This window comes from Streptococcus toyakuensis (genome assembly GCF_024346585.1).
Lineage (GTDB): Bacteria > Bacillota > Bacilli > Lactobacillales > Streptococcaceae > Streptococcus > Streptococcus toyakuensis.
Genome location: NZ_AP024523.1, coordinates 827,754 through 885,424 on the forward strand (window position 1 = coordinate 827,754; position 57,671 = coordinate 885,424).

Annotated in this window: 58 protein-coding genes, 2 tRNA genes, 1 pseudogene and 1 other annotated feature (1 of these 62 only partly in view); of the genes and pseudogenes, 52 read left to right on the top strand and 9 right to left on the bottom strand. The window is 40.6% G+C overall.

The window, feature by feature from the left end; all coding sequences use genetic code 11:
• The first annotated feature begins 340 nt into the window (after positions 1 to 340).
• On the top strand, positions 341 to 1,051 hold the full coding sequence (gene deoD, locus STYK_RS04315) for a purine-nucleoside phosphorylase (protein WP_261022008.1): 711 nt from the start codon (positions 341 to 343) through the stop codon (positions 1,049 to 1,051).
• 91 nt (positions 1,052 to 1,142) lie between these two features.
• On the opposite strand, the gene STYK_RS04320 is transcribed toward deoD, so the two are convergent.
• The 3 genes from STYK_RS04320 to coaA all read right to left on the bottom strand — a co-directional run bounded on the left by STYK_RS04320 (position 1,143) and on the right by coaA (position 2,932).
• Positions 1,143 to 1,655, bottom strand: coding sequence for a DNA topology modulation protein (locus tag STYK_RS04320; RefSeq protein ID WP_261022009.1), 513 nt, complete (start codon positions 1,653 to 1,655; stop codon positions 1,143 to 1,145).
• A gap of 52 nt (positions 1,656 to 1,707) precedes the next feature.
• Positions 1,708 to 1,944, bottom strand: a complete 237-nt coding sequence (gene rpsT / locus STYK_RS04325; protein ID WP_001274000.1) for a 30S ribosomal protein S20 — start codon at positions 1,942 to 1,944, stop codon at positions 1,708 to 1,710.
• Positions 1,945 to 2,011: 67 nt separating this feature from the next.
• Positions 2,012 to 2,932: a type I pantothenate kinase gene (coaA, locus tag STYK_RS04330; protein ID WP_261022012.1), complete on the bottom strand. Its 921-nt coding sequence runs from the start codon at positions 2,930 to 2,932 to the stop codon at positions 2,012 to 2,014.
• Positions 2,933 to 3,132: 200 nt separating this feature from the next.
• Here coaA and STYK_RS04335 point away from each other — a divergent pair, with 200 nt between their 5' ends.
• The 10 genes from STYK_RS04335 (at position 3,133) to STYK_RS04380 (ending at position 12,923) form a co-directional block, all read left to right on the top strand.
• Positions 3,133 to 3,537, top strand: coding sequence for a hypothetical protein (locus STYK_RS04335; RefSeq protein ID WP_261022014.1), 405 nt, complete (start codon positions 3,133 to 3,135; stop codon positions 3,535 to 3,537).
• Positions 3,538 to 3,746: 209 nt separating this feature from the next.
• The gene (locus STYK_RS04340) at positions 3,747 to 4,337 is read left to right on the top strand and encodes a class I SAM-dependent methyltransferase (RefSeq protein WP_315972283.1); all 591 of its coding nucleotides are present in this window, start codon (positions 3,747 to 3,749) and stop codon (positions 4,335 to 4,337) included.
• Positions 4,334 to 5,611: a pyrimidine-nucleoside phosphorylase gene (locus tag STYK_RS04345; protein WP_261805307.1), complete on the top strand. Its 1,278-nt coding sequence runs from the start codon at positions 4,334 to 4,336 to the stop codon at positions 5,609 to 5,611. Before STYK_RS04340 ends, STYK_RS04345 begins: the two co-directional genes overlap by 4 nt.
• 19 nt (positions 5,612 to 5,630) lie before the next feature.
• Entirely contained in the window at positions 5,631 to 6,293 is a 663-nt protein-coding gene (deoC, locus tag STYK_RS04350) for a deoxyribose-phosphate aldolase (protein ID WP_261086850.1), read from the top strand.
• The gene (locus STYK_RS04355; protein ID WP_261805308.1) at positions 6,280 to 6,669 is read left to right on the top strand and encodes a cytidine deaminase; all 390 of its coding nucleotides are present in this window, start codon (positions 6,280 to 6,282) and stop codon (positions 6,667 to 6,669) included. The genes deoC and STYK_RS04355 overlap by 14 nt, the downstream gene beginning before the upstream one ends.
• A gap of 89 nt (positions 6,670 to 6,758) precedes the next feature.
• A complete protein-coding gene (locus tag STYK_RS04360) occupies positions 6,759 to 7,811 on the top strand; it encodes a BMP family lipoprotein (RefSeq protein ID WP_261805309.1) in 1,053 nt (350 codons plus the stop codon).
• A gap of 136 nt (positions 7,812 to 7,947) precedes the next feature.
• Positions 7,948 to 9,483: an ABC transporter ATP-binding protein gene (locus tag STYK_RS04365; protein ID WP_000929832.1), complete on the top strand. Its 1,536-nt coding sequence runs from the start codon at positions 7,948 to 7,950 to the stop codon at positions 9,481 to 9,483.
• The gene (locus STYK_RS04370) at positions 9,476 to 10,534 is read left to right on the top strand and encodes an ABC transporter permease (RefSeq protein ID WP_261805310.1); all 1,059 of its coding nucleotides are present in this window, start codon (positions 9,476 to 9,478) and stop codon (positions 10,532 to 10,534) included. The genes STYK_RS04365 and STYK_RS04370 overlap by 8 nt, the downstream gene beginning before the upstream one ends.
• 2 nt (positions 10,535 to 10,536) lie before the next feature.
• Positions 10,537 to 11,493: an ABC transporter permease gene (locus STYK_RS04375; protein WP_261805311.1), complete on the top strand. Its 957-nt coding sequence runs from the start codon at positions 10,537 to 10,539 to the stop codon at positions 11,491 to 11,493.
• 78 nt (positions 11,494 to 11,571) lie between these two features.
• A protein-coding gene (locus STYK_RS04380) for an IS3 family transposase (RefSeq protein WP_155455683.1) occupies positions 11,572 to 12,923 on the top strand; the annotation gives its coding sequence in 2 pieces (ribosomal slippage) (positions 11,572 to 12,013 and positions 12,013 to 12,923; 1,353 coding nt in all).
• Positions 12,924 to 12,969: 46 nt separating this feature from the next.
• Here the strand turns inward: STYK_RS04380 and plsY are convergent.
• Positions 12,970 to 13,611 (bottom strand): glycerol-3-phosphate 1-O-acyltransferase PlsY, encoded by a 642-nt coding sequence (gene plsY / locus STYK_RS04385; RefSeq protein WP_049519644.1) that lies wholly within the window; start codon positions 13,609 to 13,611, stop codon positions 12,970 to 12,972.
• 135 nt (positions 13,612 to 13,746) lie between these two features.
• On the opposite strand from plsY, the gene parE reads away from it, so the two are divergent.
• The 21 genes from parE (at position 13,747) to sufB (ending at position 35,161) form a co-directional block, all read left to right on the top strand.
• Entirely contained in the window at positions 13,747 to 15,690 is a 1,944-nt protein-coding gene (gene parE / locus STYK_RS04390; RefSeq protein ID WP_125388937.1) for a DNA topoisomerase IV subunit B, read from the top strand.
• Between the two features lie 23 nt (positions 15,691 to 15,713).
• A complete protein-coding gene (locus STYK_RS04395; RefSeq protein ID WP_050207868.1) occupies positions 15,714 to 16,715 on the top strand; it encodes a DNA cytosine methyltransferase in 1,002 nt (333 codons plus the stop codon).
• Positions 16,712 to 17,530: an Eco47II family restriction endonuclease gene (locus STYK_RS04400; protein ID WP_112443538.1), complete on the top strand. Its 819-nt coding sequence runs from the start codon at positions 16,712 to 16,714 to the stop codon at positions 17,528 to 17,530. The genes STYK_RS04395 and STYK_RS04400 overlap by 4 nt, the downstream gene beginning before the upstream one ends.
• A 40-nt stretch (positions 17,531 to 17,570) precedes the next feature.
• Positions 17,571 to 18,167 carry a protein adenylyltransferase Fic gene (gene fic / locus STYK_RS04405; protein ID WP_261805312.1) on the top strand — a complete coding sequence of 199 codons (597 nt, stop codon included), beginning with the start codon at positions 17,571 to 17,573 and terminating at the stop codon, positions 18,165 to 18,167.
• Between the two features lie 64 nt (positions 18,168 to 18,231).
• A complete protein-coding gene (locus STYK_RS04410; protein WP_261805313.1) occupies positions 18,232 to 19,065 on the top strand; it encodes an aminoglycoside 6-adenylyltransferase in 834 nt (277 codons plus the stop codon).
• Positions 19,046 to 19,780: a CPBP family intramembrane glutamic endopeptidase gene (locus tag STYK_RS04415; RefSeq protein ID WP_173233835.1), complete on the top strand. Its 735-nt coding sequence runs from the start codon at positions 19,046 to 19,048 to the stop codon at positions 19,778 to 19,780. The genes STYK_RS04410 and STYK_RS04415 overlap by 20 nt, the downstream gene beginning before the upstream one ends.
• A gap of 52 nt (positions 19,781 to 19,832) precedes the next feature.
• Positions 19,833 to 22,304, top strand: a complete 2,472-nt coding sequence (gene parC, locus STYK_RS04420; protein ID WP_261805314.1) for a DNA topoisomerase IV subunit A — start codon at positions 19,833 to 19,835, stop codon at positions 22,302 to 22,304.
• Positions 22,305 to 22,439: 135 nt separating this feature from the next.
• A complete protein-coding gene (locus tag STYK_RS04425) occupies positions 22,440 to 23,462 on the top strand; it encodes a branched-chain amino acid aminotransferase (RefSeq protein WP_261805315.1) in 1,023 nt (340 codons plus the stop codon).
• A gap of 22 nt (positions 23,463 to 23,484) precedes the next feature.
• Complete coding sequence (locus STYK_RS04430) at positions 23,485 to 25,452, top strand: peptide ABC transporter substrate-binding protein (protein WP_261805316.1); 1,968 nt, start codon at positions 23,485 to 23,487, stop codon at positions 25,450 to 25,452.
• Between the two features lie 98 nt (positions 25,453 to 25,550).
• The gene (locus STYK_RS04435) at positions 25,551 to 25,781 is read left to right on the top strand and encodes a DUF2969 domain-containing protein (protein ID WP_000037113.1); all 231 of its coding nucleotides are present in this window, start codon (positions 25,551 to 25,553) and stop codon (positions 25,779 to 25,781) included.
• A gap of 49 nt (positions 25,782 to 25,830) precedes the next feature.
• Positions 25,831 to 25,911 (top strand) — tRNA-Tyr (locus tag STYK_RS04440).
• Between the two features lie 9 nt (positions 25,912 to 25,920).
• Positions 25,921 to 25,992 (top strand) — tRNA-Gln (locus tag STYK_RS04445).
• A 161-nt stretch (positions 25,993 to 26,153) separates the two neighbouring features.
• Positions 26,154 to 27,356 carry a 30S ribosomal protein S1 gene (rpsA, locus tag STYK_RS04450; RefSeq protein WP_001001632.1) on the top strand — a complete coding sequence of 401 codons (1,203 nt, stop codon included), beginning with the start codon at positions 26,154 to 26,156 and terminating at the stop codon, positions 27,354 to 27,356.
• A gap of 85 nt (positions 27,357 to 27,441) precedes the next feature.
• Positions 27,442 to 27,939, top strand: coding sequence for a GAF domain-containing protein (locus tag STYK_RS04455; RefSeq protein ID WP_084927521.1), 498 nt, complete (start codon positions 27,442 to 27,444; stop codon positions 27,937 to 27,939).
• Entirely contained in the window at positions 27,939 to 29,594 is a 1,656-nt protein-coding gene (dnaX, locus tag STYK_RS04460) for a DNA polymerase III subunit gamma/tau (protein ID WP_261805317.1), read from the top strand. Before STYK_RS04455 ends, dnaX begins: the two co-directional genes overlap by 1 nt.
• A gap of 27 nt (positions 29,595 to 29,621) precedes the next feature.
• Positions 29,622 to 29,816, top strand: coding sequence for a DUF3272 domain-containing protein (locus STYK_RS04465; protein ID WP_001081602.1), 195 nt, complete (start codon positions 29,622 to 29,624; stop codon positions 29,814 to 29,816).
• Positions 29,817 to 29,966: 150 nt separating this feature from the next.
• A complete protein-coding gene (sufC, locus tag STYK_RS04470) occupies positions 29,967 to 30,737 on the top strand; it encodes a Fe-S cluster assembly ATPase SufC (RefSeq protein WP_000114489.1) in 771 nt (256 codons plus the stop codon).
• Between the two features lie 27 nt (positions 30,738 to 30,764).
• Positions 30,765 to 32,027 carry a Fe-S cluster assembly protein SufD gene (gene sufD, locus STYK_RS04475; protein WP_261086864.1) on the top strand — a complete coding sequence of 421 codons (1,263 nt, stop codon included), beginning with the start codon at positions 30,765 to 30,767 and terminating at the stop codon, positions 32,025 to 32,027.
• 10 nt (positions 32,028 to 32,037) lie between these two features.
• Positions 32,038 to 33,264 carry a cysteine desulfurase gene (locus STYK_RS04480; protein ID WP_060628495.1) on the top strand — a complete coding sequence of 409 codons (1,227 nt, stop codon included), beginning with the start codon at positions 32,038 to 32,040 and terminating at the stop codon, positions 33,262 to 33,264.
• Positions 33,251 to 33,691, top strand: coding sequence for a Fe-S cluster assembly sulfur transfer protein SufU (gene sufU, locus STYK_RS04485; protein ID WP_060628494.1), 441 nt, complete (start codon positions 33,251 to 33,253; stop codon positions 33,689 to 33,691). The genes STYK_RS04480 and sufU overlap by 14 nt, the downstream gene beginning before the upstream one ends.
• A gap of 57 nt (positions 33,692 to 33,748) precedes the next feature.
• Positions 33,749 to 35,161 carry a Fe-S cluster assembly protein SufB gene (gene sufB / locus STYK_RS04490; protein WP_000797054.1) on the top strand — a complete coding sequence of 471 codons (1,413 nt, stop codon included), beginning with the start codon at positions 33,749 to 33,751 and terminating at the stop codon, positions 35,159 to 35,161.
• 198 nt (positions 35,162 to 35,359) lie between these two features.
• Here sufB and pbp3 read toward each other — a convergent pair whose 3' ends face one another.
• Positions 35,360 to 36,601 carry a D-alanyl-D-alanine carboxypeptidase PBP3 gene (gene pbp3, locus STYK_RS04495; RefSeq protein ID WP_261805318.1) on the bottom strand — a complete coding sequence of 414 codons (1,242 nt, stop codon included), beginning with the start codon at positions 36,599 to 36,601 and terminating at the stop codon, positions 35,360 to 35,362.
• A gap of 102 nt (positions 36,602 to 36,703) precedes the next feature.
• Between pbp3 and STYK_RS04500 the strand changes: the two genes are divergently transcribed.
• Positions 36,704 to 37,813: an AI-2E family transporter gene (locus tag STYK_RS04500; RefSeq protein WP_084927526.1), complete on the top strand. Its 1,110-nt coding sequence runs from the start codon at positions 36,704 to 36,706 to the stop codon at positions 37,811 to 37,813.
• 206 nt (positions 37,814 to 38,019) lie between these two features.
• Positions 38,020 to 39,216: an elongation factor Tu gene (gene tuf / locus STYK_RS04505; protein WP_001040721.1), complete on the top strand. Its 1,197-nt coding sequence runs from the start codon at positions 38,020 to 38,022 to the stop codon at positions 39,214 to 39,216.
• A 318-nt stretch (positions 39,217 to 39,534) separates the two neighbouring features.
• Here the strand turns inward: tuf and STYK_RS04510 are convergent, their stop codons facing one another.
• From STYK_RS04510 to STYK_RS04520, 3 genes are all read right to left on the bottom strand, one after another.
• Complete coding sequence (locus tag STYK_RS04510) at positions 39,535 to 39,915, bottom strand: hypothetical protein (protein ID WP_223330095.1); 381 nt, start codon at positions 39,913 to 39,915, stop codon at positions 39,535 to 39,537.
• 535 nt (positions 39,916 to 40,450) lie between these two features.
• Entirely contained in the window at positions 40,451 to 41,533 is a 1,083-nt protein-coding gene (locus STYK_RS04515) for a DEAD/DEAH box helicase (RefSeq protein WP_084926440.1), read from the bottom strand.
• Entirely contained in the window at positions 41,530 to 42,507 is a 978-nt protein-coding gene (locus tag STYK_RS04520) for a Gfo/Idh/MocA family protein (protein ID WP_084926439.1), read from the bottom strand. The genes STYK_RS04515 and STYK_RS04520 overlap by 4 nt, the downstream gene beginning before the upstream one ends.
• 141 nt (positions 42,508 to 42,648) lie before the next feature.
• Here STYK_RS04520 and STYK_RS04525 point away from each other — a divergent pair, with 141 nt between their 5' ends.
• The 5 genes from STYK_RS04525 to STYK_RS04545 all read left to right on the top strand — a co-directional run bounded on the left by STYK_RS04525 (position 42,649) and on the right by STYK_RS04545 (position 45,246).
• Positions 42,649 to 43,347, top strand: a complete 699-nt coding sequence (locus STYK_RS04525) for a YoaK family protein (protein ID WP_153210530.1) — start codon at positions 42,649 to 42,651, stop codon at positions 43,345 to 43,347.
• A gap of 64 nt (positions 43,348 to 43,411) precedes the next feature.
• Positions 43,412 to 43,499, top strand: a sequence feature (ribosomal protein L21 leader region).
• 36 nt (positions 43,500 to 43,535) lie between these two features.
• Complete coding sequence (gene rplU / locus STYK_RS04530) at positions 43,536 to 43,850, top strand: 50S ribosomal protein L21 (protein ID WP_000109141.1); 315 nt, start codon at positions 43,536 to 43,538, stop codon at positions 43,848 to 43,850.
• Positions 43,851 to 43,865: 15 nt separating this feature from the next.
• Positions 43,866 to 44,210 (top strand): ribosomal-processing cysteine protease Prp, encoded by a 345-nt coding sequence (locus STYK_RS04535; protein ID WP_000613694.1) that lies wholly within the window; start codon positions 43,866 to 43,868, stop codon positions 44,208 to 44,210.
• 16 nt (positions 44,211 to 44,226) lie between these two features.
• A complete protein-coding gene (gene rpmA, locus STYK_RS04540; protein ID WP_000916509.1) occupies positions 44,227 to 44,520 on the top strand; it encodes a 50S ribosomal protein L27 in 294 nt (97 codons plus the stop codon).
• 315 nt (positions 44,521 to 44,835) lie between these two features.
• Positions 44,836 to 45,246 carry a DUF5301 domain-containing protein gene (locus tag STYK_RS04545; RefSeq protein WP_070842947.1) on the top strand — a complete coding sequence of 137 codons (411 nt, stop codon included), beginning with the start codon at positions 44,836 to 44,838 and terminating at the stop codon, positions 45,244 to 45,246.
• Positions 45,247 to 45,421: 175 nt separating this feature from the next.
• Here the strand turns inward: STYK_RS04545 and STYK_RS04550 are convergent.
• Positions 45,422 to 45,496, bottom strand: a pseudogene (locus tag STYK_RS04550) (AraC family transcriptional regulator); the annotation flags it as partial.
• Here STYK_RS04550 and STYK_RS04555 point away from each other — a divergent pair.
• The 13 genes from STYK_RS04555 to pyrH all read left to right on the top strand — a co-directional run.
• Complete coding sequence (locus STYK_RS04555; protein ID WP_084924553.1) at positions 45,489 to 46,397, top strand: LysR family transcriptional regulator; 909 nt, start codon at positions 45,489 to 45,491, stop codon at positions 46,395 to 46,397. The pseudogene STYK_RS04550 and the gene STYK_RS04555 overlap by 8 nt on opposite strands.
• Positions 46,394 to 46,855 (top strand): signal peptidase II, encoded by a 462-nt coding sequence (lspA, locus tag STYK_RS04560; protein WP_084924552.1) that lies wholly within the window; start codon positions 46,394 to 46,396, stop codon positions 46,853 to 46,855. The genes STYK_RS04555 and lspA overlap by 4 nt, the downstream gene beginning before the upstream one ends.
• Positions 46,845 to 47,732, top strand: a complete 888-nt coding sequence (locus STYK_RS04565) for an RluA family pseudouridine synthase (protein WP_084924550.1) — start codon at positions 46,845 to 46,847, stop codon at positions 47,730 to 47,732. The genes lspA and STYK_RS04565 overlap by 11 nt, the downstream gene beginning before the upstream one ends.
• Positions 47,733 to 47,734: 2 nt before the next feature.
• Entirely contained in the window at positions 47,735 to 49,618 is a 1,884-nt protein-coding gene (gene cbpE / locus STYK_RS04570) for a phosphorylcholine esterase CbpE (protein WP_060628486.1), read from the top strand.
• A gap of 100 nt (positions 49,619 to 49,718) precedes the next feature.
• Positions 49,719 to 50,828: a glutamate 5-kinase gene (gene proB / locus STYK_RS04575; RefSeq protein WP_060628485.1), complete on the top strand. Its 1,110-nt coding sequence runs from the start codon at positions 49,719 to 49,721 to the stop codon at positions 50,826 to 50,828.
• A gap of 9 nt (positions 50,829 to 50,837) precedes the next feature.
• Positions 50,838 to 52,100 (top strand): glutamate-5-semialdehyde dehydrogenase, encoded by a 1,263-nt coding sequence (locus STYK_RS04580; protein WP_261805319.1) that lies wholly within the window; start codon positions 50,838 to 50,840, stop codon positions 52,098 to 52,100.
• A 3-nt stretch (positions 52,101 to 52,103) separates the two neighbouring features.
• Positions 52,104 to 52,901: a pyrroline-5-carboxylate reductase gene (proC, locus tag STYK_RS04585; RefSeq protein ID WP_261805320.1), complete on the top strand. Its 798-nt coding sequence runs from the start codon at positions 52,104 to 52,106 to the stop codon at positions 52,899 to 52,901.
• A 227-nt stretch (positions 52,902 to 53,128) separates the two neighbouring features.
• Entirely contained in the window at positions 53,129 to 53,767 is a 639-nt protein-coding gene (tmk, locus tag STYK_RS04590) for a dTMP kinase (RefSeq protein ID WP_173233913.1), read from the top strand.
• Complete coding sequence (locus tag STYK_RS04595; protein ID WP_261805321.1) at positions 53,764 to 54,654, top strand: DNA polymerase III subunit delta'; 891 nt, start codon at positions 53,764 to 53,766, stop codon at positions 54,652 to 54,654. Before tmk ends, STYK_RS04595 begins: the two co-directional genes overlap by 4 nt.
• A gap of 39 nt (positions 54,655 to 54,693) precedes the next feature.
• Complete coding sequence (gene yabA / locus STYK_RS04600; RefSeq protein WP_000358228.1) at positions 54,694 to 55,011, top strand: DNA replication initiation control protein YabA; 318 nt, start codon at positions 54,694 to 54,696, stop codon at positions 55,009 to 55,011.
• Between the two features lie 2 nt (positions 55,012 to 55,013).
• Positions 55,014 to 55,892, top strand: a complete 879-nt coding sequence (gene rsmI / locus STYK_RS04605; protein WP_261805322.1) for a 16S rRNA (cytidine(1402)-2'-O)-methyltransferase — start codon at positions 55,014 to 55,016, stop codon at positions 55,890 to 55,892.
• Between the two features lie 184 nt (positions 55,893 to 56,076).
• Complete coding sequence (gene trmFO, locus STYK_RS04610; RefSeq protein WP_261805323.1) at positions 56,077 to 57,411, top strand: methylenetetrahydrofolate--tRNA-(uracil(54)-C(5))-methyltransferase (FADH(2)-oxidizing) TrmFO; 1,335 nt, start codon at positions 56,077 to 56,079, stop codon at positions 57,409 to 57,411.
• Between the two features lie 83 nt (positions 57,412 to 57,494).
• On the top strand, positions 57,495 to 57,671 hold the 5' portion of the coding sequence (gene pyrH / locus STYK_RS04615) for a UMP kinase (RefSeq protein WP_000002996.1). Its footprint extends 561 nt past the window's final position; the window shows 177 of its 738 coding nt (coding positions 1–177); it begins with the start codon at positions 57,495 to 57,497; its stop codon lies off the right edge, out of view.

Here is a 57,671-nt window from a genome sequence, read left to right on the forward strand (position 1 = left end):
AAGGGGAGTTCGGGATTGAATTGAAGCCGCTCTAATCTTCTCAATATCATCAAAATTAAGAAAGAAAGGAATTGAACCCACCCTAAAAGCAGTGGGGGAAAGATAGTTGGTCTAGCGAGCATCGCTCACTGCGCCCAACTCCTATTTTCCCTTCGCTTTTTGACGGGTTTGGTATCTTTCTGATTATAAATTTTAGAATAAAGAAAGGATGGGTTAACTGTATTCATTGAACTGAATACGGGCGGAGAACTGTGTAAAAAAGATAAACTGTCTAGCATCTGAGATGCTTCGTCAGTTTCCTATTTTTACTTTGTTCTCTGTCGCCCTTTATATCTTAACTATGTCTATCCATATTGCTGCTCAGCAGGGTGAAATTGCTGATAAAATTCTTCTTCCTGGGGATCCTCTTCGTGCTAAATTTATTGCGGAGAATTTCCTTGAAGATGCTGTTTGTTTTAACGAAGTGCGTAACATGTTTGGTTACACTGGTACTTACAAGGGCCACCGTGTATCTGTCATGGGAACTGGGATGGGGATGCCATCGATTTCGATTTATGCGCGTGAGTTAATTGTTGACTACGGTGTGAAGAAATTGATCCGTGTGGGAACAGCAGGTTCATTGAATGAAGATGTTCACGTTCGTGAATTAGTTTTGGCGCAGGCAGCGGCAACCAACTCTAACATCATCCGCAATGACTGGCCACAGTACGATTTCCCACAAATCGCTAGCTTTGATTTGCTGGACAAGGCCTACCATATCGCCAAAGAACTCGGTATGACAACCCACGTTGGGAACGTTTTATCATCTGATGTTTTTTACTCAAACTACTTTGAAAAGAACATCGAACTTGGTAAATGGGGAGTCAAGGCTGTGGAAATGGAAGCAGCAGCCCTTTACTATCTGGCAGCCCAACACCATGTTGACACGCTTGCTATCATGACTATTTCTGATAGTTTGGTCAATCCAGATGAAGACACGACTGCAGAAGAACGTCAAAATACCTTCACCGATATGATGAAGGTTGGTTTGGAAACCTTGATTGCAGAATAAAAGGGAACACAAAAGGAAGATTTTCTGAATGAAAATCTTCCTTTTTTAGTCATTCACTACATACTGTCCTTAATGAATGTTACTCTATTGTCTATTTTTTAAGAGATTGCAAGAAATAATCAATCTCTGCTTGAGAATGGAGAATATGCATCTTTTCAGGGTAGGTATCACTTAATTTTTGGTATCTTTCCTTAGCATTATTAGTCCGTCCATCCCAGAGAATCCATCTGATAAATTCCCAATTAAATTGTTCTTGACAACCAGCTGCCATACTTTCTCTGACCTTGCCTCGGTATTTGAAATAACGCTTAAAAGCTCGAAAGAGACAGGTCAATGGCGAAAAATTAAGAAAGATGATTTGGTCAGCTTCCTGCATTCTTTCTTCGTAATAGCACCAAGAATAATTCCCATCAGTGATCCAAGCTTCATGCTTGGTGAGAAAGCTTTTCATCTCGGTCAACATCCATTCGCGGTCACTGTCTTGCCAACCAGGTTGAAATTGGAGTGTATCCATGTGAAGTTTTGGGATGGAGTAGTAGAGAGATAACTTTTCAGCTAGCGTTGACTTACCAGCACCAGAATATCCGATAATTGCGATTTTCATTTTCTACCCTTTCCTATTTGGAGACAAAAAAACAGCCTCTATGGACTGTTTCTTATTTAGCAAGTTTAGCTGAAAGACGAGCTTTATCGCGGCTTGCTTTGTTTTTGTGAATCAAACCTTTAGTTTCTGCTTTATCGATAGCTGAGCTAGCAGCACGGAAAAGTTCTTCAGATGGGTTTGCTTCGAAAGCTTTGATAGCAGTACGCATAGCTGATTTTTGAGCTGAGTTCTTTTCGTTTTGTTTAACGTTCAATTCAGCGCGTTTGATAGCTGATTTAATGTTTGCCAATGTTCTTACCTCCATATTTACTAACTATACCATTATATCTGAAAACTGACGTTTTGACAAGGGAAAATTATTTTTTTAAGTAAATTTCATCGATTTCATGGTTCTTTGTTTTATGTAGAATCACTTCCGCACGATTTCTGGTTGGTTCAATATAATTTTGTAGATTTGTGAGATTGATACTAGTCCAGACCTGATGGGCAAAGGATTCCACTTCTCCAATTGGCATTTGAGTAAAACGATAATAGTAGCTATCAGGGTCGTTTTGGGCTAGGCTCAGCATCTTCAAGAAACGGTCCAGATACCAACTCTCGATGTCATCGACTGCAGCATCAACATAGATGGAAAAGTCAAAGAAGTCAGTAATGTAGAGACGCTCGTTTTGTGGATTTTGAAAGACATTTATTCCCTCAACAATGACAAAATCAGCAGCTTTGACGCTTTGCTTTTCCTCGGGTACGATGTCGTAGACTTCATGAGAATAGACAGGAATATCCACATCTTGTCCATTTTTGATGCGATTCAGGAAGTTGAGAAGAGCTTCCATATCATAGCTTTCAGGAAATCCCTTGCGATTTAAAATTCCTTGTTCAATCAAGGTTTGGTTGGGATAGAGAAAGCCGTCAGTTGTTACCAACTCAACTGTAGCATCTGTAAGTGTACGGGACAGTAGGATTTGAAGTAGGCGACTGGTTGTGGATTTTCCAACGGCAACACTCCCAGAAACCCCAATGATAAAAGGCTGAGATTTGCTTTCACGTTGAAGGAAAATCCCTTTTGAAAAGGCCAAATCATCCTTGGTACGCTTGTAAATCTGGATGAGATGGGCTAGAGGAAGATAGACATCGGTAACATCCTGCAAGCTAATCTGGTCATTAAAACTCTTGATGGATTCTAATTCCTCTTCTGTCAAAGGAGGTGTTGTTTTTCGATGTAAAGATTGCCAAGTCTGGCGGCTGATTTTTTCAAAATGTAAAAATTCGTTGGTCATTTGTTTTCCCCTAGATATTTTGTTTATCATACCATAAAAAGCTAAAAAAATAAAGCGGTTTCTTGATGATAGTAAGCCAATATCGTATAATAGAGGTAGATAGAGGCTGAACAATTTATTGATGAAGTAGGAGATAGTTTCTACCGATTTATAAGCTTATAAAGGGGGCTTTTTAGTTCACAACTGATAGGAGGTGTACTATGAAAATCTTAAAACGTTACATATTGGAACTCTGTTTTATTTTAAGTTTTGCACTACCTTTTATAAAAGGGGCGAATGCGGATAATGGTAGACGCTTTGTGGAAACCTATTACGGTTTTACTTTTTTGATGGAACATGCTATTGTAACAGCTATTTTTATCTGTTCGCTCTTGATTGCTTGGCTACTCAAAAAACGGTGGACGAAACGGCTTGCTGCTGGAAGTTATGTCTTTTTAGTCCTATGGATTGCTACAGAGGGTTATTTATTCCGCATGTCACTAGAAGATTTAATCCGACTTTGGACAAGTTTGGAAATCCTGACAAAAACGTATCAGTTGGGCTTTTATCTAAACATCTTATTGGGAATCCTGTTGATGATTAAGCATCTGAAGGTTAAGCAATAGTAATAAAAATGCGCCTGATTATAGATGATAAACTTTTTGTTTTATCCTGACTATGATATTTATGGTTCTAAATGGTTTATCATTTATCTATAAGTGTTGAAAGAGATTGAAGAAAATGTTTTACTTACTAGCTTTCTTCAGTCTTTTTCGTTTTATCATCAATTTGTAAACGATTTACAATTTAAGGCAAATTATGGTAAAATAGTTTCATGAGTAAAATGTATTATGCAGAAAATCCTGATGCTGCTCACGACATTCATGAGTTGAGAGTGGACTTGTTGGGAGAAAAAATGACCTTTTTGACGGATGCGGGTGTTTTTAGCAAGAAAATGATTGACTTTGGAAGTCAACTCTTGCTCAAGTGTCTTGAGGTCAACCAAGGAGAAACTGTCCTGGATGTAGGCTGTGGTTACGGACCTTTGGGCTTGTCTTTAGCTAAAGCTTATGGCGTTCAGTCTACCATGGTCGACATCAATAATCGTGCCTTGGATTTGGCGCGACAAAATGCTAAACGAAATAAAGTAGAAGCGACGATTTTCCAGTCCAACATCTATGAACAAGTTGAAGGGGAATTTGACCATGTCATTTCCAATCCTCCTATCCGTGCGGGCAAGCAAGTGGTTCATGAAATCATTGAGAAAAGTAAAGATTTCTTGGAAACTGGTGGAGATTTAACAATCGTTATCCAGAAGAAACAAGGGGCCCCAAGCGCCAAGTCAAAGATGGAGGAAGTGTTTGGCAATTGTGAAATCGTCAAAAAAGATAAGGGATACTATATCCTTAGAAGTGTGAAAGAATGAGAGCAGTTGATTTAATCCAAAAGAAACGAGAGGGTCAAGAGCTGACTTCGAGTGAAATTGAATGGCTGGTAGAAGGCTATGTGTCAGGAACTGTTCCTGATTATCAGATGTCTGCCTTTGCTATGGCTGTCTATTTCAAAGGAATGACGACTCGAGAAATATCTGATTTGACCATGAGAATGGTTCAGACAGGCCAAGAGTTTGATTTATCCGCTATTGATGGGGTTAAGGTTGACAAGCATTCTACTGGGGGTGTTGGTGACAAGGTGACTTTGATTTTAGCTCCTCTTGTTGCTAGCTTCGGTGTGCCTGTGGCAAAAATGAGTGGTCGTGGTCTCGGCCATACTGGTGGGACAATTGATAAATTGGAGTCCATTAAGGGCTATCAAGTAGAGCGTAGTCAAGAAGATTTTATTCGTCAGGTTCAGGATATTGGTGTATCTGTCATTGGGCAATCAGACCAGCTTGTCAAAGCAGATAAGCTTCTCTACGCCCTCCGTGATGTGACCGCAACTGTCGACACGATTCCTTTGATTGCGAGTTCGGTGATGAGCAAGAAAATCGCGGCAGGAGCGGATGCTATTTTGCTAGACGTAACTGTCGGTGAGGGTGCCTTCATGAAGACGGTTGATGAGGCGCGTGAACTGGCTCAAACTATGGTGAATCTTGGTAAGGCAGTTGGTAGAAAAACGGTAGCAGTCATTACGGATATGAGTCAGCCCTTGGGACGAGCGATTGGAAATCGTCTAGAAATCCTTGAGGCATTGGAGATTTTACAAGGTCAAGGCCGTCAGGATATTACCCATTTTATATGCGAACTGGCTCAAATTATGCTTGGCCTTGCAAATGTTAACAAGACAATTGAAGAAGTTCACCAACATCTTGAAAATGGTCAAGCACTGGCTAAGTTTGAGGAGATGGTCCAAGCCCAAGGTGGAGACTTGGAAGACCTCTATCGTCCTGTAAATGTAGCCCATGTGGTGGACATCCCTGCTCAGGAAACGGGTGTCATTTCAGCTCTTCCAGCTATGGAATTTGGACTTTATGCTATGAGACTGGGGGCAGGTCGTGCAGTCAAGTTTGATGCCTTGGACTATGAAACAGGAATTGTTTTTGAAAAGAAAGTCGGAGATTCCGTTCAAAAGGGAGAAATTGTTGCAAAAGTATACACAAATGGAAAAATTTCTCCTCAGCTAGTTACAGATTTTCAAAAATATGTTAAAATAAATGATAGCGTGCAAAGTTTACGAGAAATTATAGAAATAATCTCATAAACCGCAGGAGAATCCGAATATGAAATTAAATAAATATATCGATCATACGCTTTTAAAACAAGATGCGACAGAAAAACAAATTGATTGTTTGTTGTCTGAGGCTAGAGAGTATGATTTTGCCAGTGTTTGCGTTAATCCGGCCTGGGTTGAACATGCTAAAAAAGGGCTTGAAGGCACAGATGTCAAGGTCTGCACAGTAGTAGGTTTCCCTTTGGGAGCAACAACTTCAGCTGTGAAAGCATTTGAAACAAAAGAAGTTATCCAAAATGGTGCAGATGAGATTGATATGGTGATCAATGTTGGAGCTCTCAAAACAGGTAATCTTGATTTGGTTGAGTCGGATATTCGCGCCGTCGTGGAAGAAAGTGGAGACAAGTTAGTGAAAGTCATTATTGAAGCTTGCCTTCTGACAGACCAAGAAAAAGTTGAGGCTTGCCAATTGGCCCAAAAAGCGGGAGCTGACTTCGTAAAAACTTCAACTGGCTTTTCAACTGGTGGTGCTACGGTAGCAGATGTTACATTAATGCGTGAAACAGTTGGACCTGATATGGGTGTCAAGGCTGCTGGTGGAGCTCGTTCTTATGCAGATGCTCTTTCCTTTGTGGAAGCAGGGGCGACCCGTATCGGAACGTCAGCTGGGGTAGCCATTTTAAAAGGAGAACTGGCAGATGGCGACTACTGAGTTGATTGAACTAGCAATTGAAAGCAGCAAACATGCCTATGTGCACTATTCTCACTTTCCAGTTGGAGCTGTTCTAGTGGCGAAAGATGGTAGTATTTATACTGGTGTCAATATCGAGAATGCTAGTTATTCTTTGACCAACTGTGGAGAACGTACAGCGATTTTTAAAGCAGTGTCCGAAGGACAAAGAGAGTTTTCAGAATTGATTGTCTATGGTCAGACTGAAAAACCAATTTCACCATGTGGTGCTTGTCGCCAAGTGATGGCTGAATTTTTTGAACAAGATCTAAAAGTGACTTTAGTCGCAAAAGATAAATCGACGGTCGAGATGACGGTCGGGGAATTACTTCCATACTCTTTTACGGACTTAAACTAGTCTGAGTCGCTCTCTGAGTGGCACGGTCCTTGTGACCAACCAATCCATACTTGCAACATCGTTGCACATCTTATTTAGGAGGTTCAGTAATGAACAAGAAACAATGGCTAGGCCTTGGTCTAGTTGCAGTGGCAGCAGTTGGACTTGCTGCATGTGGTAACCGCTCTTCTCGTAATGCAGCTTCATCTTCTGATGTGAAGACAAAAGCAGCAATCGTCACTGATACTGGTGGTGTTGATGACAAATCATTCAACCAATCAGCTTGGGAAGGTTTGCAAGACTGGGGTAAAGAACACAATCTTTCAAAAGATAAAGGTTTCACTTACTTCCAATCAACAAGTGAAGCTGACTATGCTAACAACTTGCAACAAGCTGCTGGAAGCTACAACCTAATCTTCGGTGTTGGTTTTGCCCTTCATAATGCGGTTGAAGAAGCAGCAAAAGACCACTCTGACATCAACTATGTCTTGATTGATGATGTAATTAAAGATCAAAAGAATGTTGCTAGCGTAACATTTGCTGATAACGAAGCTGCTTACCTTGCGGGTGTTGCAGCGGCTAAAACAACTAAAACAAAACAAGTTGGTTTTGTAGGTGGTATTGAGTCTGAAGTTATCTCACGTTTCGCTGCTGGATTTAAGGCTGGTGTTGCCTCAGTAGATCCATCTATCAAAGTACAAGTTGACTATGCTGGTTCATTTGGTGATGCTGCTAAAGGTAAAACAATTGCAGCAGCACAATACGCAGCTGGTGCAGACGTTGTTTATCAAGCAGCAGGTGGAACAGGTGCTGGTGTCTTTGCAGAAGCAAAATCACTCAATGAAAGCCGTTCTGAAAGTGAAAAAGTTTGGGTTATCGGTGTTGACCGTGACCAAGTAGCAGAAGGTAAGTACACTTCTAAAGATGGTAAAGAATCTAACTTCGTTCTTGTATCTACATTGAAACAAGTTGGTACAACTGTAAAAGATATTGCCCACAAAACAGAAAAAGGTGAATTCCCTGGTGGACAAGTGATTGTTTACTCATTGAAAGATAAAGGGGTTGAGCTAGCAGTAACAAACCTTTCAGAAGAAGGTAAAAAAGCTGTTGAAGATGCAAAAGCTAAGATCCTTGACGGAAGCGTAAAAGTTCCTGAAAAATAATGGATAAAAGTCATTTCTTAGGAAGCGGCCATTGGTCGCTTCTTTAAGAATTGAGGCAATTTTTGTCTCAATAGAGCTTGTTAATGTGATTAGCAGGTTTTATTGAAATAAAATAAACCTCTGAAAGGAAGAGCATATGGCACACGAAAATGTCATTGAGATGCGGGATATTACCAAGGTGTTTGGTGAATTTGTAGCAAACGACAAAATCAACTTGCAACTGCGAAAAGGTGAAATTCATGCACTTTTAGGAGAAAATGGAGCGGGTAAATCCACTCTGATGAATATGCTAGCAGGACTTCTTGAACCAACGAGTGGTGAAATTGTGGTGAATGGTCAGGTTGTAAAACTAGACTCACCATCTAAAGCCGCTGGTCTTGGAATTGGGATGGTTCACCAACATTTCATGTTGGTTGAGGCTTTTACGGTAGCTGAGAATATCATTCTAGGGAGTGAAATCACTAAAAATGGTGTTCTAGATATAGCTGGTGCTACTAAAGAAATCAAGGCTCTTTCTGAACGTTATGGTTTGGCAGTGGATCCAGCTGCTAAGGTGGCGGATATTTCCGTTGGTGCCCAACAACGTGTAGAGATCTTGAAAACACTCTATCGTGGTGCTGATATCCTTATCTTTGACGAACCTACAGCCGTATTGACTCCTTCAGAGATTGATGAGTTGATGGCAATCATGAAAAACCTTGTCAAAGAAGGGAAGTCCATCATTTTGATTACCCATAAACTGGATGAGATTCGTGCAGTATCGAATCGAGTGACAGTTATCCGTCGTGGAAAATCAATCCAGACAGTTGAGATTGCAGGGGCAACCAATGCAGACTTGGCAGAGATGATGGTTGGACGCTCAGTCTCCTTTAAAACGGAAAAACAGGCACCACAACCCAAAGAAGTGGTCTTGTCTATCAAAGACTTGGTTGTCAATGAAAACCGCGGTGTACCAGCAGTAAAAAATCTCTCCTTGGATGTTCGTGCTGGTGAAATTGTCGGTATTGCAGGTATTGATGGCAATGGTCAATCTGAACTCATTCAAGCCATTACAGGTCTTCGTAAGATTGAGTCAGGTAGCGTTGAATTAAAAGGCAAATCAATCGTGGGGATGCATCCTCGACAAATTACAGAACTCAGTGTGGGGCATGTTCCTGAAGACCGCCACCGGGATGGCTTGATTTTGGAGATGATGATTTCAGAAAATATTGCTCTTCAAACCTACTACAAAGAACCACTCAGCAAGAATGGTATCTTGAACTATGCCAATATCACTTCACATGCTAAGAAATTGATGGAAGAATTTGACGTCCGTGCGGCAAGCGAATTTGTTCCAGCGGCAGCTCTTTCAGGAGGAAATCAACAAAAAGCGATTATCGCTCGTGAGATTGATCGTGATCCTGATCTCCTTATCGTCAGCCAGCCAACTCGTGGTTTGGATGTCGGTGCCATTGAATATATCCACAAACGTTTGATTGAAGAACGTGATAACGGAAAGGCAGTCCTTGTTGTCAGCTTTGAATTGGATGAGATTTTAAATGTCTCAGACCGAATTGCTGTTATTCACGATGGTAAGATTCAAGGTATTGTATCGCCAGAAACAACTAACAAACAAGAACTTGGTGTCTTGATGGCTGGTGGAAACTTGGGAAAGGAGAAGAGTGATGTCTAAAAAATTACAACAAATTTCGGTTCCCTTGATTTCTGTATTCCTAGGAATCCTGCTTGGAGCTATTGTCATGTGGATCTTCGGATATGATGCTATCTGGGGTTATGAGGAGTTGTTCTATACAGCTTTCGGTAGCCTCCGTGGAATTGGAGAAATTTTCCGTGCCATGGGTCCTCTTGTCTTGATAGGTCTAGGTTTCGCAGTTGCCAGTCGAGCAGGTTTCTTCAACGTCGGACTTCCTGGTCAGGCTTTGGCAAGCTGGATTCTCAGTGGTTGGTTTGCTTTGTCAAATCCAGATATGCCTCGTCTCGTGTTGATTCCATTGACAGTGATTATTGCTTTGATCGCAGGTGGAATTGTTGGTGCGATTCCAGGTATCCTCAGGGCCTATCTCGGTACGTCAGAGGTTATCGTGACCATCATGATGAACTACATTGTATTGTATGTGGGAAATGCCTTTATTCATGCCTTTCCTAAAGATATTATGCAAAGTACAGATTCAACGATTCGTGTTAGTGCCAATGCTACATACCAGACACCATGGTTATCAGAGTTGACTGGAAATTCCCGTATGAATATCGGAATCTTCTTTGCAATCATTGCTGTTGGCGTGATTTGGTTCTTGCTCAAGAAAACGACTCTCGGTTTTGAAATTCGTGCAGTTGGTCTTAATCCCCATGCCTCAGAGTACGCTGGTATTTCAGCAAAACGTACAATCATTCTATCAATGATTATCTCTGGTGCTCTGGCTGGTCTTGGTGGAGCTGTCGAAGGTCTTGGAACCTTCCAAAACGTTTACGTTCAGGGCTCATCATTAGCTATCGGATTTAACGGGATGGCAGTTAGTTTGCTTGCTGGAAATTCCCCAATTGGAATTCTCTTTGCAGCCTTCTTATTTGGAGTTTTGCAAGTAGGGGCACCGGGTATGAATGCAGCGCAAGTTCCGTCTGAGCTTGTCAGCATTGTAACAGCGTCTATTATCTTCTTTGTCAGCGTTCACTATATTATCGAACGCTTTGTCAAACCTAAAAAACAAGTTAAAGGAGGTAAGTAAGGATGTCTATTACAACATTACTCACCCTCTTGGTCTCTTCTATGCTGATTTACTCAGCACCACTTATTTTTACGAGTATCGGAGGAGTCTTCTCTGAACGTGGTGGTGTCGTTAACGTCGGTCTTGAAGGAATTATGGTTATAGGAGCCTTTTCTGGAGTTGTCTTTAATCTTGAGTTTGCAGAACAACTTGGAGCAGCTACTCCTTGGATTTCCTTGTTAGTTGCTGGTATCGTGGGAGCTATTTTCTCCCTCATCCATGCAGTCGCTACAGTTCATTTCCGTGCGGACCATGTTGTCAGTGGTACAGTATTGAACTTGATGGCTCCTGCCCTAGCGGTTTTCTTGGTTAAAGTTCTTTACAACAAAGGACAAACGGATAACTTAAGCCAGACTTTTGGACGTTTTGATTTCCCAGTTTTGGCTGATATCCCAGTGATTGGAGATATCTTCTTCAAGTCAACCAGTCTACTAGGTTATATCGCGATTGCCTTCTCTTTCCTTGCTTGGTTTATTCTCTTTAAGACACGTTTTGGTCTTCGTCTTCGCTCTGTTGGTGAACACCCTCAAGCAGCGGATACCTTGGGGATCAATGTCTACAAGATGCGATATCTTGGGGTTGTTATTTCAGGTTTCCTTGGTGGAATTGGGGGAGCGATTTATGCTCAATCAATCTCAGTTAACTTCTCAGTGACAACTATTGTCGGTCCTGGATTTATCGCTCTTGCGGCAATGATCTTTGGTAAATGGAACCCAATTGGTGCTATGCTTTCTAGTCTTTTCTTTGGACTTTCACAAAGTTTGGCAGTTATCGGTTCTCAATTACCTTTCCTACAAGGAGTGCCAGCGGTTTACCTTCAAATCGCCCCTTATGTCTTGACCATTCTTGTCTTGGCAGCCTTCTTTGGAAAAGCAGTTGCGCCTAAGGCAGACGGTATCAACTACATCAAGTCAAAATAAGCATACAAAAAAACGTCAGTTTTGAACTGCACCCCAAAAGTTAGACAGAAAAAATCTAACTTTTGGGGTGTTTTTATTATGAAATTAACTTATGATGATAAAGTTCAGATCTATGAACTTAGAAAACAAGGCTATAGCTTGGAGAAGCTTTCAAATAAATTTGGGATAAACAATTCTAATATTAGGTACATGATTAAATTGATTGATCGTTACGGAATAGAGTTCGTCAAAAAAGGGAAAAATCGTTACTATTCTCCTGATTTAAAACAAGAAATGATTCATAAAGTCTTACATGAAGGCTGGACTAAAGATAGAGTTTCTCTTGAATACGGCCTCCCAAGTCGTACGATACTTCTTAATTGGCTAGCACAATACAGGAAAAACGGGTATACTATTGTTGAGAAAACAAGAGGGAGAGTACCTAAAATGGGACGTAAACGGAAGAAAACTTGGAAGGAAATGACAGAACTAGAGCGACTCCAAGAGGAGAATGAACGCTTACGTACCGAGGTTGCTTACTTAAAAAAGTTAAAAGAGCTGGAAGACAGGGACGAAGCCATACAGCAAGAAAGGCAGAGACAATTAGAGAAATGGCTTCAGGAGGATTTCGACTAGATTTACTTCTTGAAGCGGCTCGTTTACCTCGCTCAACTTACTACTATCAGTTGAAGAAACTAGATGGACTTGACAAAGATAAAGAGCTTAAAACCGAAATTCATGCCATTTATAATGACCATAAAGGAAATTATGGCTATCGGAGAGTTACTCTTGAACTAAGAAATCGTGGTTTTGTAGTGAATCATAAGAAAGTTCAACGTCTGATGAAGCTCCTTGGTTTAATAGCTCGAATTCGTCGGAGACGAAAGTATTCTTCCTACCAAGGAGAGATTGGCAAGAAAGCAGAGAATCTCATTCAACGCCAGTTTGAAGCATCGAGACCAATGGAAAAGTGCTACACAGATGTGACAGAATTTGCCATTCCAAATAGCACGCAGAAATTGTATTTATCGCCTGTTTTAGATGGCTTTAACAGCGAAATTATTGCTTTTAATCTTTCTTGTTCTCCTAATTTAGAACAAGTAAAAACGATGTTGGAACAGGCCTTCACAGAGAAACACTACGAGAATACTGTTCTTCATAGTGACCAAGGATGGCAATACCAACACGATTCGTATCATCGGTTCCTAGAGGGTAAGGGAATTAAAGCATCTATGTCGCGTAAGGGCAATAGCCCAGATAATGGTATGATGGAGTCCTTCTTTGGCATTTTAAAATCCGAAATGTTTTATGGTTATGAGAAGTCGTTTCAGTCGCTTAAGCAATTGGAACAAGCCATTGTAGACTATATTGATTACTACAACAATAAACGAATTAAGGTAAAACTAAAAGGACTTAGCCCTGTACAATACAGAACTAAATCCTTTGGATAAATTAATTATCTAACTTTTTGGGGTCAGTACATTTCAAACTGGCGTTTTATTTTTTTGGATTTTGATGGGTTAGGTTCAATCCCCAAGGGACAAGATTTTCTGTTTTATTTTTGATACGTGTGATATTATCCTTGTGACGAATGATAATCAAGCTAGCAAGTGCTAGGATAATCAAAATGAAGAGAGGGTCATAGCTGTTTAGGATAAAACCAAATAGTGGAAATAGGAGAACTCCGATAACGGCTGCGATAGAAGCAGTAACGCTAGACAGTGAAATCATACTACCTAGATAGAGGCTTCCAAAGAATACGATTGCTAGATAGAGACAGAAAACAGGCGCAAATCCGAAAATCACTCCAGCACTGGTTGCGACAGCCTTACCACCTTTAAATCCTGCAAAGATAGGAAAGGTATGTCCAATTACGGCCAAAAGACCAAAGACGAGAGGTGATACACCTTGAAGGTGGAAAAGGATTGGAAGGAGAGTGGCCAAGGTTCCTTTAAAGAAGTCAATCACAAAGGTTGCCATACCCGCTTTCTTACCTAAAATTCGGAAAGTATTGGTTGTTCCGGTGTTTCCAGAACCATGTTCACGCAGATTTGTTTGAAAGAAGATTTGTCCAATCCAAAGACCAGACGGAATCGAACCTAGCAGATAAGCTAAAATTAATAATACAAATGTCATCATAGAACTATTATATCATGAAATGGTATAGAAAGTCAGAGAATATCCTGTGAAATTGTGACGGCTGAAAGGGAAAAACTTTGCAAAATCCCTAGAAAACCTGTAAAATAGAAAAGATGAACAAATAGGAGGTTCCTTGTGTCAAAAAAGGAAATCAATATTAATAACTACAATGATGACGCCATTCAGGTGCTAGAAGGGTTGGATGCGGTCCGTAAACGTCCGGGGATGTATATTGGATCGACTGACGGTGCTGGTCTCCATCACCTAGTCTGGGAAATTGTGGATAATGCAGTCGATGAAGCCTTGTCTGGATTTGGTGACCGTATTGATGTGACCATCAATAAAGACGGAAGTCTAACGGTTCAAGACCATGGTCGAGGGATGCCGACTGGGATGCATGCCATGGGAATTCCAACTGTTGAGGTTATCTTTACCATTCTCCACGCTGGAGGAAAATTCGGTCAAGGTGGCTATAAGACATCTGGAGGTCTCCACGGGGTGGGTTCTTCCGTTGTTAATGCCCTATCAAGTTGGCTGGAAGTTGAAATCACCCGTGACGGAACGGTTTATAAACAACGTTTTGAAAATGGTGGAAAACCCGTCACAACCTTGAAGAAAATTGGTACAGCACCCAAGTCTAAGACAGGTACTAAAGTCACTTTCATGCCTGACGCGACGATTTTCTCTACGACTGACTTCAAGTACAATACCATTTCAGAACGACTCAATGAGTCAGCCTTTCTCTTAAAAAATGTCACCTTGTCTCTGACAGACAAGCGAACAGATGAAGCAATCGAATTCCATTATGAGAACGGGGTTCAGGACTTTGTTTCTTACCTCAATGAAGACAAGGAAACCTTGACGCCAGTCCTTTACTTTGAAGGGGAAGACAATGGTTTCCAAGTGGAAGTAGCTCTCCAGTACAATGATGGATTTTCAGATAACATTCTATCCTTTGTCAATAACGTTCGCACCAAAGATGGTGGTACGCACGAGACAGGACTCAAGTCTGCCATTACCAAGGTTATGAACGACTACGCGCGTAAGACAGGCCTCCTCAAGGAAAAAGATAAAAACCTTGAAGGGTCAGACTATCGTGAGGGGCTAGCGGCTGTCCTCTCTATTCTAGTTCCTGAAGAACATTTGCAGTTTGAGGGTCAGACCAAGGACAAACTAGGAAGTCCACTAGCTCGCCCGGTTGTGGATGGAATTGTGGCAGATAAGTTGACCTTCTTCCTTATGGAAAATGGTGAATTGGCTTCTAACCTTATCCGCAAGGCTATCAAGGCGCGTGATGCTCGCGAAGCGGCACGAAAAGCACGTGATGAGAGCCGAAATGGTAAGAAAAACAAGAAAGACAAGGGCTTGTTGTCGGGTAAATTAACACCAGCCCAGTCTAAGAATCCAGCTAAGAACGAGCTCTATCTAGTCGAGGGGGATTCTGCCGGTGGTTCTGCCAAACAAGGCCGTGACCGCAAGTTCCAGGCAATCTTGCCCCTTCGTGGTAAGGTTATCAATACAGCCAAGGCCAAGATGGCGGATATTCTCAAAAATGAGGAAATCAACACCATGATTTATACTATTGGTGCTGGTGTAGGAGCAGATTTCTCCCTTGAAGATGCCAATTATGACAAGATCATTATCATGACCGATGCGGATACTGACGGTGCCCACATTCAAACACTTCTCTTAACCTTCTTTTACCGCTATATGCGTCCTCTTGTCGAGGCAGGTCATGTCTATATCGCCCTTCCGCCTCTTTACAAGATGTCAAAAGGTAAAGGCAAGAAGGAAGAAGTAGCTTACGCATGGACGGACGGGGAACTAGAAGAACTCCGCAAGCAGTTCGGTAAAGGAGCAACACTCCAACGCTACAAGGGGCTTGGAGAGATGAATGCCGACCAGCTCTGGGAAACAACCATGAACCCAGAAACTCGTACCCTCATCCGTGTCACAATCGAAGACCTAGCCCGCGCCGAACGCCGCGTCAATGTCCTCATGGGCGATAAGGTCGAACCACGACGTAAGTGGATTGAGGATAATGTCAAGTTTACGTTGGAAGAAGCGACAGTGTTTTAAGTTAGTTTAAAGAGGAAATAAGAGTGAGAGTTATTGAATTATTTGCAGGTGCAGGTGGTTTGGCACTTGGAATAGAAAAAGCTGGATTCGAAGCCATTGGTTTGATTGAGTTTGATAAAGCAGCAGCGGCAACATTGAAACACAACAGACCTAGTTGGAATGTCATTCATGATGATATTGCAAATATTTCATCTCTTGATTTGGAGGAATATTTTAATATAAAAAAGGGAGAACTAGAACTGTTGAGCGGAGGTGCTCCCTGCCAAGCTTTTTCTTATGCTGGGAAACGTTTAGGTTTAGAGGATGCTCGAGGTACATTATTCTACCACTATGCAATATTTCTAAATAAACTTCAACCGAAAATGTTTGTTTTTGAAAATGTACGTGGCCTAGTTTCTCATGATCATGGAAAAACATTTCGAACTATTATGGATATTTTTTCGGATGAAGGTTACACGGTTAAATGGAAGGTTTTAAATGCCTGGGATTATGGAGTGGCTCAGAAACGTGAACGTATGATTATGGTTGGGGTTAGAAATGACTTAGCTGATATTATTTCGTTTGATTATCCAGAACCACATGAATATAAGCCAGTATTGAGAGATATATTATTAGATAGTCCGCCTAGTGTTGGTGCACAATATTCTGATTACAAGAGAAAAATTTTTGAATTAGTTCCCCCAGGTGGCTATTGGCGTGATATTCCAGAAGATATTGCAAAAGAGTATATGAAGTCAACTTGGGATATGACTGGGGGCAGGACAGGTATTTTGAGAAGAATGAGTTTAGATGAGCCATCTTTAACAGTTTTAACATCTCCTACCCAAAAACAAACAGAACGTTGCCATCCATTGGAGGCTCGTCCTTTTACAGTTCGTGAAAATGCTCGCATTCAAAGTTTTCCAGATGATTGGATATTCCAAGGGAGCATAGGAAATCAATATAAGCAAGTGGGGAATGCTGTTCCAGTTAACTTGGCTTATGAAGTGGGTATAAAAATAAAAGAAAGTTTGGAGCAACTATGACTTGGGATTTAGATTTTATTAGTGAAGAAGATTTTTTAAAACATGTTCAAGATACTATTTCGAAGTATGGTGAAAAATTGAAATCTTTTGATTTGAAACGATTTAATAAGAATATTGTAGATCCTGTAAAACTAATTTTTGATAAGTCGGTTTATCGTAGTTCTTGGGATGAAATTATTAGTAATGAAATTTTTCGCCAAAGAGATAAGTCAAATAATAATGATATTGGCTATTTCCATCAAACTATTTTCAGATATATGAGGAATTGTCGTGTCCCAGATAATGGAAAAGAAGGTGGCTGGGATGTTATATACGAGAATCCAGGAGGAATTTCTTTACCTGATGGTTCGCGTGTAAGTAGAATTTATGTTGAAATGAAAAATAAGCACAATACTATGAATTCTGCATCATCAGGGAAGACTTTTATCAAGATGCAAAATCAGTTATTGAAGGATGACGATTGTGCCTGTTTCTTGGTCGAAGCGATTTCAAAGCAATCTCAAAATATTAAATGGGAACCTAAAGTTGACGGGGAAAAAGTTGGTCACAAATTTATTCGTAGAGTTAGCCTGGATCAATTTTATTTCATGGTAACGGGTGAAAAAGATGCTTTTTATAAGATGTGTATGAATTTACCGTCAGTAGCTGAGAAGGCAGTAGAAAAAATGGGAACAGAGATCGTGCCAAATGATACTGTTTTTGAAGAAATCATTATGAAAGCAGAAGGAAATATTGAAGATGATAGTGAATTGGCAGTTGCAAGAGTGATCTATCTTCTAGGATTTTCAACTTATTTAGGTTTTGATAGAACATGATTTCATAACAAAATGGCGTTAATAAGGGGAAAATAAGGTATTGGATAATAAACTAGGCACTACAAACTCAGCTCAGCTGGCAGATGCAGAAGAAAAACTGACAAAAAAACAAGCCGCCCTGCTTTTCCAGACAGGAGACTTGTTCAAGATGGAAGTTGGGACATTTGCAGGGCTGTCAGCTATTCACCACTATCTATTTTCCGGTATATATGATTTCGCTGGAAAAATACGTGATGTTAATATTGCAAAGGATAATTTTCAATTTGCGCCTCGTATTTTTTTAGAGCAATCCTTACAGTATATTGACAAACTTCCTCATGACAATTTTGATCAAGTGGTTGATAAGTATGCGGATATGAATATTGCCCATCCTTTCCGTGAGGGGAATGGACGCACAATGCGGATTTGGCTAGATTGTATGCTTCGTGAGAAACTGGGCAAAGTGGTAGACTGGAATGCTATAGATAAGAATGAGTACCTCAATGCCATGAAGCGTAGTGCAGTATCAACTGGAGAACTCAAGTATTTGATCCTCAATAATTTGACGGATGACCTCAGTCAGACCAGTTTCTTTAAGGGAGTGGATGCTTCATACTACTACGAAGGATATAGCCTTTACCAGACAGGGGAGTTATAGTATAAAAACTATCCAGTAAGAAGAAGCAGACACTTAATAATCTATAAAACGAGAAGGTACTGACATGAGAGCTGAAACAGAAATGCTAGATCTGATTTTACAGATTGCCAAAACTTTACAAGTCAAAGCTGTCGCTATGTCTGGTTCAAGGACAAACCCAAAGGCCCTAAAAGATGAACTTCAAGACTATGACGTGGTCTATGTCGTGGACGATTTAGATAATCTGACGAGTGACCTTTCTTGGCTAGACCAGTTTGGCAAACGCATTATTGATCAAGAGGTTGCTCTTGACCATCGTCGTCTATTTCTCATGCTCTTTGAAGATGGTAACCGCATTGATTTAACTCTCTGCCCCAAAGAGAACATCAAGGAGTGGGTAGATAGCGAGTCGAAATTCATAGTTTTAGAAGATGAGAAGAGCTTGTTTGAGTCCTATTCTCCCAGTCCAAAGCGTTTCTGGACAAGCCCAGCTACTGAAATGGATTTTAAAAATTCCTGCAATGAATTTTGGTGGGTGTCGGCCTACGTGGTCAAAGGAATCTGTCGCAAGCAAGTTTTCTATGTCACTGACCATCTTTACGGGATTTGCCAACAAGAACTCCTGAAGATCTTGGCTTGGCAGGTTGCAAGTGATAGGGGAACAGTCGATATTGGCAAGAACTACAAGTATCTTTTCAAGTATTTACCTACAGAGAAAGAGAAGGAAATCTCTGCTCTCCTTGATTTTTCAAGTGTAGAGAAACTTACTCAGTCATTGTTTGCTACGATGCAACTTTTTCACCAAGAAGCTCAATCCCTTGCTCAAAAGATGGGATTTGATTACGATAAGGAAGTAGCTGAGAAGATGATGAGATATGCTGAGGAGAGACTCGAAAAAAATGAAACATTTACAAAATAATAAGATAACAAAATTTTTACTGATTAGTTTTCTCATTTCTTGGGGATTTGGTTGGGGATTGCTCGCTTTTCTGACGCAAATGAGCCTCTTAAGTCTAACAAGTCCACTAGGAGTTTTTCTCCATTTACTAGGAGGTTTCGGTCCTACCATTGCAGCCATTTCTTGTTTGCCTCAAAAATCCATTAAAAGCATAGTCTCTTTTATCTTAGGGGACTCAAAGAAATATATTTTGTTATTTCTTTTACTAATTTTCGTGCAAACAGGTGTCATTGCTTTCTCATCTACGGAGCTTAATCCGGCTTTTCCACTAGGAAATTTGTTTGTTGTTTTTTTGAGTGCAGTCTGTGTTTATGGTGGCGAAGAAGAATTGGGATGGCGAGGCATCTTGCAACCAACTTTGGAAACTAGATTCTCCTTTTGGATTTCCGGTTTGATAACAGGTTGTATTTGGGCAATATGGCATATACCTTTATGGTTTGTGATTGGAAGTTCCCAAAGTGGTATGCCTTTTATATTATTCAGTCTATTTGCAATTTATCTCAGTATTCTTCTAGCAGCTGTTTTCAAAAAGACTAAGTCGGTCCTTTTTTGCGCCATTTTTCACGGCCTAATTAATACCCTACTTAGCTTATTTGTTATTAAAATTAATCTTTTATTCATTCTAGGATTAGTAGGATTGCTCTTCTTTTCTTACTACCTACAAAGAAACAGTTAAATTTATAAAATATAGATTTACTTTACAATAAAACACTAAAAAGAGAATTATTATGTCTAACATTCAAAACATGTCCCTGGAGGACATTATGGGAGAGCGTTTTGGGCGCTACTCCAAGTACATTATTCAAGACCGGGCTTTGCCAGATATTCGTGATGGATTGAAGCCGGTTCAGCGCCGTATTCTTTATTCGATGAATAAGGATGGCAATACCTTTGACAAGAGCTACCGTAAGTCGGCTAAGTCTGTCGGGAATATCATGGGGAATTTCCACCCACACGGTGACATTTCTATCTATGATGCCATGGTCCGTATGTCTCAGGACTGGAAGAACCGTGAGATTCTAGTCGAAATGCACGGTAATAACGGTTCTATGGACGGAGATCCGCCTGCGGCTATGCGTTATACTGAGGCGCGTTTGTCTGAGATTGCGGGTTATCTTCTTCAGGATATCGAGAAAAAGACCGTTCCTTTTGCTTGGAACTTTGACGATACCGAGAAAGAGCCGACAGTCTTGCCAGCAGCCTTTCCAAACCTTTTGGTTAATGGTTCGACTGGTATTTCGGCTGGTTATGCCACAGATATTCCACCTCATAATTTGGCTGAGGTCATTGATGCGGCGGTTTACATGATTGATCATCCAACTGCCAAGGTGGACAAACTCATGGAATTCTTACCTGGACCAGACTTCCCGACTGGAGGGATTATCCAGGGTCGTGATGAAATCAAGAAGGCCTATGAAACTGGGAAAGGGCGCGTGGTTGTTCGTTCCAAGACTGAGATTGAAAAGCTAAAAGGTGGTAAGGAACAAATCGTTGTCACTGAGATTCCTTATGAAATCAACAAGGCCAATCTAGTCAAGAAGATTGATGATGTTCGTGTCAATAATAAGGTAGCAGGTATTGCTGAGGTTCGCGATGAGTCTGACCGTGACGGTCTTCGTATCGCTATTGAACTTAAGAAAGACGCTAATACAGAGCTCGTTCTCAACTATCTCTTTAAATATACTGACCTGCAAATCAACTACAACTTTAACATGGTGGCGATTGACAATTTCACACCTCGTCAGGTCGGTATTGTCCCAATCTTGTCTAGCTATATTGCCCACCGTCGTGAAGTGATTTTGGCGCGTTCTCGATTTGATAAGGAAAAGGCTGAGAAACGTCTCCATATCGTTGAAGGTTTGATTCGTGTGATTTCGATTTTGGACGAAGTCATTGCCCTTATCCGTGCTTCTGAGAATAAAGCTGATGCCAAGGAAAACCTCAAGGTCAGCTATGATTTTACAGAAGAGCAGGCGGAGGCCATTGTTACCTTGCAACTTTACCGTTTGACCAATACAGACGTTGTTGTCTTGCAAGAAGAAGAAGCAGAACTTCGTGAAAAGATTGCCATGCTTGCTGCTATCATTGGAGATGAGCGGACCATGTACAATCTTATGAAGAAAGAACTTCGTGAGGTCAAGAAGAAATTTGCGCCTCCGCGTTTGAGTAGCTTAGAAGACACTGCGAAAGTAATCGAGATTGATACAGCTAGTCTGATCGCCGAGGAAGATACCTACGTCAGCGTGACCAAGGCAGGTTACATCAAGCGTACCAGTCCACGTTCTTTTGCAGCTTCAACGCTAGAAGAAATTGGCAAACGTGATGATGACCGTTTGATCTTTGTTCAATCTGCCAAGACAACCCAGCATCTTTTGATGTTCACAAGTCTTGGAAATGTCATTTATCGACCAATCCATGAATTGGCAGACATTCGCTGGAAGGACATCGGAGAGCATCTGAGCCAAACCATTACAAACTTCGAAACTAACGAAGAAATCCTTTATGTGGAAGTCGTGGATCAGTTTGATGATGCGACAACTTATTTTGCAGCTACTCGTCTCGGTCAAATCAAGCGTGTAGAACGCAAAGAATTCACCCCATGGCGAACCTACAAGTCTAAGTCTGTCAAGTATGCTAAGCTCAAAGACGAGACAGACCAGATTGTAGCAGTGACTCCGATTAAACTAGATGATGTTCTCTTGATTAGTCAAAACGGTTATGCTCTGCGTTTCAATATCGAGGAGGTTCCTGTTGTTGGTGCTAAGGCTGCAGGTGTCAAGGCTATGAACCTGAAAGAAGATGATGTCCTCCAATCGGCCTTTATCTGTAATACCTCGTCCTTCTACCTCTTGACTCAGCGTGGAAGTTTGAAACGTGTTTCTGTTGAGGAAATTCCAGCAACCAGCCGTGCCAAACGTGGTTTACAAGTTTTGCGTGAGTTGAAAAACAAACCGCATCGTGTCTTCTTAGCAGGAGCAGTTGCAGAGCAAGGCTTCGTTGGTGACCTCTTTAGTACAGAAGTGGACGGGAACGATCAAACTCTGATTGTTCAATCTAACAAAGGAACAATCTATGAAAGTCGACTACAAGACTTGAATCTGTCAGAACGCACAAGTAATGGTAGCTTCATCTCTGACACGATTTCGGATGAAGAAGTTTTTGACGCTTATCTTAAAGAAGTATTTACTGAAGCTAAATAAGTGAAATGAAGAATCAGTTTTAAGAGCTGGTTCTTTTTTATTGAAGAAATTTTCTGAAAATTACAAAATATACTTGCTATTTTATAAAAATAGTGTAGAATAAAAGAAATAGGTTTTTAGAATAAGGAGTGGAATATGACAGTAACGATTGATTGGGAAAATCTCGGTTTTTCCTATATGAAATTACCTTATCGCTATATTGCTCATTTTAAAAATGGACAATGGAATCAAGGAGAGCTTACAGAGGATGCAACTTTGCATATTTCAGAGTCTTCTCCAAGTCTTCACTATGGACAACAAGCATTTGAAGGTTTGAAAGCTTATCGTACTAAGGATGGTAGTGTTCAACTTTTCCGCCCTGATGAAAATGCCAAACGCCTGCAACGTACTTGTGATCGTCTCTTGATGCCACAAGTTTCGACAGACATGTTTGTAGAAGCTTGTAAGGCAGTTGTTCGTGCGAATGAAGAATATGTACCTCCATACGGAACAGGTGGAACCTTATACCTTCGCCCTCTTTTGATTGGTGTCGGAGATATTATTGGGGTAAAACCGGCAGAAGAGTACATTTTCACCATCTTTGCTATGCCAGTTGGAAATTACTTTAAGGGTGGATTGGTTCCAACCAACTTCTTGATTCAGGATGAATACGACCGTGCGGCTCCAAATGGTACAGGTGCGGCTAAGGTTGGTGGAAACTATGCTGCAAGTCTCTTGCCAGGGAAATTGGCCAAGTCACGTCATTTCTCAGATGTTATCTATCTAGACCCATCAACTCATACAAAGATTGAAGAAGTCGGATCAGCTAACTTCTTTGGAATTACAGCTGATAATGAATTTGTAACACCATTGAGTCCTTCTATCTTGCCATCTATTACCAAGTATTCTTTGCTTTATTTGGCAGAACATCGCTTGGGCTTAACTCCTATTGAGGGGGATGTCCCGATTGATAACCTTGACCGTTTTGTAGAGGCAGGTGCCTGTGGTACAGCAGCAGTGATTTCTCCAATTGGTGGAATTCAGCACGGTGATGATTTCCATGTTTTCTATAGTGAAACAGAAGTAGGTCCTGTGACTCGCAAACTCTATGATGAATTGACAGGTATTCAGTTTGGTGATATCGAAGCGCCAGAAGGTTGGATTGTAAAAGTAGATTAAAATAAACTAAAGGAGATTTTTTATGAAATCGAAAAAGTGGCTTTTAACAGCAGGAGTGGTCCTGAGCACAACAGCTCTATTAGCGGCTTGTGGAAAGGCTGATAAAGAAGCAGATGCACCGACAACATTTTCATATGTCTATGCAGTAGATCCTGCGTCTTTGGATTATAGTATAGCGACTCGTACATCTACAACAGATGTCATCGGGAACGTGGTTGATGGATTGATGGAAAATGACCAATACGGAAATGTTATTCCTTCCTTGGCTGAAGATTGGTCTGTCTCAAAAGATGGTTTGACTTATACTTATAAACTTCGTAAAGGAGTTAAATGGTACACTTCAGAAGGTGAAGAATACGCAGAAGTAACAGCCCATGACTTTGTAACAGGATTGAAACACGTAGCTGACGGTAAGTCAGACGGTGTCTCTCTCATCCAAAATTCAATTAAGGGCTTGGATGCCTACATGACTGGTGAGACCAATGATTTCTCTACAGTTGGTGTCAAGGCCTTGGACGATTACACAGTTGAATATACCCTAAACAAACCAGAAAGCTTCTGGAACTCTAAAGTCACCACAGCGACGATGTTGCCTGTAAATGAAGAGTTTTTGAAGGCATCAGGTAAAGATTATGGAGCAGTTACTCCAGCAGGGATTCTCTACAATGGTCCTTATATCCTGAAGACCTTGACGTCTAAATCGTTGATCGAATACGAGAAAAACCCAAACTACTGGGATAAAGAAAAGGTAAAAATCGAGAAGATCAAATTGACTTACTACGATGGTTCTGATCAGGAATCGTTGATTCGTAGTTTCTCTTCTGGTGCCTATACGACAGCCCGTCTCTTCCCAAGTAGCTCAAACTTTGCTTCTACTTTGGAACAATACGGAGATAAAATAACTTATAGCCCACAGGACTCAAGTAGTTATTACTTCACCTTTAACGTAAATCGTCAGTCATACAATAAAACTGCGAAAACAAGTGAAGAGCAAAAGACTTCTACTAAAGAAGCTATGCTGAATAAGGACTTCCGTCAGGCTATCAACTTTGCCTTCAACCGTCATTCATATGCTGCTCAGCTAAATGGTGAAGACGGTGCGGACAAGATTATTCGTAACAGTCTCGTTCCTGACAACTTTGTACAAGCAGGCGGTAAGAATTTTGGTCAAATCGCTCAAGCAGAGTTGGTGAACTATGGTGACCAATGGAAAGGTGTTGAGCTAGTTGACGGTAAGGATTCTATCTACAACCCTGACAAGGCTAAAGCAACCTTCGAAAAAGCTAAGAAAGACTTGGAATCTAAAGGGGTAACTTTCCCAATTCACTTGGATGTCCCAGTTGAACAAACAGATACTATCGCCGTTCAACAAAGTAACTCTTTCAAACAGTCAATCGAATCAACTCTTGGTGCTGAAAATGTTGTCATCGACGTTCTTCAAATGACAGATAATGAAAAGGAAACAATCACTTCACAAGCGCGTGTTCCTTCTCAAAAAGACTATGATTTGAACAGTACAGGATGGGCTCCAAGTTATCAAGACCCAGCCTCTTACTTGAATATCATGGATCCTAAATCAGGGTCTGCCATGAAACACCTTGGTATTACGAAAGGAAAAGATAAGGATGTTGTAGCGAAACTTGGTTTGGACCAATATAAGAAATTATTGGATGATGCCGATTCAGAAACTACAAATCTTGAAGAACGCTATGAAAAATATGCCAAAGCTCAAGCTTGGTTGACAGATAGTTCGTTATTGATGCCAACAGCCTCATCTGGTGGTTCTCCAGTTGTAAGTAATGTCGTGCCATTCTCAAAACCATACTCACAAGTTGGTATTAAGGGTGACCCGTATATCTTTAAAGGAATGAAATTGCAAAAAGATATCGTTACAACCAAAGAATATGAAGAAGCACTGAAAAAATGGCAAAAAGAAAAATTGGAATCAAATGGTAAGTACCAAAAAGAACTAGAAAAACACATTAAATAAAGCAGAAAACTCTATATCAGACTTGGAATGATATAGAGTTTTTTCTTGCTAGTTTTGGGATTTTCTTGTAAAATAGAAAAAGTGAAGAGAGGTATGAAATGAGTAAGAAAGATAAAAAAATTGAAATTCAAGTAGCAGATGCCAAGGTTAATGTAGGAAAAGACAGTTTTGAAGGTTATACATTGACTATCGGTAAAAAAGTTATCGGAGAAATTGCCGAATTAGATGGACAATTTGCCATTATAAAGAATGGGAATGTCGATAGTTTTTATAAAAAATTGGAAAAAGCTGTGGAAATTTTGATTGAAAATTATAATTTAGCAAAATAAGTCTTGTTTTTTTGAAATTTTCATGATATAATGGTCCATGTTGATTGTAGGAGAGATAGCGAAGAGGCTAAACGCGGCGGACTGTAAATCCGCTCCTTCGGGTTCGGGGGTTCGAATCCCTCTCTCTCCATTTCATCAATGGGGTATAGCCAAGCGGTAAGGCAAGGGACTTTGACTCCCTCATGCGTTGGTTCGAATCCAGCTACCCCAGTTCTTAGGTAATGATCAAGATAAAAATCAAAATATCTTAGGGTATTTTATTTTTATAATTGAAAGACGTGAACGATATGAACATGTCCTTGCGGGTGCTTAGGAAAAAAATTATAAGTATGTCAAGTTTAAGAAGAACTTGATTGTTGGAGGATTTTTTAGATGAACGAATTTGAAGATTTGCTAAATAGCGTTAGCCAAGTTGAGACTGGTGATGTTGTTAGTGCTGAAGTATTGACAGTTGATGCGACTCAAGCTAACGTTGCAATCTCTGGAACTGGTGTTGAAGGTGTCTTGACTCTTCGCGAATTGACAAACGATCGCGATGCAGATATCAATGACTTTGTTAAAGTAGGAGAAGTATTGGATGTTCTTGTACTTCGTCAAGTAGTTGGTAAAGATACTGATACAGTTACATACCTTGTATCTAAAAAACGCCTTGAAGCTCGCAAAGCATGGGACAAACTTGTTGGTCGCGAAGAAGAAGTTGTTACTGTTAAAGGAACTCGTGCCGTTAAAGGTGGACTTTCAGTAGAATTTGAAGGTGTTCGTGGATTTATCCCAGCTTCAATGTTGGATACTCGTTTTGTACGTAACACTGAGCGTTTTGTAGGTCAAGAATTTGATGCTAAAATCAAAGAAGTTGACGCTAAAGAAAACCGCTTCATCCTTTCACGTCGTGAAGTTGTTGAAGCAGCTACTGCAGCAGCTCGCGCTGAAGTATTCGGTAAATTGGCTGTTGGTGATGTTGTAACTGGTAAAGTTGCTCGTATCACAAGCTTTGGTGCTTTCATCGATCTTGGTGGTGTTGACGGATTGGTTCACTTGACTGAATTATCACACGAACGTAACGTATCACCAAAATCAGTTGTAACTGTTGGTGAAGAAATTGAAGTGAAAATCCTTGATCTTAACGAAGAAGAAGGACGTGTATCACTTTCACTTAAAGCAACAACACCTGGACCATGGGATGGCGTTGAGCAAAAATTGGCTAAAGGTGATGTAGTTGAAGGAACAGTTAAACGTTTGACTGACTTCGGTGCATTTGTTGAAGTATTGCCAGGTATCGATGGACTTGTTCACGTATCACAAATTTCACACAAACGTATTGAAAATCCTAAAGAAGCTCTTAAAGTTGGTCAAGAAGTTCAAGTTAAAGTTCTTGAAGTTAACGCAGATGCAGAGCGTGTATCACTTTCTATCAAAGCTCTTGAAGAGCGTCCAGCTCAAGAAGAAGGACAAAAAGAAGAAAAACGTGCTCCACGTCCACGTCGTCCAAAACGTCAAGAAAAACGTGATTTCGAACTTCCAGAAACACAAACAGGATTCTCAATGGCTGACTTGTTCGGTGATATCGAACTTTAATCAAATTGAAAATTCACAAAATCCTTTGTTTACTTAACAAGGGATTTTTCTTTTGTCTGTAAGTCTTTTTTGATATAATAGTTCTATGTTAGAATCAGAAAAACAATCACGTTATCAAATGTTAAATGAGGAGCTCTCTTTTTTATTGGATGGTGAAACCAATGTTTTGGCTAATCTTTCCAACGCCAGTGCTCTTCTAAAATCACGCTTTCCTAATACCGTATTTGCAGGCTTTTATCTGTTCGATGGAAAGGAATTGGTTTTAGGTCCTTTCCAAGGAGGTGTTTCCTGCATCCGTATTGCACTGGGAAAAGGTGTTTGTGGGGAGGCAGCTCATTTTCAGGAAACTGTTCTGGTTGGTGATGTAACAACTTATCCCAACTATATTTCTTGTGATAGTCGAGCTAAAAGTGAAATTGTTGTTCCGATGGTTAAGAATGGTCAATTACTTGGAGTTCTGGATCTTGATTCTTCAGAGATTGATGATTATGATGCTATGGATCGAGATTATTTGGAACAATTTGTCGCTATTTTGCTTGAAAAGACAGAATGGGACTTTACAATGTTTGGGGAGAAAGCCTAATGTATCAAGCACTTTATCGAAAATATAGAAGTCAAAACTTCTCCCAGTTGGTTGGACAGGAAGTTGTGGCTAAGACTCTTAAACAAGCAGTGGAGCAAGAGAAAATAAGTCATGCTTATCTTTTTTCTGGTCCACGGGGAACGGGAAAAACCAGTGTAGCCAAGATTTTTGCCAAAGCTATGAACTGTCCAAATCAAGTGGGTGGTGAACCGTGTAATAACTGCTATATTTGTCAAGCAGTGACGGACGGTAGTTTAGAAGATGTCATTGAAATGGATGCTGCTTCTAATAACGGGGTGGATGAAATCCGTGAAATTCGTGATAAATCTACCTATGCGCCTAGCCTTGCTCGTTATAAGGTTTACATCATAGATGAGGTTCACATGCTGTCTACAGGAGCTTTTAATGCCCTCCTAAAGACGCTGGAAGAGCCAACACAGAATGTGGTCTTTATTTTGGCAACTACTGAATTGCACAAGATTCCTGCCACTATTCTATCCCGTGTGCAACGTTTTGAATTTAAATCAATTAAGACACAGGATATTAAGGAACATATCCGCTATATCTTAGAAAAAGAAAATATCAGTTCTGAACCAGAGGCTGTGGAAATCATTGCCAGACGGGCTGAAGGTGGAATGCGAGATGCCTTGTCTATTTTGGATCAAGCCCTGAGTTTGACACAGGGAAATGAGCTGACGACTGCTATCTCTGAAGAAATTACTGGCACCATTAGTCTATCAGCCTTGGATGATTATGTGTCTGCCTTGTCTCAACAGGATGTTCCAAAGTCCCTAGCGTGCTTAAATCTTCTCTTTGACAATGGTAAGAGCATGACTCGTTTTGTGACCGACCTTTTGCACTATTTAAGAGACTTGTTAATTGTCCAAACAGGGGGAAAAAATACTCATCATAGTCCAGTCTTTGTAGAAAATTTGGCACTTCCTCAAGAAAATCTGTTTGAAATGATTCGCTTGGCGACAGTCAGTTTAGCAGATATTAAGTCTAGTTTGCAGCCTAAGATTTATGCTGAGATGATGACCATCCGTTTGGCAGAGATTAAGCCTGAACCAGCTCTTTCAGGAGCGGTTGAACATGAAATTGCTACTCAGAGACAAGAAGTGATACGTCTCAAACAAGAACTCGCCAATGTGGGAACTGTAGCCAAGCCAACTAGTCCAGCACCTAGTCGCCCAGCGGCAGGCAAAACAGTCTATCGTGTTGATCGCAATAAGGTTCAATCGATCCTACAAGAGGCTGTCGAAAATCCTGATTTAGCACGTCAAAATCTGATTCGCTTGCAGAATGCCTGGGGAGAGGTGATTGAAAGTCTTGGAGGTCCTGATAAGGCTCTGCTAGTTGGTTCTCAACCGGTTGCAGCCAATGAACACCATGCTATTCTTGCTTTTGAGTCTAACTTCAATGCTGGTCAAACCATGAAACGGGACAATCTCAACACTATGTTTGGTAACATCCTCAGTCAGGCAGCAGGTTTTTCACCCGAAATTTTAGCCATTTCCATGGAGGAATGGAAAGAAGTCCGCGCAGCCTTTTCAGCCAAAGCCAAATCTTCTCAAACTGAAAAAGAAGCAGAAGAAAGTCTGATTCCAGAAGGATTTGAATTTTTGGCTGATAAAATGAAGGTAGAGGAAGACTAAAGAAAGATTTCATGATACAATAAGTTTATGAATAGACAACAATTTATTATCATTGCGCTGTTTACAGCTGCTGAGACCTATTTTTTCAATGAAGCCTGGATGACTGGTCGCTATATTATGGCAGCCTTTTGGGCCATTTTGCTCTTTAGAAATTTCCGAGTTAGTTACTTGATGGGCAAGATTGTAGATGTCATTGACCAGCATTTAAAAGGAAAAGACTAGTCCTCAGCTTCTAGACAAAATCAAAGCCTTTTAGGCTTTTTTTTGTTATACTATAAAAGTATATTTATTGACCTTTTACCGTATTTTCTAGGGAAATCAAGTATGTTTCCAGTAAGCACTGTAAAGGCCTTGAAAAAGAAAGGAACTATCATGTCAGTATTAGAGATCAAAGATCTTCACGTTGAGATTGAAGGAAAAGAAATTTTAAAAGGGGTTAACCTGACCCTGAAAACAGGAGAAATCGCCGCTATCATGGGACCAAATGGTACTGGTAAATCGACTCTTTCTGCCGCTATCATGGGAAATCCAAACTATGAAGTTACCAAAGGTGAAGTCTTGTTTGATGGCGTAAACATCCTTGAGTTGGAAGTGGACGAGCGTGCGCGTATGGGACTTTTCCTTGCTATGCAATACCCATCAGAAATTCCTGGAATTACCAATGCTGAGTTTCTTCGTGCAGCTATGAATGCTGGTAAAGAAGACGATGAGAAGATTTCAGTTCGTGAGTTTATCACTAAACTCGACGAGAAGATGGAATTGCTCAACATGAAAGAAGAAATGGCTGAGCGTTACCTCAACGAAGGTTTCTCTGGTGGTGAGAAAAAACGTAATGAGATTCTTCAACTTTTGATGTTGGAGCCAACATTTGCCCTTTTGGATGAGATTGACTCTGGTCTTGATATTGACGCTCTTAAAGTTGTTTCTAAGGGTGTTAATGCCATGCGTGGTGAAGGCTTTGGTGCTATGATTATCACTCACTACCAACGTCTTTTGAACTACATCACACCAGACGTGGTACACGTGATGATGGAAGGGCGTGTTGTCCTTTCAGGTGGTCCAGAATTGGCTGCACGTTTGGAACGTGAAGGATACGCAAAACTAGCTGAAGAACTTGGCTACGACTACAAGGAAGAATTGTAATTCCCTCGTATCTTTTAGGAGAAGTAAATGACTAAAGAAAATATTAAACTTTTTTCAGAAATGCACGCTGAACCAAGCTGGTTGGCTGACCTCCGTCAAAAAGCTTTTGATAAGATTGAGACTTTGGAATTACCAGTTATTGAGCGTGTCAAATTCCACCGTTGGAATCTGGGTGATGGAACGATTACAGAAAGTGAGCCATCAGCAAATGTTCCAGATTTCACTGCACTAGATAATCACTTGAAGTTGGTGCAAGTAGGAACTCAAACTGTTTTTGAGCAAATTCCAGTTGAGTTGGCTGAACAGGGTGTCGTCTTTACAGACTTCCACTCAGCTTTAGAAGAAATTCCAGAGCTGATCGAAGAATTCTTCATGTCATCTGTTAAGTATGACGATGACAAGTTGGCAGCCTACCATACAGCTTATTTCAACAGTGGTGCTGTTCTCTACATTCCTGATAATGTTGAGATTAAAGAACCAATCGAAGGAATTTTCTATCAAGACAGCGATAGTGATGTGCCGTTTAACAAGCATATTATGATTATCGCTGGTAAAAATTCTAAGATTAGTTATCTGGAGCGTTTAGAGTCACGCGGTGAGGGAAGTGTCAAAGCAACTGCTAATATCACAGTAGAAGTGATTGCACGTTCTGGTGCGCAAGTGAAGTTTGCTGCTATCGACCGTTTAGGAGAAAACGTCACTGCCTACATTAGCCGTCGTGGTAAATTAGGCAACGATGCAAGCATTGACTGGGCTATTGGTGTCATGAACGAAGGGAATGTCGTTGCGGACTTTGATAGCGACTTGATTGGAAATGGTAGCCATGCTGACCTTAAAGTGGTAGCTCTTTCAAGTGGCCGTCAGGTACAAGGGATTGATACCCGAGTAACTAACTATGGTTGCAACTCAATCGGAAATATCCTTCAACATGGGGTTATTCTTGAAAAAGCAACCTTGACTTTCAATGGTATTGGCCACATTATCAAGGGTGCTAAGGGAGCAGATGCGCAACAAGAGAGCCGTGTTCTTATGCTTTCAGACCAAGCGCGTTCAGATGCCAATCCAATTCTTTTGATTGATGAAAATGACGTTACTGCAGGTCATGCAGCTTCTATCGGTCAGGTAGATCCAGAAGACATGTACTACCTCATGAGCCGTGGTCTGGATAAGGCAACTGCAGAACGCTTGGTTGTTCGTGGTTTCCTTGGATCTGTTATTGTTGAGATACCAGTCAAAGAAGTTCGTGATGAAATGATTGCAACTATCGAAGAAAAATTGTCAAAACGCTAAGGGGTAGCCTATGTTAGATGTAGAAGTGATTCGCAAGGATTTTCCAATTTTAGACCAGATTGTTAATGATGAACCATTAGTCTATTTGGACAATGCTGCGACGACACAAAAACCACTGGCAGTTCTGGAGACGATTAACCGCTACTATGAGAACGACAATGCCAATGTTCATCGTGGGGTCCATACCTTGGCTGAGCGAGCAACAGCTTCTTATGAGGCGGCTCGTGAAACCATTCGTAAGTTTATCAATGCAAGGTCTACAAAGGAAGTTCTCTTTACTAGAGGAACGACAACCAGTCTGAACTGGGTAGCGCGCTTTGCAGAGGAAGCCTTGACTGAGGGAGACCAGGTTTTGATTTCTGTCATGGAACACCATTCCAACATCATTCCTTGGCAGGAAGCCTGCCGTAAAACTGGGGCAGAACTTGTTTATGTCTATCTCAATAATGGAGCTCTGGATATGGATGATTTTCGAACTAAATTGACTGATAAAGTCAAGTTTGTCTCCCTTGCTCACGCCTCAAATGTTCTTGGTGTAGTCAATCCGATCAAAGAAATCACCCAATTAGCCCATCAAGTTGGAGCCATCATGGTGGTGGATGGTGCTCAATCTACGCCTCATATGAAGATTGATGTCCGGGACTTGGATGTGGACTTCTTTGCCTTTTCAGGTCACAAGATGGCTGGTCCAACTGGTATTGGTGTTCTTTATGGTAAAGAAAAGTATCTGGAACAAATGTCACCAGTAGAATTTGGTGGTGAGATGATTGATTTTGTCTATGAGCAATCTGCTAGTTGGAAGGAATTGCCTTGGAAATTTGAGGCTGGAACACCAAATATGGCAGGTGCTATCGGACTGGCAGCAGCAGTGGATTATCTTGAAAAGATTGGTATGGATGCGATTGAAGCCCATGAACAGGAACTGATTGCATACGTCTATCCAAAACTGCAGGCGATTGAAGGATTGACTATTTACGGTTCGCAGGACTTGGCTCATCGTTCAGGTGTTATTGCCTTTAACCTAGGTGACCTTCATCCTCACGACCTTGCGACTGCTCTGGATTATGAAGGAGTGGCAGTTCGTGCGGGTCACCATTGTGCGCAACCTTTGCTCCAGTATTTGGATGTCCCAGCAACAGCTCGCGCAAGTTTTTATATTTACAATACCAAGGCAGATTGCGACAAGCTAGTCGATGCCTTACAAAAGACAAAGGAGTTTTTCAATGGCACTTTCTAAACTAGATAGCCTTTATATGGCAGTGGTAGCAGACCATTCGAAAAATCCACATCACCAAGGGAAGTTGGAAGATGCTGAGCAAATCAGTCTCAACAATCCGACCTGTGGAGATGTCATCAACCTCTCAGTCAAGTTTGATGCAGAGGGCCGTTTGGAAGATATTGCTTTTCTAAACTCAGGTTGTACCATCTCGACTGCCTCTGCAAGCATGATGACAGATGCAGTTTTAGGAAAAACCAAACAAGAAATTTTAGAGCTTGCGACTATTTTTTCTGAAATGGTTCAAGGCCAAAAAGATGACAGACAAGATAGTCTTGGAGACGCAGCCTTCTTATCAGGTGTTGCCAAATTTCCTCAACGTATCAAGTGTGCAACCCTAGCTTGGAACGCCCTGAAGAAAACAATTGAAAATCAAGAAAATCAGTAAGACAAGTTTCTTTTGTCTTATGAATCAGTAGAAATGAAGAATGAAAGAAAGGATATTATGGCTGAAGAAAGAGTAGAACCAAAACCAATTGACCTTGGTGAATATAAATTTGGTTTCCATGATGATGTAGAGCCTGTCCTATCGACAGGAAAAGGATTGAATGAAGATGTCATTCGTGAACTATCAGCTGCTAAGGGAGAACCTGAGTGGATGCTAGAATTCCGTTTGAAGTCTTATGAAACCTTCAAGAAAATGCCCATGCAAACTTGGGGAGCAGACTTGTCAGAGATTGATTTTGATGACTTGATCTACTACCAAAAACCATCTGACAAACCAGCTCGTTCATGGGATGAAGTTCCTGAAAAAATCAAAGAAACCTTTGAACGTATCGGTATTCCAGAAGCTGAACGTGCTTATCTAGCAGGTGCCTCTGCCCAGTATGAGTCAGAAGTGGTTTACCATAACATGAAGGAAGAGTTCCAGAAATTGGGGATTATCTTTACAGATACGGATTCTGCCCTCAAGGAATACCCAGACTTGTTTAAGCAATACTTTGCCAAGTTGGTACCACCGACTGATAACAAGTTGGCAGCTCTTAACTCGGCAGTGTGGTCAGGTGGAACCTTTATCTACGTACCAAAAGGGGTCAAGGTAGATATTCCTCTTCAAACTTACTTCCGTATCAACAACGAAAATACTGGTCAGTTTGAACGTACCTTGATTATCGTTGATGAAGGAGCAAGTGTCCATTATGTAGAAGGATGTACAGCGCCAACTTATTCAAGTAACAGCTTGCATGCTGCCATTGTAGAAATCTTTGCCTTGGATGGAGCTTATATGCGTTATACGACTATCCAAAACTGGTCTGATAACGTCTATAACTTGGTAACGAAACGTGCTAAAGCTCAAAAGGATGCCACTGTTGAGTGGATTGATGGAAACTTGGGTGCAAAAACAACCATGAAATACCCATCTGTTTACCTTGATGGAGAAGGGGCGCGTGGTACCATGCTCTCTATCGCTTTTGCCAATGCAGGGCAACACCAAGATACGGGTGCTAAGATGATCCACAATGCTCCACATACCAGCTCGTCTATTGTGTCTAAATCCATCGCTAAAGGCGGAGGAAAGGTTGACTACCGTGGACAGGTAACCTTTAACAAAAACTCTAAGAAGTCTGTTTCTCACATCGAGTGTGATACCATTATCATGGATGACTTATCAGCATCAGATACTATTCCGTTTAATGAAATTCACAACTCACAAGTCGCTTTGGAACACGAAGCTAAGGTATCTAAGATTTCAGAAGAGCAACTCTATTACCTCATGAGCCGTGGATTGTCAGAATCTGAAGCAACTGAGATGATTGTTATGGGATTTGTAGAACCATTTACAAAAGAGCTTCCAATGGAATATGCTGTTGAGCTGAACCGCTTGATCAGCTATGAAATGGAAGGATCAGTTGGGTAAAATTTGTTTTTATACTCTTCGAAAATCTCTTCAAACCACGTCAGCTTTATCTACAACCTCAAAGCGGTGCTTTGAGCAACCTGCGGCTAGCTTCCTAGTTTGTTCTTTGATTTTTATTGAGTATTAAATTTACTCAAAATCAAGGATTTTGAAGATGAACTTGTAATAAAAAAATCGCGGTTTAAAATCGCGATTTTTTTATAATTTTTCGTTGATGAAGCGGATAAACTGATTCCACCAAACTTTTAAGAAGAAGGCTTTTTCAACTTTCTTTTCTGCTACCATTTCAAAACTAGGACGCTCTGTGGTAATGTAACCTTGACCAATCAAGTCTGAGTCTTCATAAGTCAAATGTCCAACCACTGTTCCGGCTTCAAGTGGTGCTGGAATTGCCTTAGAATCAGGTGTGAATTGAATAGATTGGGAAGCTTGACTCCCAACACGTTCAATTAGAGTGATATCATCTTTGGCAACAGCAGTGACAGTATCTTCTTTTCCATCTTGTACAGGGGCTTTGCTATCTTGATAAGCATCACCTTTCTGAACGATTTTACGAAGTGTGAATGTAGAAGAGATATAATCCATTAGTGAAGATGTAGCTGTGAAGCGAGCGTAAGGATTATTGTCTTGATGATCTGCATTCAAAACAACTGTGATAACCCTCATCCCTTTTTCGACAGTAGTACCAACAAAAGATTCTCCAGCTTTGTCTGTTATTCCTGTCTTAAGGCCATCAAAACCACCGCGATAAGCAGGCATGCCTTCTAACATGTAGTTGGTAGAAGTGATTGTCATCCCAGCAAAAGTAGATGAAGGTTTTTTAGTGATTTCTAAGACTTGTGGGTATTTTTTGATGAGGTTGCGAGCAACGATAGCGACATCATAAGCACTGAGCTTATTTTCATCATCTTTTTTAGAGCCCGGGTAAATGTTATCCCCTAGAGTCTCATTGTTAAGACCTGTTGTATTAACAACAGTGGCATCCTGAATTCCCCATTCCAAGAGTTTTGCCCGCATCATATCGACGAAATCTTTTTCTGAGCCAGCAATTTTCTCAGCTAGGGCGATAGCTGCACTGTTGGCACTAGATACCAGTGTTGCTTCAAGTAGCTGTTCAACGGTATAATTACGAGCCTCCATAGGAACGTTACTCGCTTCAGAATTTGTCGTTAATTTGTATGGATAATCAGAGATATCTACCGGAGTGGATAGTGTAATACTGCCGTTTTCCAAGGCTTCATAGACAAGATAGACCGTAATCAATTTTGTGATTGAAGCGATTTCAACTGGTTGGGTTGCATCTTTCTCATAGAGAATTTTACCAGTATTCGCCTCAACGGCAATTGCATGTTTAGCAGCAATATTAAAATCTTGAGCAGCAACAGTAGATGCTGAGCCAATAACGGAAAGGCTTAGGAGAGTTAAAATTATTTTTTTCATAGTAAGTTTATTCTATCATAAAGAAAAAAATATTCCCAGTTTCATGATATAAGAAAGAAGCTTTTTTGAAAGTGTGGTAAAATAGATGAATGGAGGTACTTCATGTTTCGTAAGAATAAATTATTTTTTTGGACCAGTGAGATTTTACTATTAACCATCATCTTCTATTTATGGAGACAGATGGGAGCGATTATTACACCTTTTGTAAGCGTTGCAAACACTATCATGATTCCCTTTCTTTTAGGTGGTTTTTTATATTATTTGACAAATCCTATTGTAAATTTTTTACAAAAGTATTTCAAAATTAATCGTATCATTGGTATTCTACTAACCTTGTGTGCTTTTGTCTGGGGGCTAGTTATTGGGGTAGTCTATCTCTTACCGATTTTGATTAATCAGTTGACCAGTTTGATAGCAACAAGTCAGACAATTTATAGCCGTTTGCAAGATTTGATTGTGGATTTATCTACTTATCCAGCCTTTCAAAATTTAGATATTCAAGCGACTATTCAACAGTTAAATCTATCCTATGTAGATATTTTACAAAATATCCTAAATAGCGTTACCAATAGTGTCGGAAGTGTTCTATCAGCTCTCTTTAGTACCGTTTTGATTATTATTATGACCCCTGTGTTTTTGGTTTATTTTTTGTTAGATGGTAACAAATTTTTGCCGATGCTTGAGCGCACTGTTTTAAAGAGAGATAAGTTGCATATTGCAGGTCTTTTAAAGAATTTGAATACTACAATTGCTCGATATATTAGTGGAGTTGCTATTGATGCGATTATTATTGGTTGTTTGGCCTTTATCGGATATAGCGTAATCGGTTTGAAATACGCTTTGGTCTTCGCTATCTTTTCAGGATTAGCCAATCTCATTCCTTATGTAGGCCCAAGTATTGGTCTAGTTCCGATGATTATCGCCAATGTCTTTACTGATCCCCATAGAATGCTGATTGCAGTTATTTATATGCTGATTATTCAACAAGTGGATGGAAATATTCTCTACCCTCGTATCGTAGGTGGTGTGATGAAAGTCCATCCAATTACGATTTTAGTATTACTTTTGTTATCAAGTAATATCTATGGTGTCATTGGTATGATTGTCGCAGTACCAACCTATTCTATCTTAAAAGAAATTTCTAAGTTTTTATCACGTTTGTATGAAAATCATAAAATAATGAAAGAAAGAGAAAGACAATTAGCTAAGTAAAAGTCAGGAAATTCCTGCTTTTTCTTTTTCATTAAAGAAGTGATAGGAGTAGAAATGCTGTTTAGATTAGCAGATTAAGAATAATTCACAAAAACTTTGTAAAACACTTGCAATTTAGCTGAAATTTGATAAAATAGTAAGGAAAGTTAGACTGTATTGCCTACTGTCTATCTATAAAATATATTTTATTGGAGGCTTTTACTCAAATGGCAAAAGAAAAATACGATCGTAGTAAACCACACGTTAACATTGGTACTATCGGACACGTTGACCACGGTAAAACTACTTTGACAGCAGCTATCACAACTGTTTTGGCACGTCGCTTGCCTTCAGCTGTTAACCAACCTAAAGACTATGCGTCTATCGATGCTGCTCCAGAAGAACGCGAACGTGGTATCACAATCAACACTGCGCACGTTGAGTACGAAACTGAAAAACGTCACTACGCTCACATCGACGCTCCAGGACACGCGGACTACGTTAAAAACATGATCACTGGTGCCGCTCAAATGGACGGAGCTATCCTTGTAGTAGCTTCAACTGACGGACCAATGCCACAAACTCGTGAGCACATCCTTCTTTCACGTCAGGTTGGTGTTAAACACCTTATCGTCTTCATGAACAAAGTTGACTTGGTTGACGACGAAGAATTGCTTGAATTGGTTGAAATGGAAATCCGTGACCTATTGTCAGAATACGACTTCCCAGGTGATGATCTTCCAGTTATCCAAGGTTCAGCTCTTAAAGCCCTTGAAGGTGACACTAAATACGAAGACATCGTTATGGAATTGATGAACACAGTTGATGAGTACATCCCAGAACCAGAACGTGACACTGACAAACCATTGCTTCTTCCAGTCGAAGACGTATTCTCAATCACTGGACGTGGTACAGTTGCTTCAGGACGTATCGACCGTGGTATCGTTAAAGTCAACGACGAAATCGAAATCGTTGGTATCAAAGAAGAAACTCAAAAAGCAGTTGTTACTGGTGTTGAAATGTTCCGTAAACAACTTGACGAAGGTCTTGCCGGAGATAACGTAGGTGTACTTCTTCGTGGTGTTCAACGTGACGAAATCGAACGTGGACAAGTTATCGCTAAACCAGGTTCAATCAACCCACACACTAAATTCAAAGGTGAAGTTTACATCCTTACTAAAGAAGAAGGTGGACGTCACACTCCATTCTTCAACAACTACCGTCCACAATTCTACTTCCGTACTACTGACGTTACAGGTTCAATCGAACTTCCAGCAGGTACTGAAATGGTAATGCCTGGTGATAACGTGACAATCGACGTTGAGTTGATCCACCCAATCGCCGTAGAACAAGGTACTACATTCTCTATCCGTGAGGGTGGACGTACTGTTGGTTCAGGTATGGTTACAGAAATCGAAGCTTAATTCGATTTAGTTCCCAGAAGAACAATTATTTAAGTCAGACACTAAAAGAATCTTGCTTTGCAAGGTTCTTTTTTTAAAAAAATAAAAAGATAGACCTGATAAAGTCCAGATCCATCTAATAAGTTATTTTCAAGTGACTAGTTCGCTCCAAACACTAACATTCGATATAGTAGAGGTTTCACCAGCTGGAACCCATTTGTTAGTTCCTAAGTATCTAACTTCTAGTTTACGAACATTTACTATGTAAGATGCTTTTAGCCTGATGTAACCATAAGTGTAGGGTGGTACGTTATGGGATACTGAGTGATTTAAACTAAGTCAAAATCCAGACTCAGGAGCAGAAAAGCTAACAGCTGCACTTAAAGTTAGGGTAGCTCCAGCTTTTCCACCATAAGCAGTTGAACTTAGAGATCCTGATGTAGCGCTGCTCTTATAAGAGTGAGAGGAGCTAGTTCTATAGTCTGCAACACCAGTTGCATTAGAACGAGTCTGATACGTAGATTTAGACTCTAAATAGGCGTCTCTAAGTTCAGTCGTATAAAATGACAATAACTCTCCTGTGTTGATATCTTTTACAACACGATTAGATACAATTTCATAATTTGTGCAAGGATAGACATCAGCAAAAACCGTAGATGTTGTGACTAAGAAAAATAGATTTGATAGAACAGAGAAAAACAATAATTTCAATTTAATCATAAAAAAATGACTATTCTTCATGATCAAAAGATTATTTTTTCAATCCTTTGAAAGTCATAATGCAACCCGAAAGGATACTGAGAGTTCCTATAGGTCTCCAATATAGCTGCCAAAAGAATAAATTTATTCTTCCTTTCAGTGTCTCATCGGGTCCAGCATAATAGGGGTTGATGTGAAATAATAAAAAACCAAAACATAAAACTATGATTCCGGTTAAGAATAAAATGTCCTTATTTACTTTCCTCATAAAATCTCCTTTTATTTAATTTTAAGCGTTTTCTATTATTAGTATACGTCAAAAAAATAAAAAAACAAGTCTATTTATTTATTAATTTATATGGTATAATAAAATAGTTGGAGAGTTTTTTTACTACGAATCTTATGTAGTTTTACAAAAAAGAGGCTAGATAAAAACTCAATTTTAGGAGAAAATGAAGTAAAATTTCCCACAATAAAACGCATAATATCAAGGTTCAATACCTGATATTATGCGTTTTTGATTTTAAAGACTTTTTGCCCAGCCTCAATGAGGGCTTTATTTTACATAGAGTTCTTGATTTTTTAGGACAATTTCTCGTACACTTGCAAACTTCTTAAGTTTTTTGATTTCTTCTGGATGAGTGACGAGAGTGATAACGTAACCTTCCTTGCCCATACGACCAGTACGGCCAGCACGGTGAGTGTAGGTTTCGCTATCTCTAGGAACATCAAAGTTTACGACACATTCGAGGCTATCGATATCAATTCCACGAGCCAGAAGGTCTGTTGCGAGAAGTAGGGTTAGTTGCTTGTCTTTAAACTTTTCTAAGATGACTTTTCTGAACTTGACATTGACATCACTAGCGAGGGAAACAGCCAAGATATCCCGATACTGTAGTTTTTCTTCTGCACTTCCAAGGTCTGATAGGCTGTTAAAGAAGACAAGACCTCGGAAATCCTCTACATGAGCCAGTTTTCGTAGCATATCCACTCGGTGACGTTGATCTACCTGCATGTAGAAGTGCTGGATGTTGTCCAATTTTTGGTCAGAGAGATCAATGGTACGTGTGTTAGGCGCAATCTTCTTTTGGTCAAACTTGGTTGTCGCACTCATATAGACAAGTTGGTGGTCACGAGGTGCGTAGTGAGTAATTTTCTCGACAAAGTGTATCTGAGAATCATCTAGCAATTGGTCGAATTCATCCAGGATGATGGTTTCCACATTCATCATCTTGATTTTTTTCAATTTAATCAACTCAAAGATACGGCCAGGTGTTCCAATCAGAATTTCTGGTCCTTTTTTAAGACGTTCAATTTGGCGCTTCTGACTCGAACCTGATAAGAAGAGTTGGGCAGTTAAGCCGATAGCTTCAGCCCATGTTTTACACACTTCAAAAATCTGTCCAGCAAGCTCAGTATTTGGTGCTAGAATCAAGAGTTGTTGGGCTTTTTTCTTTTGTAGTCTGAGAAGACTTGGTAGAAGGTAAGCTAGGGTCTTACCAGTTCCTGTAGGGCTCACTCCTAGGAGGTTTTCTCCAGCAAGAAGGGGCTCAAATAGTTGGGTTTGAATGGGAGTGAATTCTTGGAAATCGAGTTGGTCACTCAGTTCTTGCCATTCAGTCGGTAGTTTGGTTTTCATTTTTCTGCCTCAAATCTAATGCCAGCAGTCTGGCGCATAGTATATAGTAGCTCATGAACTGAACTTGCATCTTCCAGCCAAATTTGGTAGAGATTCAGATCTGGTTGCTGGATCATGTGTGCAAATGCAGCGACTTCCTCAGTCATCGTATGAGGAGTCTGTTGGATAGGGAGTTGGACTTGATTGCCTTGATGGTCGGTAAAAATAGCTGAGCTGACATGTTCGATGGTGTTGAGGGTCAAGGTACCATCTGTCGTATAAATCTCGCAAGGGAGATTGGAAGTGATGTTTTTTCCAGCCTTGATGTGAACTTGAAAGTCTGGGTAGAAGAGGATTCCGTCACCATTTAGGTCAATGCTATTGTCAAGCTGTTGCCCCTGATAGGTTGCGTCCTGAGCCTTTCCAAAGAGACGAACGGCAGCGTAGAGAGGATAAATCCCCAAATCCATAAGCGCTCCACCAGCAAAACGATCTGAAAAGACATTTGGTATCTGTCCAGCCAACAAGTTAGGCATTTTGGAAGAATACTTGGCATAGTTGAAATCTGCCCCTAAAATTTGCTTGTCTGCTAAAAAGTTTTTGATAGTTATAAAAGCTTTTTCATGGTAATTGCGAGCTGCTTCGAATATAAAACAGTGATTTTTCTCAGCTGTATGTCTCAAATCTAGCCATTCTTGTGGCTGAGTGACAGCTGGTTTTTCAAGAATGACGTGTTTACCTGCAGACAAGGCAGCTTTTGCCTGAGCAAAATGTAAGGAATTTGGACTGGCAATATAGACCACATCAAAGGAGCTCTTGAAGAAGTCTTCTAACTGATCAAAGAGTTGGATATTCTGATAGCAAGAAGCAAAGGTAGTCGCAGTTTTTAGTTTTCTAGAATAGACTGCGACCAGCTTGTATTCTCCACTGGAATGGGCTGCTTCTATGAAGTGGTGGCTGATAGCCCCTGTTCCGATGACACCTAATTTAAGCATAGTTACTCCTTTTCCAATTTCAAATCCTTCTTTCATTATAACATAGATAGACAGGACTATCCAACAGAGGGGAAAAAATTTCAAATAAGCTACTAGGTCTTTTCCAAAGAAAGTGGTACAATAATGAGATGAGTAAATGAAATGGGAGGGAAAATGAGGTTATTACCTATAAGAAAAATATCACGTCAGTCTAAGAGGCTAGCGCTTTTTTTGACTTTTTGTGCAGGTTATGTAGATGCCTATACGTTTATTTTGCGAGGGAATACTCTTGTAGCTGGACAAACTGGGAATGTCGTCTTTCTTTCAGTAGAATTAATTCAAAATAATGTTTCAGATGTTAGGGACAAGGTTCTCACCTTGTTAGCTTTTATGATGGGGGTCTTTCTATTAACAATTTATAAGGAAAAATTGAGAATTGTGAAAAAGCCAATTTTGTCATTGCTTCCTTTAGCAATCTTATCAATCATTATTGGTTTTGTGCCGCAGACTGTAGATAATATCTATCTAGTACCTCCCTTGGCCTTCTGTATGGGATTGGTGACAACTGCTTTTGGAGAAGTGTCGGGTATTGCCTATAATAACGCTTTTATGACAGGGAATATCAAGCGGACCATGCTGGCTTTTGGAGATTATTTCCGAACCAAGCACACACCTTTTTTGCGTGAAGGATTCATATTTGTTAGCCTGCTTAGTAGTTTTGTCCTTGGCGTTGTCTTTTCAGCCTATTTGACGATTTTCTATCATGAAAAGACCATCCTTGGTGTTCCTATTATGATGAGTATTTTTTACCTCAGCATGCTTTTTGCATCTTGGCAGAAAAAAGTAAAAGAAAAAGCTTGATTTTAGGTGTTATTACTTGTAAGAAAATAGGAGATATGCTATACTTGAAGAGTTGACTATGCACGATCCTGTGCAACCGCACGAACATCGTTGTTTGATTATTCAAGTTTAAGTGGTTCGTCCCACGATGCTAGGCGAGTCTTCACAAAAAATTCGGGGAAACCCATAAAAATCATAGGAGGTGCATAATGAGCACATACGCAATTATCAAAACTGGCGGAAAACAAGTTAAAGTTGAAGTTGGTCAAGCAGTTTACGTTGAAAAATTGAACGTTGAAGCTGGTCAAGAAGTTACTTTTAACGAAGTTGTTCTTGTTGGTGGTGAAAACACTGTTGTCGGAACTCCACTTGTTGCTGGAGCTACTGTAGTTGGAACTGTTGAAAAACAAGGAAAACAAAAGAAAGTTGTTACTTACAAGTACAAACCTAAAAAAGGTAGCCACCGTAAACAAGGTCACCGTCAACCATATACAAAAGTTGTCATCAACGCAATCAACGCTTAATTTTAAGGAGAACACATGATACAGGCAGTCTTTGAGAGAGCCGAAGATGGCGAGCTGAGGAGTGCGGAAATTACTGGACACGCCGAGAGTGGCGAATACGGCTTTGATGTCGTGTGTGCATCGGTTTCTACGCTTGCCATTAACTTTATCAATTCTATTGAGAAATTTGCAGGCTATGAACCAATCCTAGAATTAAACGAAGATGAAGGTGGCTATCTGATGGTTGAAATACCAAAAGATCTTCCTTCACACCAGAGAGAAATGACCCAGTTATTCTTTGAATCATTTTTCTTAGGTATGGCAAACTTATCGGAGAACTCTTCTGAGTTCGTCCAAACCAGAGTTATCACAGAAAACTAACACGGAGGAAAACATTATGTTAAAAATGACTCTTAACAACTTGCAACTTTTCGCCCACAAAAAAGGTGGAGGTTCTACATCAAACGGACGTGATTCACAAGCGAAACGTCTTGGAGCTAAAGCAGCTGACGGACAAACTGTAACAGGTGGATCAATCCTTTACCGTCAACGTGGTACACACATCTACCCAGGTGTAAACGTTGGACGTGGTGGAGACGATACTTTGTTCGCTAAAGTTGAAGGCGTAGTACGCTTTGAACGTAAAGGACGCGATAAAAAACAAGTTTCTGTTTACCCAATCGCAAAATAAAAAGGTCCAGTGAACCTTTTTATCCCGAGCCTTGAAATATAAAGGCGAGGAAGCTAGAAGTAGCATTAAATAAGGCTTTCCGAGTTTTCGGAGAGCCTGCTTTTTTTGTTTTGGTACCCATATTTTAAAATCCTATATAAGAAGCGAACTTGTCGGCTACTTTGTCTTTTAGATACAATTATAAAATAGTGGAATGTGAGCCTTTTACAGTAATGAATGTTATAAGGGAATAAGATATTGTAAAAATTGCTAAGATTTGATATAATAATTTTATCTTAGTAAGCTAGCAGAAATATGGAAAGGATGTAAACCTGTATGAAAAAAATTATCACTATAATAGTCTGTTCAATCTCTTTTCTTGTTTTATCTGCTTGTGTCAGTAAGAAAAAACTTGTTCTTCCTGAACCTGAAACGATCTCTGTAATTTCCCTGCAGAAAAAAATCTCTGAAGATATTAAAACTATAACCAAGAGAGAAGAAATCTCAAAATTGATTGACGAGATACAGAAGCAGTCCACCTCCACAACTTTAGAAAGTTTAAATGATCAACCGACAAATGTTAAAGATTACATCATTATCAAATTCTCTCATCAGAATGAAGAAAATGATAGTGTAGCCTATCTATATACTATGAAAGAAAAACAATATATTGAACAACCCTATGTTGGGATTTGGGAGGTAAGTCCAGATATAGCGAATAGGGTTGAAGAAGCTTATTCTAGTTGATTTATAGAATAAAAGAAATTTTTAGAGAGTTTTCTTGTATCATGTTTTAAACGGTAAATCAACAAGATTTGCTGTTTTTATTTGTTTGAAATAAAATGAGGACTGAAAAAAGATATCATTCTAATTCTTGTATTGGGGTATTAGAGTATTCGCTTAGACTTGAAAATTTCCAGACTCTTTTCCTTTTTGGAAAACTTCTAAAATATGGTATAATGAAAAGATAAAGAAGTTGGGGGTAGAAGATGAACATTCAACAATTACGCTATGTTGTGGCCATTGCCAATAGTGGTACTTTCCGTGAAGCTGCTGAAAAGATGTATGTTAGTCAGCCGAGTCTGTCTATTTCTGTTCGTGATTTGGAGAAAGAGTTGGGCTTTAAGATTTTCCGTCGGACCAGCTCAGGGACTTTCTTGACCCGTCGTGGTATGGAATTCTATGAAAAAGCGCAAGAATTGGTTAAAGGATTTGATATTTTTCAAAATCAGTATGCCAATCCTGAAGAAGAAAAAGATGAATTTTCCATTGCTAGTCAGCACTATGACTTCTTGCCACCAACCATTACGGCCTTTTCAGAGCGCTATCCTGACTATAAAAACTTCCGTATTTTTGAATCAACTACTGTTCAAATCTTAGATGAAGTAGCGCAAGGGCATAGTGAGATTGGGATTATCTACCTTAACAATCAAAATAAAAAGGGGATTATGCAACGGGTTGAAAAGCTAGGCCTAGAGGTCATTGAATTAATTCCCTTCCATACCCATATTTATCTTCGTGAAGGGCATCCTTTGGCTCAGAAAGAGGAATTGGTCATGGAGGATTTAGCAGATCTACCAACGGTTCGTTTCACTCAAGAGAAAGATGAGTACCTTTATTATTCAGAGAACTTTGTCGATACCAGTGCGAGTTCACAGATGTTTAATGTGACAGACCGTGCTACCTTGAATGGTATTTTAGAGCGGACGGACGCCTATGCAACAGGTTCTGGTTTTTTAGATAGTGACAGTGTTAATGGCATCACAGTTATTCGTCTCAAGGATAACCTAGATAATCGCATGGTCTATGTTAAACGTGAAGAAGTAGAGCTGAGTCAAGCTGGGGCTCTCTTTGTAGAAGTCATGCAAGAATATTTTGATCAAAAGAGGAAATCATGAAAAAAAGAGGAATAGTGGCAGTCATTGTACTGCTTTTGATTGCGCTGGATCAGTTGGTCAAATCCTATATCGTCCAGCAGATTCCACTGGGTGAAGTGCGCTCTTGGATTCCCAATTTCGTTAGCTTGACCTACCTGCAAAATCGAGGGGCAGCCTTTTCTATCTTACAAGACCAGCAGTGGTTATTTGCTATCATTACACTGGTCGTTATGGTAGGTGCCATTTGGTATCTACATAAACACATGGAGGACTCATTCTGGATGGTCTTGGGTTTGACCTTGATAATCGCAGGTGGTCTTGGAAACTTTATTGACAGAGTCAGTCAGGGCTTTGTTGTGGATATGTTCCACCTTGACTTTATTAATTTTGCAATTTTCAATGTTGCAGATAGCTATTTGACTGTTGGAGTGATTATTTTATTAATTGCAATGCTAAAAGAGGAAATAAATGGAAATTAAAATTGAAACTGGTGGCCTGCGTTTGGATAAGGCTTTGTCGGATTTGACAGAATTATCACGCAGTCTCGCGAATGAAAAAATCAAATCAGGACAGGTCTTGGTCAATGGGCAAGTCAAGAAAGCTAAATACACAGTTCAAGAAGGCGATGTCGTCACTTACCATCTGCCAGAACCAGAGGTTTTAGAGTATGTAGCTGAGAATCTTCCGCTAGAAATCATCTACCAAGATGAGGATGTGGCCGTCGTTAACAAACCTCAGGGGATGGTTGTGCATCCGAGTGCTGGTCATACTAGTGGAACTCTGGTAAATGCCCTTATGTATCATATTAAGGACTTGTCGGGTATCAATGGGGTTCTGCGTCCAGGAATTGTTCACCGTATTGATAAGGATACGTCAGGTCTTCTCATGATTGCTAAAAACGATGAGGCGCATCTAGCACTTGCCCAAGAACTTAAGGATAAAAAGTCTCTCCGCAAATATTGGGCGATTGTTCATGGAAATTTGCCTAATGATTGTGGTGTGATTGAAGCGCCGATTGGCCGTAGTGAAAAAGACCGTAAGAAACAGGCTGTGACTGCTAAAGGGAAGCCTGCAGTGACCCGTTTCCACGTTTTGGAACGCTTTGGTGATTATAGCTTAGTGGAGTTGCAACTGGAGACAGGGCGCACTCATCAAATCCGTGTTCACATGGCTTATATCGGCCATCCAGTCGCTGGTGATGAAGTCTATGGTCCTCGCAAGACTTTGAAAGGACATGGACAATTTCTTCATGCCAAGACTCTAGGTTTTACTCATCCGAGAACAGGTGAGACCTTGGAATTTACAGCAGATATCCCAGAGATTTTTAAGAAAACATTGGAGAGATTGAGAAAGTAAGAATGAAAAAGAAATTAACTAGTTTAGCACTTGCAGGCGCTTTTTTAGGTTTGTCATGGTATGGAAATGTTCAAGCTCAAGAAAGTTCAGGAAATAAAATCCACTTTATCAATGTTCAAGAAGGTGGCAGTGATGCAATCATTCTTGAAAGTAATGGACATTTTGCCATGGTGGATACAGGAGAAGATTATGATTTCCCAGATGGAAGTGATTCTCGTTACCCATGGAGAGAAGGAATTGAAACGTCTTATAAGCATGTTCTGACAGACCGTGTCTTTCGTCGTTTGAAGGAATTGGGTGTCCAAAAACTTGATTTTATTTTAGTGACCCATACCCACAGTGATCATATTGGAAATGTTGATGAATTACTTTCTACCTACCCAGTTGACCGAGTCTATCTTAAAAAATATAGTGATAATCGTATTACTAATTCTGAACGTCTATGGGATAATCTGTATGGCTATGATAAGGTTTTACAGACTGCCGCTGAAAAAGGTGTTTCAGTTATTCAAAATATCACACAAGGGGATGCTCATTTTCAGTTTGGAGACATGGATATTCAACTCTATAACTATGAAAATGAAACTGATTCATCAGGTGAATTAAAGAAAATTTGGGATGACAATTCCAATTCCTTGATTAGCGTGGTGAAAGTCAATGGTAAGAAAATTTACCTTGGGGGCGACTTAGATAATGTTCATGGAGCAGAAGACAAGTATGGTCCTCTCATTGGAAAAGTTGATTTGATGAAGTTTAACCATCACCGTGATACCAATAAATCAAACACCAAGGATTTCATTAAACATTTGAGTCCGAGTTTGATTGTTCAAACCTCGGATAGTTTACCTTGGAAAAATGGTGTTGATAGTGAGTATGTTAATTGGCTCAAAGAACGAGGAATTGAGAGAATCAACGCAGCCAGCAAAGACTATGATGCAACAGTTTTTGATATTCGACAAGATGGTTTAGTAAACATTTCAACTTCCTACAAGCCGATTCCAAGTTTTCAAGATGGTTGGCATAAGAGTGCATATGGGAATTGGTGGTATCAAGCACCTGATTCTACAGGAGAGTATGCAGTAGGTTGGAATGAAATCGAAGGTGAATGGTATTACTTTAACCAAACGGGTATCTTGTTACAGAATCAATGGAAAAAATGGAACAATCATTGGTTCTATTTGACAGACTCTGGTGCTTCTGCTAAAAATTGGAAGAAAATTGATGGAATCTGGTATTATTTCAACAAAGAAAATCAGATGGAAATTGGTTGGGTAAATACTGGAAGTCAGAACTATTATTTATCAAACGATGGCTCTATGAAGACAGGTTGGCTTCAATATAAGGGGCAATGGTATTACTTTGCTCAATCAGGAGAAATGAAAACGGGTTGGGTAAAAGATAAAGAAACCTGGTACTATATGGATTCTACTGGTATCATGAAGACAGGCGAGATAGAAGTTGCTGGTCATCATTACTATCTAGAAGATTCAGGAGCTATGAAGCAAGGTTGGCTTAAAAAGGCAAATGCTTGGTATTTCTACAAGGAAGATGGTTCACGAGCTGTTGGTTGGATTAAAAACAAGGATAAATGGTACTTCTTGAAAGAAAATGGTCAATTGCTTGTGAACGGTAAGACACCAGAAGGCTATACTGTTGATTCAAGTGGTGCCTGGTTAGTGGATGTTCCGGTCGAGAAATCTGTTACAACTAAAGTCACAAGTCATTCAGAAATAAAAGAATCCAAAGAAGTAGTGAAAAAAGATCTTGAAAGTAAAGAAATTAGACAGAATGAAGGTGTTACAAGCGCTTCAACTAGTCAAGATTTGACTTCTTCAACTTCACAAAGCTCTGAGACGAGTACAAATAAATCGGAATCAGAACAGTAGTAAAAAAGAAGGTTTTAGGGCCTTCTTTTTCCTATCAACTCTTTTCTATTTTATGCTATTCATGTTATAATGGATAAATATGAAGAATCGGAGTGAGACTATGAAATACAAACGGATCGTCTTTAAGGTGGGGACTTCTTCTCTGACAAATGAGGATGGAAGTTTATCACGTAGTAAGGTAAAGGCTATTACCCAGCAGTTGGCTATGTTGCACGAGGCGGGTCATGAGTTGATTTTGGTGTCGTCGGGAGCCATTGCTGCCGGTTTTGGAGCCTTAGGATTTAAAAAGCGTCCGACTAAGATTGCTGATAAACAGGCTTCAGCAGCGGTAGGGCAAGGGCTTTTGTTGGAAGAATACACGACCAATCTTCTCTTGCGCCAAATCGTTTCTGCACAAATTTTGCTGACCCAGGATGACTTTGTGGATAAGCGCCGTTATAAAAATGCCCATCAGGCTTTGTCGGTTCTACTTAGCCGTGGAGCGATTCCTATCATAAACGAGAATGACAGTGTCGTCATTGATGAGCTCAAGGTCGGGGACAATGACACTCTAAGTGCCCAGGTAGCGGCCATGGTCCAAGCAGACCTTTTGGTCCTCTTGACAGATGTAGACGGTCTCTATACAGGAAATCCTAATTCAGATCCAACAGCCAAACGCTTGGAGAGAATTGAGACCATCAATCGTGAGATTATTGATATGGCCGGTGGAGCAGGTTCTTCAAACGGAACTGGGGGCATGTTAACCAAAATCAAAGCTGCAACTATCGCGACAGAATCAGGAGTTCCTGTTTATATCTGCTCATCCTTGAAGTCAGATGCCATGATTGAGGCAGCTGAGGAGACCAAGGATGGTTCCTACTTTGTTGCTCAAGAGAAGGGACTTCGTACCCAGAAACAATGGCTGGCCTTTTATGCTCAGAGTCAAGGTTCTATTTGGGTCGATAGAGGGGCTGCAGAAGCTCTCTCCCAACATGGAAAGAGTCTTCTTTTATCTGGTATTGTTGACGCAGAAGGAGCCTTTTCTTACGGTGATATCGTGACAGTATTTGACAAGGAAAGTGGAAAATCACTTGGAAAAGGACGCGTGCAATTTGGAGCATCTGCTTTGGAGGATATGTTGCGTTCTCAAAAAGCCAAGGGTATCTTGATTCACCGTGATGACTGGATTTCCATTACTCCTGAAATCCAACTACTCTTTACAGAATTTTAGAGGTAAACTATGGTAAGTACACAAGAACAATTTGAACAGGTACAGGCTGTTAAAAAATCAATCAACACAGCTAGTGAAGAGGTGAAAAACCAAGCCTTGCTAGCCATGGTTGATCACTTAGTGGCTGCTACAGAGGAAATTTTAGCAGCCAATGCCCTTGATATGGAAGCTGCTAAGGGTAAAATCTCAGATGTGATGCTGGATCGTCTTTATTTGGATGCAAGTCGTATAGAAACGATGGCAAGAGGGATTCGTGAAGTGGTTGCTTTACCAGATCCAATAGGTGAAGTCTTAGAAACCAATCAGCTTGAAAATGGCTTGGTTATCACCAAGAAACGGGTGGCTATGGGGGTTATTGGTATTATCTATGAAAGTCGTCCAAATGTGACGTCTGACGCGGCTGCTCTGGCTCTCAAGAGTGGAAATGCAGTTGTTCTTCGTAGTGGGAAGGATGCCTATCAAACAGCTCATGCTATTGTCACAGCCTTGAAAAAGGGCTTGGAGACGACTACTATTCATCCAGATGTGATTCAACTGGTGGAAGATACTAGCCGAGAAAGCAGCTATGCTATGATGAAGGCAAAGGGCTATCTAGATCTTCTCATTCCTCGTGGGGGAGCTGGTTTGATCAATGCAGTGGTTGAGAATGCTATCGTACCTGTTATCGAGACCGGGACTGGGATTGTCCATATCTATGTGGACAAGGATACAGACAAAGATAAGGCTCTGTCTATCATCAACAATGCCAAAACTAGTCGTCCTTCTGTCTGCAATGCCATGGAGGTTTTACTTGTTCATGAAGACAAGGCAGCAAGCTTCCTTCCTCGCTTGGAGCAAGTTCTAGTTGCAGAGCGTAAAGAAGCTGGGTTGGGACCAATTGAATTTCGACTTGATAGCAAAGCAAGCCAGTTTGTTTCAGGTCACGCAGCTGAAGCACAAGACTTTGACACCGAGTTTTTAGACTATGTATTAGCTGTTAAGGTTGTGAGCAGTTTAGAAGAAGCTGTTGCCCATATTGAGGCTCACAGTACCCATCATTCGGATGCAATTGTAACTGAAAATGCTGAAGCTGCAGCTTACTTTACAGATCAAGTGGACTCTGCAGCTGTCTATGTCAATGCCTCAACTCGTTTCACAGATGGAGGCCAATTTGGTCTTGGATGTGAAATGGGGATTTCAACTCAGAAACTGCACGCGCGTGGTCCAATGGGATTAAAAGAGTTGACTAGCTACAAGTATGTGGTTATGGGTGATGGTCAGATAAGGGAGTAAGAGATGAAAATTGGATTTATCGGTTTGGGGAATATGGGAGCTAGCTTGGCTAAGGCTGTTTTGCAGGCCAAGACGGGCGATGACATTCTTCTTGCCAATCGTAGCCAAGCCAAGGTGGATGCTTTCATTGCAGACTTTGGTGGTCAGGCTTCCAGCAATGAAAAAATATTCGCAGAAGCAGATGTGATTTTTCTAGGAGTGAAGCCTGCTCAGTTTTCTGAACTGCTTTCTCAATATCAGACCATCCTTGAAAAACGAGAAAGTCTTCTTTTGATTTCGATGGCAGCTGGATTAACTTTAGAAAAACTAGCAAGTCTTATACCAAGTCACCACAGAATTATTCGTATGATGCCAAATACCCCTGCTTCTATCGGACAAGGAGTGATTAGTTATGCCTTGTCTTCTAATTGCAGGACTGAGGACAGTGAGCTCTTTTGTCAGCTGTTAACCAAGGCTGGCCTCTTGGTTGAACTGGGAGAAGGCTTAATCGACGCGGCGACAGGTCTTGCAGGCTGTGGGCCGGCCTTTGTCTATCTTTTTATTGAGGCTTTGGCGGATGCGGGGGTTCAGACGGGATTACCACGAGAAACAGCATTGAAAATGGCAGCCCAAACTGTGGTAGGAGCTGGACAATTGGTCTTAGAAAGCCAAGAGCATCCTGGGGTCTTAAAAGACCAAGTTTGCAGCCCAGGCGGTTCGACTATCGCTGGTGTAGCAAGCCTAGAAGCGCATGCTTTTCGAGGAACGGTCATGGAGGCAGTCACTAAAGCCTACAAACGAACTAAAAAACTTGGTAAATAAGAGGTGGATTTGTCTGCCTCTTTTATGGTGGTTGATACTCTTTGAAAATCTCTTCAAACTGCGTCAGCTTCCATCTGCAACCTCAAAACAGTGTTTTTAGCAACCTGCGGCTAGCTTCCTAGTTTGCTCTTTGATTTTCATTGAGTATGAAATGAGAAGCAAAAAGATTGTCACAAACCCCTATTTTTTTGATAGAATAGAAGTAGTAAAAAAGAAATGAGTTAGACATGTCAAAAGGATTTTTAGTCTCTCTTGAGGGACCAGAGGGAGCAGGCAAGACCAGTGTTTTAGAGGCTCTGCTCCCAATTTTCGAGGAAAAAGGAGTAGAGGTGCTGACGACCCGTGAACCTGGCGGAGTCTTGATTGGGGAGAAGATTCGGGAAGTGATTCTGGATCCAAGTCATACTCAGATGGATGCGAAGACAGAGTTGCTTCTTTATATTGCTAGTCGCAGACAGCACTTGGTGGAAAAAGTTCTTCCAGCACTTGAAGCTGGCAAGTTGGTCATTATGGACCGCTTCATCGATAGTTCCGTTGCATATCAGGGATTTGGTCGTGGCTTGGATATTGACGCCATTGATTGGCTCAATCACTTTGCGACAGATGGACTCAAACCTGATTTGACACTCTATTTTGACATCGAGGTCGAAGAAGGACTGGCTCGTATTGCTGCTAATAGTGACCGCGAGGTTAATCGTTTGGATTTGGAAGGGTTGGACTTGCATAAAAAAGTTCGTAAAGGTTATCTTTCTCTCTTGGAAAAAGAAGGAAATCGTATTGTCAAGATTGATGCTAGTCTTCCATTGGAGCAGGTTGTGGAAACTACCAAGGCTGTCTTGTTTGACAGAATGGGCTTGGCCAAATGAAACAAGATCAACTAAAGGCTTGGCAACCAGCCCAGTTTGACCGCTTTGTCCGTATTCTAGAACAAAACCAGCTCAATCACGCCTATCTCTTTTCAGGTTTCTTTGGAAGCTTGGAAATGGCGCAATTTTTGGCTAAGAGCCTCTTTTGTACGGATAAAGTAGGCGTTTTACCATGTGAAAACTGCCGAAATTGTAAGCTGATTGAACAGGGAGAATTTCCTGATGTCACCTTGATTAAGCCAGTTAATCAGGTCATCAAGACAGAACGGATTCGAGAATTGGTGGGGCAGTTTTCTCAAGCAGGGATTGAAAGCCAACAACAGGTCTTTATTATCGAGCAAGCTGAGAAAATGCATCCTAACGCAGCCAATTCTCTGCTCAAGGTCATCGAAGAACCCCAGAGTGAGGTTTACATTTTCTTCTTGACCAGCGATGAGGAAAAGATCTTACCTACAATCCGAAGTCGGACGCAAATTTTTCACTTTAAAAAGCAGGAAGAGAAGCTCATCTTACTCTTAGAACAAATGGGGTTGGTTAAGAAAAAAGCGACTCTCCTAGCCCAGTTTAGTCAATCGCGAGCTGAAGCGGAAAAGTTGGCTAATCAGGCAAGTTTTTGGACCTTAGTCGATGAAAGTGAACGCCTGCTGATTTGGTTAGTGGCTAAGAAAAAAGAAAGTTATTTGCAGGTTGCTAAATTAGCGAACTTGGCAGATGACAAGGAAAAACAAGATCAGGTTTTACGGATTCTTGAAGTTCTATGTGGACAAGATATCCTACAAGCAAGAGTTAGAGTGATTCTACAAGATTTGCTAGAAGCTAGAAAAATGTGGCAAGCTAATGTCAGCTTTCAAAATGCCATGGAATATTTGATCTTGAAAGAAATATAAACTCAAAAATGAATGATAAAGAAAGGAAAGGGCTGTTTTATGGACAAAAAAGAATTATTTGACGCGCTAGATGATTTTTCCCAACAGTTATTGGTAACCTTGGCCGATGTGGAAGCCATCAAGAAAAATCTCAAGAGCCTAGTAGAAGAAAATACAGCTCTTCGCTTGGAAAATAGTAAGTTGCGCGAACGCTTGGGTGAGGTGGAAGCAGACGCTCCCGTCAAGGCTAAACATGTTCGCGAAAGTGTCCGTCGCATTTACCGTGATGGATTTCACGTATGTAATGATTTTTATGGACAACGTCGAGAGCAGGACGAGGAATGTATGTTCTGTGATGAGTTGTTATACAGGGAGTAGGCATGCAAATTCAAAAAAGTTTTAAGGGGCAGTCTCCCTACGGCAAGCTGTACCTAGTGGCAACGCCGATTGGCAATCTAGATGATATGACCTTTCGAGCTATTCAGACCTTGAAAGAGGTGGCCTGGATTGCTGCTGAGGACACGCGTAATACAGGACTTCTGCTCAAGCATTTTGACATTTCTACAAAGCAGATCAGTTTTCATGAGCACAATGCCAAGGAAAAGATTCCTGATTTGATTAGTTTCCTGAAAGCAGGGCAAAGTATTGCTCAAATATCGGATGCAGGTTTGCCAAGCATCTCAGACCCTGGTCATGATTTGGTTAAGGCAGCTATTGAGGAAGATATTGCTGTTGTCACAGTTCCAGGTGCCTCTGCAGGAATTTCTGCCTTGATCGCTAGTGGTTTAGCGCCACAGCCACATATCTTTTACGGCTTTTTACCGAGAAAATCAGGTCAGCAAAAGCAATTTTTCGACTCGAAAAAAGACTATCCTGAAACTCAAATTTTCTATGAATCTCCCCATCGTGTGTCAGATACGTTAGAAAATATGCTAGAAGTCTACGGTGACCGCTCGGTCGTCTTGGTCAGGGAATTGACCAAAATCTATGAAGAATACCAAAGAGGTACCATTTCTGAATTGCTGGAAAGCATCGCTGAAACGCCACTTAAGGGAGAATGCCTTCTCATTGTTGAAGGTGCCAGTCAGGATGTGGAGGAAAAAGACGAGGAAGACTTGTTCTTAGAAATCCAAGCCCGCATCCAACATGGTATGAAGAAAAATCAAGCTATCAAGGAAGTCGCTAAGATTTACCAGTGGAATAAAAGTCAACTCTACGCTGCCTATCACGACTGGGAAGAAAACCAAGAAAATGACTAAACAGGGAAGTTTGCCTTCTTCCCTTTTTTTGTTATACTAGTAGAAGAAAAAATAGAAAGATTTGTGGGAGTGAAAAAGTCCGGGGACTTTTTCAGCCTGATCCAAGAAATTCGAAAACTCTTAAGTTTGATTGGCTTTTTCAATGTGAACCTTGTCTTCACACTCCCAAAGAGGTATTAGTGTCGTGTCTCAATCTTATATCAATGTTATCGGAGCAGGTTTGGCAGGGTCTGAAGCTGCTTACCAAATCGCAGAACGTGGTATTCCAGTTAAACTCTATGAAATGCGTGGTGTCAAGTCAACACCTCAGCACAAAACAGACAATTTTGCAGAGTTAGTTTGTTCCAATTCTCTTCGTGGAGATGCTCTGACAAATGCTGTTGGGCTTCTCAAGGAAGAAATGCGTCGCTTGGGTTCTGTTATCTTGGAATCTGCTGAAGCTACACGTGTTCCTGCAGGTGGAGCCCTTGCGGTGGACCGCGATGGTTTCTCTCAAATGGTGACCGAAAAAGTGGCCAATCATCCCTTGATTGAAGTGGTTCGTGATGAAATTACAGAATTGCCGACGGATGTTATTACGGTTGTCGCTACTGGTCCTTTGACCAGCGATGCCCTAGCTGAAAAAATTCATGACCTTAATGACGGCGATGGCTTCTATTTCTATGACGCGGCAGCACCGATTATCGATGTCAACACCATCGATATGAGCAAGGTTTATCTCAAGTCTCGTTATGACAAGGGAGAGGCGGCCTATCTCAATGCGCCCATGACCAAGCAAGAATTTATGGATTTTCATGAAGCCTTGGTCAATGCTGAAGAAGCACCGCTGAATTCTTTTGAAAAAGAAAAGTACTTTGAAGGATGTATGCCAATCGAAGTCATGGCCAAGCGTGGCATTAAAACCATGCTTTATGGTCCCATGAAACCAGTTGGTCTGGAGTATCCAGATGACTACACAGGCCCTCGTGATGGAGATTTCAAAACTCCATATGCGGTTGTCCAGCTCCGTCAGGATAATGCGGCTGGTAGTCTCTATAATATCGTTGGATTCCAGACCCACCTCAAATGGGGAGAACAAAAGCGTGTCTTCCAAATGATTCCAGGTCTTGAAAATGCGGAGTTTGTTCGCTATGGGGTCATGCATCGCAATTCTTATATGGATTCACCGAACTTGCTAGAACAAACCTATCGTTCTAAGAAACAACCAAACCTTTTCTTTGCTGGTCAAATGACGGGTGTGGAAGGCTATGTTGAGTCAGCAGCTTCAGGCTTGGTTGCAGGTATTAACGCAGCTCGTCTCTTTAAGGGTGAAAGTGAAGCTATCTTCCCAGAGACCACAGCGATTGGAAGTCTAGCTCATTACATCACTCATGCGGACAGCAAACATTTCCAACCAATGAATGTCAATTTTGGGATTATCAAGGAATTGGAAGGCGAGCGTATCCGTGATAAAAAAGCTCGTTATGAAAAAATTGCAGAGCGTGCTCTTACCGACTTAGAGGAATTTTTAACGGTTTAATTTTTTTGAAAGAATTGCTCATGATACTATAAAAATCTTAGAAATTGTGATAAAATAGGTAGGATAAAAAAAGGAGAGTAAAAATGGCGAACCCCAAGTATAAACGTATTTTAATCAAGTTATCAGGTGAAGCCCTTGCCGGTGAACGTGGCGTAGGGATTGATATCCAGACAGTTCAAACAATCGCAAAAGAGATTCAAGAAGTTCATAGCTTAGGTATCGAAATTGCCCTTGTTATTGGTGGAGGAAATCTCTGGCGT

Coding starts and splice junctions, on each gene's coding strand:
- deoD (WP_261022008.1), top strand. CDS start 341: ATGTCTATCCATATTGCTGCTCAGCAGGGTGAAATTGCTGATAAAATT.
- STYK_RS04320 (WP_261022009.1), bottom strand. CDS start 1,655: ATGAAAATCGCAATTATCGGATATTCTGGTGCTGGTAAGTCAACGCTA.
- coaA (WP_261022012.1), bottom strand. CDS start 2,932: ATGACCAACGAATTTTTACATTTTGAAAAAATCAGCCGCCAGACTTGG.
- STYK_RS04335 (WP_261022014.1), top strand. CDS start 3,133: ATGAAAATCTTAAAACGTTACATATTGGAACTCTGTTTTATTTTAAGT.
- STYK_RS04340 (WP_315972283.1), top strand. CDS start 3,747: ATGAGTAAAATGTATTATGCAGAAAATCCTGATGCTGCTCACGACATT.
- STYK_RS04345 (WP_261805307.1), top strand. CDS start 4,334: ATGAGAGCAGTTGATTTAATCCAAAAGAAACGAGAGGGTCAAGAGCTG.
- deoC (WP_261086850.1), top strand. CDS start 5,631: ATGAAATTAAATAAATATATCGATCATACGCTTTTAAAACAAGATGCG.
- STYK_RS04355 (WP_261805308.1), top strand. CDS start 6,280: ATGGCGACTACTGAGTTGATTGAACTAGCAATTGAAAGCAGCAAACAT.
- STYK_RS04360 (WP_261805309.1), top strand. CDS start 6,759: ATGAACAAGAAACAATGGCTAGGCCTTGGTCTAGTTGCAGTGGCAGCA.
- STYK_RS04365 (WP_000929832.1), top strand. CDS start 7,948: ATGGCACACGAAAATGTCATTGAGATGCGGGATATTACCAAGGTGTTT.
- STYK_RS04370 (WP_261805310.1), top strand. CDS start 9,476: ATGTCTAAAAAATTACAACAAATTTCGGTTCCCTTGATTTCTGTATTC.
- STYK_RS04375 (WP_261805311.1), top strand. CDS start 10,537: ATGTCTATTACAACATTACTCACCCTCTTGGTCTCTTCTATGCTGATT.
- plsY (WP_049519644.1), bottom strand. CDS start 13,611: ATGATGACATTTGTATTATTAATTTTAGCTTATCTGCTAGGTTCGATT.
- STYK_RS04400 (WP_112443538.1), top strand. CDS start 16,712: ATGACTTGGGATTTAGATTTTATTAGTGAAGAAGATTTTTTAAAACAT.
- STYK_RS04410 (WP_261805313.1), top strand. CDS start 18,232: ATGAGAGCTGAAACAGAAATGCTAGATCTGATTTTACAGATTGCCAAA.
- STYK_RS04415 (WP_173233835.1), top strand. CDS start 19,046: ATGAAACATTTACAAAATAATAAGATAACAAAATTTTTACTGATTAGT.
- parC (WP_261805314.1), top strand. CDS start 19,833: ATGTCTAACATTCAAAACATGTCCCTGGAGGACATTATGGGAGAGCGT.
- STYK_RS04425 (WP_261805315.1), top strand. CDS start 22,440: ATGACAGTAACGATTGATTGGGAAAATCTCGGTTTTTCCTATATGAAA.
- STYK_RS04430 (WP_261805316.1), top strand. CDS start 23,485: ATGAAATCGAAAAAGTGGCTTTTAACAGCAGGAGTGGTCCTGAGCACA.
- STYK_RS04435 (WP_000037113.1), top strand. CDS start 25,551: ATGAGTAAGAAAGATAAAAAAATTGAAATTCAAGTAGCAGATGCCAAG.
- rpsA (WP_001001632.1), top strand. CDS start 26,154: ATGAACGAATTTGAAGATTTGCTAAATAGCGTTAGCCAAGTTGAGACT.
- STYK_RS04455 (WP_084927521.1), top strand. CDS start 27,442: ATGTTAGAATCAGAAAAACAATCACGTTATCAAATGTTAAATGAGGAG.
- dnaX (WP_261805317.1), top strand. CDS start 27,939: ATGTATCAAGCACTTTATCGAAAATATAGAAGTCAAAACTTCTCCCAG.
- STYK_RS04465 (WP_001081602.1), top strand. CDS start 29,622: ATGAATAGACAACAATTTATTATCATTGCGCTGTTTACAGCTGCTGAG.
- sufC (WP_000114489.1), top strand. CDS start 29,967: ATGTCAGTATTAGAGATCAAAGATCTTCACGTTGAGATTGAAGGAAAA.
- sufD (WP_261086864.1), top strand. CDS start 30,765: ATGACTAAAGAAAATATTAAACTTTTTTCAGAAATGCACGCTGAACCA.
- STYK_RS04480 (WP_060628495.1), top strand. CDS start 32,038: ATGTTAGATGTAGAAGTGATTCGCAAGGATTTTCCAATTTTAGACCAG.
- sufU (WP_060628494.1), top strand. CDS start 33,251: ATGGCACTTTCTAAACTAGATAGCCTTTATATGGCAGTGGTAGCAGAC.
- sufB (WP_000797054.1), top strand. CDS start 33,749: ATGGCTGAAGAAAGAGTAGAACCAAAACCAATTGACCTTGGTGAATAT.
- pbp3 (WP_261805318.1), bottom strand. CDS start 36,601: ATGAAAAAAATAATTTTAACTCTCCTAAGCCTTTCCGTTATTGGCTCA.
- STYK_RS04500 (WP_084927526.1), top strand. CDS start 36,704: ATGTTTCGTAAGAATAAATTATTTTTTTGGACCAGTGAGATTTTACTA.
- tuf (WP_001040721.1), top strand. CDS start 38,020: ATGGCAAAAGAAAAATACGATCGTAGTAAACCACACGTTAACATTGGT.
- STYK_RS04510 (WP_223330095.1), bottom strand. CDS start 39,915: ATGATTAAATTGAAATTATTGTTTTTCTCTGTTCTATCAAATCTATTT.
- STYK_RS04515 (WP_084926440.1), bottom strand. CDS start 41,533: ATGAAAACCAAACTACCGACTGAATGGCAAGAACTGAGTGACCAACTC.
- STYK_RS04520 (WP_084926439.1), bottom strand. CDS start 42,507: ATGCTTAAATTAGGTGTCATCGGAACAGGGGCTATCAGCCACCACTTC.
- STYK_RS04525 (WP_153210530.1), top strand. CDS start 42,649: ATGGGAGGGAAAATGAGGTTATTACCTATAAGAAAAATATCACGTCAG.
- rplU (WP_000109141.1), top strand. CDS start 43,536: ATGAGCACATACGCAATTATCAAAACTGGCGGAAAACAAGTTAAAGTT.
- STYK_RS04535 (WP_000613694.1), top strand. CDS start 43,866: ATGATACAGGCAGTCTTTGAGAGAGCCGAAGATGGCGAGCTGAGGAGT.
- rpmA (WP_000916509.1), top strand. CDS start 44,227: ATGTTAAAAATGACTCTTAACAACTTGCAACTTTTCGCCCACAAAAAA.
- STYK_RS04545 (WP_070842947.1), top strand. CDS start 44,836: ATGAAAAAAATTATCACTATAATAGTCTGTTCAATCTCTTTTCTTGTT.
- STYK_RS04555 (WP_084924553.1), top strand. CDS start 45,489: ATGAACATTCAACAATTACGCTATGTTGTGGCCATTGCCAATAGTGGT.
- lspA (WP_084924552.1), top strand. CDS start 46,394: ATGAAAAAAAGAGGAATAGTGGCAGTCATTGTACTGCTTTTGATTGCG.
- STYK_RS04565 (WP_084924550.1), top strand. CDS start 46,845: ATGGAAATTAAAATTGAAACTGGTGGCCTGCGTTTGGATAAGGCTTTG.
- cbpE (WP_060628486.1), top strand. CDS start 47,735: ATGAAAAAGAAATTAACTAGTTTAGCACTTGCAGGCGCTTTTTTAGGT.
- proB (WP_060628485.1), top strand. CDS start 49,719: ATGAAATACAAACGGATCGTCTTTAAGGTGGGGACTTCTTCTCTGACA.
- STYK_RS04580 (WP_261805319.1), top strand. CDS start 50,838: ATGGTAAGTACACAAGAACAATTTGAACAGGTACAGGCTGTTAAAAAA.
- proC (WP_261805320.1), top strand. CDS start 52,104: ATGAAAATTGGATTTATCGGTTTGGGGAATATGGGAGCTAGCTTGGCT.
- tmk (WP_173233913.1), top strand. CDS start 53,129: ATGTCAAAAGGATTTTTAGTCTCTCTTGAGGGACCAGAGGGAGCAGGC.
- STYK_RS04595 (WP_261805321.1), top strand. CDS start 53,764: ATGAAACAAGATCAACTAAAGGCTTGGCAACCAGCCCAGTTTGACCGC.
- yabA (WP_000358228.1), top strand. CDS start 54,694: ATGGACAAAAAAGAATTATTTGACGCGCTAGATGATTTTTCCCAACAG.
- rsmI (WP_261805322.1), top strand. CDS start 55,014: ATGCAAATTCAAAAAAGTTTTAAGGGGCAGTCTCCCTACGGCAAGCTG.